Below are 56,849 nucleotides of genomic sequence, written 5' to 3' on the forward strand. Positions count from 1 at the left end.
GCGTCCGGCCGTCTCTCCAACCCGTCCCACCGTCTCTCCAGTGTGTCACAAGCGCCTCAGCAGCGCCGGTGAAGGGGTATTTACGGATTAGGTATGGGACCTGCAACCCCCAATCTGAAAAAACTTTGCATTTCTTAACAGAAACTTCTCTATGTTAATGAAAACAACAAGTTAGCTTAACAATTCTCTCTTCCGAACCGGTAACGGACCGCACAGAACGGGGGAAAGAACAGCCCTTGGGCGGAATCGTACCCAATGCTGGGTATGCGCCCGGAACCGGGGCAAACAAAACGCCGCCCGAGTCTCCTCGGACGGCGCAAATTCTGCGAAGGTCGCAGGCTTACTTCAGATCGAACCTGTCTGCATTCATGACCTTGTTCCAGGCCGAGACGAAGTCGCAGACAAATTTGCCTTCTGCGCCTGCCTGACCGTAAACCTCGACCAGAGCCCGCAGTTGCGAGTTGGAGCCGAAGACCAGATCGACGCGAGTACCGGTCCACTTGACCTCACCGCTGGCGCGGTCCCGACCTTCATAGACGCCTTTGCCCGAGGGCTTCCACTCGGTGCCCATGTCCAGCAGGTTGGTGAAGAAGTCGGTGCTGAGCGTGCCAACGCGGTCGGTCAACACACCATGCTTGGTGTCACCGAAGTTGGCTCCGATCACGCGCAGACCGCCAACCAATGCGGTCATTTCCGGCGCCGACAGGGTCAGCAGCTGGGCCTTGTCGACCAGAAGCTCTTCGGGTGAAACCGAATAATCCGTCTTCTGATAGTTGCGGAAGCCGTCGGCCTCGGGCTCGAGCACGGCAAAGCTGTCCACATCGGTCTGATCTTGCGTCGCATCGGTGCGGCCAGGTGTGAACGGAACCTCAACCTCCTGACCACCGGCCTTGGCGGCCTGTTCGACACCCACATTACCAGCCAGAACGATCACGTCGGCCAGAGACACTTTCTTGCCCCCGGATTGTGCGCCGTTGAACGCCGCCTGAACGCCCTCAAGCGCGGTCAGTGCCTTGGCCAGCTTCATCGGTTCGTTCGCGTCCCAGTCTTTCTGCGGAGCAAGACGGATACGTGCGCCATTGGCACCGCCGCGCTTGTCCGAGCCGCGGAAGGTCGAGGCCGAAGCCCATGCGGTCGAAACCAGCTCGGACACCGAGAGGCCTGTGGCCGCGATCTTAGCCTTCAGCTCGGCCACATCCGCGTCACCGATCAGCTCGTGATCCACGGCGGGGACATTGTCTTGCCACAGCAGTTCCTCGGCCGGAGATTCCTCGCCGATGTAATTCGAGCGCGGGCCCATGTCGCGGTGGGTCAGTTTGAACCATGCACGGGCGAAAGCGTCAGCGAATTCTTCCGGGTTCTCGTGAAAACGCTTTGAGATCGGACCATAGATCGGGTCCATGCGCATCGCCATGTCGGCGGTGGTCATCATGGTTTTGACCTTCTTCGACGCGTCATGCGCCGCCGGGGCCATGTCTTCTTCTTTGACATTCACCGGTTCCCAAATCCACGCGCCCGAAGGGCTTTTGGTCAGGTTCCAGTCATATCCGAACAGCAGGTCGAAATAGCCGTTATCCCATTGGATCGGATTTGCGGTCCAGGCGCCCTCTACCCCTGAAGTGGTGGTATCGTCACCCTTGCCGGACCCAAACTTGTTGATCCAACCAAAGCCCATCTCTTCGATCGGGGCGGCTTCGGGTTCGGGGCCGACCAGATCGGGATCACCCGCGCCATGCGCCTTGCCGAAGGTGTGACCACCAGCAACCAGAGCAACGGTTTCCTCGTCATTCATTGCCATCCGGCCAAAGGTGTCGCGGATGTCACGACCCGAAGCCAGAACGTTGGGCTCTCCGTCCGGACCTTCAGGGTTTACATAGATCAGGCCCATCTGCACTGCGGCCAGAGGGTTTTCCAGATCGCGCTCACCGGAATACCGGCTCTGCGGATTGTCGGTCGGGGCCAGCCATTCTGTCTCGGTTCCCCAATAGATGTCTTCTTCGGGGGCCCAGATATCGGCACGGCCGCCGGCAAAACCAAAGGTTTTGCCACCCATGGATTCGATGGCGCAGTTACCTGCCAGGATCATCAGGTCAGCCCAGGAAATCTGGTTTCCGTATTTTTGTTTGATCGGCCACAGCAGACGACGCGCCTTGTCGAGGTTACCGTTGTCCGGCCAACTGTTGAGCGGCGCAAAACGCTGGTTCCCGGTCGAGGCCCCGCCACGGCCATCTGCCGTCCGGTAGGTGCCTGCACTATGCCAGGCCATCCGAATGAACAGACCGCCGTAATGGCCATAATCCGCCGGCCACCACTCCTGTGAATCGGTCATCAGCGCATATAGGTCTTCTTTCAGCGCCTTCATATCCAGCTTTTTGAACTCTTCGGCATAGTCGAAATCCGAACCAAGAGGATTCGAAGCTGCTCCGTGCTGGTGCAGGATCGACAGGTTTAGCTGGTTCGGCCACCAATCCCGGTTGGAACGGGTTCCAGCGCCGTGCATCACAGGGCATCCGCCTGCTTTGGGGTTATCACTTCCGTCCATATCGGTCTCCAATCCTAGCTAATATCCGGCGATCTTGCGCAGTGAAATTCGTGGTAATCAAGAACACAGATTCAAGACTCGTCTTCCCCATCCAAATACACTGAGCATCTGGCAAGGGTATCGGTATTCCTGAAGTCCTGACCTAGTCAGAAATAGCAAATTGCATTCATGCATAAAAGTTTTGTTTAATGATGAAAACCATAGGAAATAATTATGAGGAGAACATCCCCGGATCCCGCGCAATGGGAGCAGTTTTCAAATCCCTGAATAACCTTGGGTCACATACAGACCACAGCCCTTGTTTTTCATCCGTATGCGACCACTGTCTTTATGAACGACACGAGCGCGGGTTCTTTTGTTCGGATCCGCGCCTAATACAGATTGACCGGCGTATTTGACTGCCGGTTCCGAAAATTTTTGGAGTCTGAATGCAATTTGACTATGTAATTGTCGGCGCAGGATCCGCCGGTTCGGTTCTTGCCGGTCGTCTGAGCGAAGATCCTGGAATACGTGTCTGCCTTCTTGAAGCCGGAAACGGCGGCAACGGCATGCTTACCAGATTGCCCGCGGCAACAGTGGCCTCGCTGCCGGGGCGGCCGAAAATCAACAACTGGGCATTTGAAACCGTGGCCCAACCGGGGCTGAACGGCCGCAAAGGATATCAGCCGCGCGGCAAGACGGTGGGCGGGTCCAGCGCGATTAACGCAATGTTGTACGTCCGGGGTCAGCGTCAGGACTATGATGGCTGGGCTGAACTGGGCTGTGCCGGTTGGGACTGGGACAGCGTCCTTCCCTATTTCAAGATGTCCGAACATAACGAAGATGGCGCCGACGACCATCACGGCGACAGCGGCCCTCTGCACGTGTCAAACCAGAAACAGCCGCGCCCGATCACACTTGCCTTTATCGAGGCCGCCGAACAGATGCAGCACCGCCGAAGCCGGGACTTCAACCGGGGCGATAACGAGGGCGTTGGTCTGTATCAGGTCACACAGTTTCACGACCCCTCGAAGAATGGCGAGCGATGCTCGGCAGCGGCGGCCTATGTCTTTCCGGTCATGGACCGCCCGAACCTGACGGTCATTACCGACGCCCATGCCAAAGAGCTGACCTTTGAAGGAAAGCGGGCCACCGGTGTGGTATACAGGAAAAAGGCCAAAGGTGCGGATATCACCGTCTCCGCCAGACGCGAGGTTCTGGTTTGCGCCGGTGCACTTCAAACTCCGCAGTTGTTGCAGCTATCCGGGATTGGTGCCGCTGATGATCTGGTCAAACATGGGATCGAGGTGCGGCACGACCTGCCGGGCGTTGGCAAGAACCTGCAGGACCATCTGGATTTTACGCTGCTCTATAAAACCCGGGACACCAACACATTCGGCATCGGTGCCGCTGCCGCATTGAATTTGGCAGGGCATATTTGGCGCTGGCGTAAGACCGGTAAGTCGATGGCGGCCACGCCATTTGCCGAGGGCGCCGCGTTTCTGAAAACCTCCCCGGATTTGGATCGCCCCGACATCCAGCTGCACTTCGTCATTTCCTTGGCCGATGATCATGCAAGGAAGCTGCATTATGGCTATGGGTTCGGCTGCCATGTGTGCAAATTGCGCCCCGAAAGCCGTGGCACGGTCGGGCTGCACAGCGCCGATCCCTTTGCCGCTCCGGCCATTGATCCGGCTTACCTGTCCGATGACCGCGATCTGGACACGCTGATCAAGGGCGCGCGTATGACCAAGGACATTCTGCACGCACCGGCCTTCAGTAAATTCCGGCACAAAGCGATGTACGGCATGGATGACGCTCAAACCGATGCGGATTGGGAGCACCATATTCGCGCTCGCGCCGATACGATCTATCACCCGGTCGGAACCTGCAAAATGGGTGTGGATACGATGGCCGTGGTTGACCCCGAACTGCGCGTGCGCGGGATCGAGGGTCTGCGCGTGGTCGATGCATCGGTCATGCCGACTCTGGTCTCGGGAAACACCAACGCCCCAACCATCATGATCGCCGAGAAAGCCGCGGACCTGATCAAAGCCACCGCCCGATAAGGGCTCAGCCGTCCTTCATCAGGGCCTGCAGTCCAGCGCGGTAATCCGGATACAAAAGCCGGATACCCAGTTCATCCTTGATCCGGTCATTCCTGACCCGCTTGTTTTCATTATAGAAACTTCGGGCCATCGGGGACATATCGGCCTGGTCGAACGGAACCGCAGCGGGCAGAGGCAGGCCTTGCAGTTCAGCCGCATAGGCGATGACATCCTGTGGCGGCACCGGCTCATCGTCACAGACATTGTAAATCGCACCCGGGTTCGGCGATGCCATCGACGCCGCAAGCACCTGCGCGATGTCCGCTACATGGATGCGCGAGAACACCTGCCCCGGTTTGATTATGCGGCGCATTCCCACCCGTTTAAGTTTGGAAAATGGGCCGCGCCCGGGGCCATATATCCCGGCAAGGCGAAAGATGTGGACGGGCAGGCCCGGAATGTCTTGCCATTGTGTCTCGGCCCGGACGCGCCACCTGCCGCGCTCGGCCATTGGTGAAGGAAGGGTCGCCTCGTCCACCCACCCGCCTTCGTGGTCCCCATAGACTGCGGTTGTGGAAAGGTATCCGACCCAATCGAACTGACCTGCGCGGTCAGCGATTTCGTCGCCAAGCGCCGCCAGCACCGGATCTCCGCCCGCATTCGGCGCGGTCGAAATCAACAGATGTGTTACCCCGTCCAAATTAACCTTCTGACCGGGCCAGATCACCGGTTCGGCACCGGATGCCCGGACCGCACCCGATTGCGCCGGATCGCGCGTAGTTCCGAATATGCGCCAACCCGCCGGTTCAAGATGCCGCGACAGGGCCTGCGCCGAATATCCGTGACCGAATGAAAAGAGTGTCTTAACCATATCCTTCTTGATGATCGCCAATGGTCCAAGATGCAAGCACCCGCCACTGGATACTTGATTCGAATCCCCACATACGCCTTTCATGAGTCATGAGTACAAAATCGCCCGACCTGCATGCAGCTTATGCGCTAGACAGCCCCGAGGACCACAAACGGCTTTATGCCGAATGGGCCGGCGACTATGATGACGGTTTTGCGGCGCGCGAGGACTATCAGTTGCATATCCACACCGCCCGCGCCTTTGTCAGCGCCGGGGGACAGGGTCCGGTTTTGGATGTCGGTGCAGGCACCGGGCTTTGCGGTGCGGTACTGGCCGGGTTGGGCGTTGGTCCGATCGACGCCACCGATATCAGCGCCGAGATGCTGGATCAGGCCCTGCGCAAAGACATCTACCGCGACGCGATTGAGGCTGACCTGAACCAGGGCATCCCGGTGCCGCGCGACAGCTATTCGGGCATTGTGTCCTCGGGCACATTTACCCATGGCCATCTCGGCCCCGAGGCCCTGCCCGCGCTGTTGAACGTGGCCCGGACAGGCGCGCAATTCGCTCTGTCGATTAACGCGAAACACTACGAATCTCTGGGATTTGCTGACGCACTGCACCAGCTCGCCCATGGGCAGATACAAAACCTGTCCCTGCCCGAAGTTCGAATCTACGGCGACCTGTCTGCCGGGCCCAACCGGGACGATACCGCCCTTATCGCAATGTTCGAGAAGATCTGAACCCGCTCAGCGCCCTTTCCAGACCGGGTCGCGTTTCTCGGCAAAGGCGCGCGCGCCTTCGAGGTTGTCTTCAGAACCATATAGAATGTCCACCGTCGGCAACTGCCGCCCGGTGATCCGGTTCATGGCATCCTGAAACTTGGAATCTTCGGCGTCGCGCACGATCTCTTTGATCGCCGCGTAAACCAGCGGGGGGCCGCTGGCCAACAAACGGGCCAGTTCCCATGCCCGGTCTAAAAGCTGATCACCTGGGACGATCTCGTTGATCAGGCCCCACCCTTTTGCCTCAACCGGATCGAACCAGCGGCCAGTCAGCAGCAGTTCCATCGCGATATGGTAGGGGATGCGTTTTGGCAGCTTTACACTGGCCGCATCAGCCACGGTGCCCGACCGGATTTCGGGCAGGGCAAAGCTGGCATGCTCTGCAGCGATGATCATATCCGCACTCAGCGCCAGTTCCAGCCCGCCACCACAGGCAATCCCGTTCACCGCAGCGATGACAGGCTTGTTCATATCCCGCAGTTCCTGCAGCCCGCCAAAACCGCCGACTCCATAATCCCCGTCCACGGCGTCTCCGTCCGCGGCGGCCTTGAGGTCCCACCCCGGGCAAAAGAACTTTTCGCCACCACCGGTCAGGATGGCCACGCGCAACTCTGGATCATCGCGGAATTCGCGGAACACTTCACCCATGATTCGGCTGGTGGCCAGATCAATGGCATTTGCCTTGGGTCGGTCCAGAGTGACCTGCAGAATCGCGCCATCGCGCTTGGTTTTAACCGGGTTCATATACGTGCCTTTCGGATCAGAGCATCCACGGCCACAGCGCCATCGGGATTGCAGATGAGTGGATTGATTTCAACTTCGCTGACATGGGCTGCATTGGCAATAACATAGGCTTGCACAGCCTCGGCTGCATTCAGGATCGCCTCGGTATCCGCCGCCGGTTTACCGCGATACCCCGCCAGCAACGGCGCACAGTTCAGCTTGCCCAGCGCCTGACGGACCGCGTCCCGGGATGACGGGATCAGCACTGAAACACTGTCGCGCAGAATTTCGGTCAGCACGCCTCCAGCCCCTAGCGTCAGAACATAGCCATGGGCCGGATCACGGGTGACGCCGATCAATAACTCGGCAACACCGCCTTGGGCCATCTCTTCGATCAGAACTTCGTCGGTTCCAAGCTCGGTCGCAACCGCGCTCAGATCGTCCAAGCCGACGCCAAGGCGCACCGCACCGTGTTCGGATTTATGCGCAAGCCCGACGCCCTTGACCGCGAATGGAGCCGTCAGATTCGATGCAGCATGCGCAGCCTTGTCCGGACGCGTCACTACGGATTGAGGAATCCGCAGACCATGATCTGCCAGCGCCCGTTTGGCCTCTGCTTCGGTCAAGACATGGTTTGCCTCAGCCTGCGAGGGCAACAGTACCGGATCAGCCGGTGCCGCAACCGGCCGCGCGGCGGCCTCAACCGCAGCCAAGGCTTCATGCAGACCGGCAAAAGGCACCACACCGCCGACCAGCAGGCGCTGCGCCACTTCCTCTGGCAAAAGTTCTGGTAGGGTCGCGGCAACGGCAAAAGGTCGCCCGGTTTGGGCGGCGCAGTTCAACGCCGCTTGGGTGGCACATTCCCAATCCGATGCGTCGGTATGAGGATAGTCGACAATCGCAATGGTAATGGCTTGTTCCGGCCCGGTCATCGCCGACCACGCGCGGGTCATCGCTTCGGTATCGCGCCATATATAGGTGTGGTAGTCTAGCGGGTTCGCCAACGCCACCATTGGGCCCAAAGCCGCCCGCAGGTCAGTTTTCTGTGCCTCGGTCAAGGGGGGGAAATGCAGATCACGCCCCTCTGACATATCGGCGGCGAGGCTGGCCTCACCACCCGAGCAGCTGATCGTGCTCAACCCGGTGCCGTCCAACCGACCCGTGACATGCAACAGCTTGAGGCATTCCAAAAAGCTGGGAATGTCGTCCAGCCGGGCGATTCCCAACCGGTCCAGAAACGCCTGCGCGCCCGCATCACCACCTGCCAAAGACGCGGTATGCGAAATCGTCGCCGCCTGCGCATGGGAGGAGCGGCCCATCTTCAGGGCAACAACCGGAATGCCCCGGCTGCGTGCCTTGTCGGCCAAAGCCTCCCATTTTCGCAGATCGCCAAACCCCTCGATATGAACACCGATAGCGGTGATCCGGTCGTCGTCCAGAAGTGTTGAGGCAACGTCAGCCTGATGTGTCTGCGCCTGATTCCCGCAGGTCAGCATGAACGCCAGCGGCAGGGCCCGGCGTTGCATGGTCATGTTGATTGCAATATTCGAACTTTGCGTCAGGATCGCTACGCCTCGTTCCACCGGTTGCATCCCATGCTGATCCGGCCAGACTGCGACTTGATCCAGCCCGTTGACGAAACCATAGCAGTTGGGACCCAGAACAGGCATTTCCCCGGCGGCTGCTATCAACTGGTCCTGCAGATCCGCGCCCAAATCATCCTCGGCTCGCGCCTCGGTGAACCCCGACGCGAAACAAACCGCACCCCCTGCCCCGATCGCTGCCAGCGCCTGAACCGCCTCGATTGTTGCATGACGATTGATGCCCACAAAGGCCACATCCGGGGCCGTGGGCAAATCCTCGAGCCGCGCAAAAGCGCGCTCTCCGGCCACCTCAGAGGCTTTGGGATGGACCGGCCAGATATCGCCCTGAAACCCGAACTTGCGCGCCTGTTGAATGACTGACGCGCACCAAGCCCCACCACCGATCACGGCAATGGAGCTTGGGTTCAACGCCCGTGCCAGCGCCGTTGTCATGCGCCAAGTGCCCGCAACAGCTCACGACTGATGATGTGACGCTGAATCTCGCTGGTACCGTCCCAGATGCGTTCGACGCGCGCATCGCGCCAGAACCGTTCCAGCGGGTAATCGTCCATCAGCCCCATGCCGCCATGCACCTGAATCGCGGCATCGGTCACCCGCGACAGCATCTCGGAGGCGTAAAGCTTGGCCGAGGCAATCTCGCGGTTTGCAGGCAGCCCTTTGTCCAGCCGGTCGGCCGCTGCCAGCGTCAACAGGTCAGCGGCATCGATTTCGGTGATCATATCGGCGATCTGGAATGACACGCCCTGGAACTTGCCGATTTTCTGACCGAATTGTTCACGCGTGGCTGCATAGTCCAGCGCATAGTCAAAGGCGCGACGTGCGCGTCCGACCGACATGGTCGCCACGGTGATGCGGGTGGCATATAGCCAGGTATTCATCACCTCGAACCCGCCATCGACCTCGCCCAACACCTGACTGTCGGGCAGGCGACAATCGTCAAAATCCAGGACCATGTTCTTATAGCCCCGGTGGCTGACCGATTTATACCCGTCCCGGATGGTGAATCCCGGCGTGCCGCGATCCACAAGAAAGGCTGTGATCCGTTTCTTTGGACCTTTTGGCGTCTGATCTTCACCCGTCGCGATGAAAACGATGATGAAATCGGCATGCTCCGCGCCCGAGATGAAATGTTTGGTCCCGTTGACGACCCAATCTCCGCCGTCTCGAACTGCGGCACATTTCATACCACGCACATCCGAACCTGCACCTGGTTCGGTCATCGCCAGTGCATCCATCCTTTCGCCCCGAACTGCGGGCATCAGATAGCGTTCGACTTGCTCGCCCTCGCAGGCCATCAGGATGTTTTGCGGACGGCCAAAGAAGTGGTTCAAGGCCATCGATCCCCGACCCAGTTCGCGCTCGACCAGTGCAAATTCCCGATGGTTCAGCCCGGCACATCCGACGCTTTCGGGAAAATTGCAGGCATAGAAACCCAATTCAATTGTCTTGCGCTTGATCTCATCCGCTATTTCCTGCGGAACCTCGCCGGTACGTTCAACCAGCTCTTCATGTGGATAGATCTCTTTCTCGACGAAACTGCGAACAGTCGCGGCGATCATCTCTTGCTCGTCGGTCAGGCCATATTGCATCTGCGGTCTCCACATCTGGGGCTTGCGATATCGTGGCCCGGGTTGCAAAGTTCATCGTGCAGAAATAGACGTTAACCATGCGAAAATGGACAAAATCGCCTGCCGCGATGCAGCAATTCGGGGTTCTGCTTTTTGATGGGTTTTCAAACCATTGCCTTGCCAACACCGTCGAACCCCTGCGCGCGGCCAATTCGCTGGCTGGACGAAAACTGTATGACTGGGAATTCCTGTCGCTGACAGAAGGGCCGGTCACATCATCCTCGGGGTTGCAGGTTACGCCGCACGCAAGACTGCAATCTGCCCGCGGCGGTACATTGATGGTGATGCCATCATATGGGTTTCGCGCGCATGGCGGCTGGCCGACGCTGACCGGATTGCGATCCGCCGCAAATCGCTATGACGTTCTGGCTGGGCTGGATACTGGAAGCTGGCTGCTGGCGCTGGCCGGACTGCTGGACGGGTATCGCGCCACCATCCATTGGGAAGAGCTGACCGGCTTTACCGAGCGGTTCCCCGAGATCGACGCCCGGCGCGAGCGGTATGTCCTAGACCGGAATCGCATTACCTGTTCCGGCGCCATGGCAGCTTTTGATCTTGTGTTGCATCTTATCGGTCATGACCACGGGCAGGCACTGGCACTGGAAGTCGCGCAGTTGTTCATGACCCGCGATTCCGCTCGGTCGCATTCCGGAGGGGTCGGGGCAACCAGTGGGTATGTGAACAAGGCCTTGGCATTGATGCAGGAAAATCTTGAAACCCCGCTGCCCATTACGGATATCGCCCGACAGGTCGGGCGCTCACACAAGGCATTGTCGACACGAATGCAGGCCGAACTGGGTGCGGGTCCGGCTCAGGTCTATCGCCGCTTGCGCCTGAATTTGGCGCGGAAGCTGGTGGCAGAAACCGACCTGACTGTCAGCGAGATCGCCCTGCGGGCCGGATACGACGATCCCAGCGCCATGACCCGCGCCTTCCGGGCCGAATTCGGGATCACCCCCCGTGCCCTACGGGTCGACTAGGTATACATCTGCTTTTTATAAGCCCGCGTCCGCGTCGTCGCCTCGGCAGAACCGTCATGATAAGTGCCAAACCACTTGTCGAACGGAATCTCGGAGGTGCCGTAGTTGCACTCGAAATACCGGTGATGCAGCTGGTGGAAAAAGTCGCCCGCACGGGCGGCCTCGGTCTCTCCGGCTTTCAGCTTTTCGAACCCGGAATGGGACAGCACAGGGCTGACCTGCTGGAAATAGGCGTGGAACAAGAGATGCATTGGATGCGACGGCACGACCAGATGAATGAAATAAGTGGTGAAGTACAACAGGTTCTCAAACCAGTGGTTTGATATTCCTGACCACGGCCCGATATTAACGTTCCGGTGGTGCACGGCATGGACGTGTTTGTAGAGTTTCGGGTGATGCTCTAGTCGATGCACCCAATAGAAATGCAGCCCCGACCACATGGGGATGAGCAACATCCAGACCACAAACCAGACCGGCGCGGTGGACCATGTGACCGTGGGCACATAGCCATTGGCCATCGCCCAATAGATCCCCCATTGGTAAATCGTGGCGACACTCATGGCGCTGCCCAGGGTCCACCAGATATTGTCCCAGACCTGATTGCGAAAAGTGAAGGTCCCGTTGTCCCGGGTCAGATCCCGGCGGTCGAACTTCTTGTACATGCCCTGCCCTTTGCGCATGTACAGCCACCAATGCAGCCCGCCCGCGACCAGAATCTGAGGCACCATGTTCAGCAACCAGATTCGGAACATCCAGCCGGGCTGAAAGGTCTTCATCGTCTCTAAACCCAGGAAAAACAGCACATAGACCGTTGCAGCAAGCCCCATGCACAGCGTCAGAGAAGTAATTTGCAGCCACGCGCCACCATACCACCTCAACACCGCTGATGGGCGGGGTGGCCAGTTGAACAACGGGTTCAAGGCCACCGGCCCCTGAGGGTGATAGTGCCAGCGGGCTGCTTCGGGATTTTGATCAGAATCCGTCATCTGGGTATCTCGTCAGCTTGCGTAATCCGAGCCTTCAGCATCCAACAGCGCTTTGATCTCACGCAGATGTGCCTCGGCCTGATCGGGATAATCTTCCAACTCCTGCGCGGTCTTTTCCGCAATCTCGTCTGACAAAACGCGCAGGGGTTGGCCCGTCTGTAAGGCACGGATATACGTTTCAGCAGCGCGTTCGAAATAATAGAGTCTATTAAAGGCATCTGCCGGGTTACTACCCAAAATCAAAACCCCATGATTACCCATGATCATGACTTTCTTTTTTGGGTCTGCCAGCATGGTTGCGCAACGTTCCCCCTCGCTTTCGAAAGCAAGTCCACCAAATTCGTGATCGACCACATAACGGTTGTAAAACGTAGTGGTGTTCTGATCGATCGGCGGCAATGTGCTGTCGGCCAACGAGGCCAGAACCGTGGCAAAGATGGAATGCACATGCATTACACAGCGGGCATGAGGACAGTGCCGGTGAATCGAACCATGCAGGCCCCATGCAGTTGGATCCGGTGCGCCGGGTTGGGTCATGACATCAGCGTCTTTGGCATCCAGAAAAAGCAGGTTCGATGCTTTTACTCGTGCAAAATGCATCTGATTGGCGTTCATCAAGAATTGTGTGCCGTCCTGATTCACCGCCAAGCTAAAATGGTTTGCGACCCCTTCGTGCATATTCAGACGTTCAGCCCATCGAAATGTAGCCGCCAGATCCACACGTTCAGGCCAATGGTCAATATTGGGGCGCAAGCTGGCAACGCTCATTTCCGTCTCCTGTCAGCGGATTGCTTGATTGGAAAATCGTGCCCGCAGTAGAAAAAATTGACCAACGAAAAAATCGCGCCTATTTCATAAGCTGAACTAATGGCCAGGTTATGCCCATGCAAAAACAGCTGCCCCCGTTGGGTTGGCTTCGGACTTTCGAGGCCGCGGCCCGCCACTTGTCCTTTACCGCGGCAGCGCGCGATCTAAACATGACACAAAGCGCTGTCAGCCAGCAAATCAAGTCGCTTGAGGCCTATCTTGGCCAACCGCTTTTCCTGCGCCGTCCCCGCGCACTTGAACTGACCGGGGCCGGGATCAGCTATCTCCCTGTCGTGCGTGAGGCATTTCGCACATTACTGCGCGGAACGCGGGCCGTGACCGGGGCCCAGCAGAACGCGGTGCAGGTACAATGCAACATCACTTTTGCGGTCAACTGGCTGGCCCCCCGCCTTCCAATGTTTCAGGCTGAACACCCGTCTGTACAGCTGAACATATTCACCGAGTTGTGGGAGCCCCGGGAAATGGCGGAGGGGGCTGCGGTAGAAATTCGGTTTTCGCTCAGACCTTCGGACACGGTGCGAACCGAACTACTGCGATCCGATCATTATTATCCGGTTTGCGCGCCTGGCTATGAGGTTTCGCTGGATACACTACAGCGAACCCCCTTGTATGACTGCTCAAACCTGCTGTCGAATTGGCAGAATTGGATCGAAGATCAGGGTCTAATTTGGGAAAATCCTCCGATCACATATTCCACCACCTATCTGGTCAGCCTGTCGGTTGCGATGGCCGGGGGCGGCTTGTGCCTGACGCATGACACAATCGCGCGCGACTTGATTGATGAAGGTCGATTGGTTGCACCATTCGAATATCGCGCGGTTGTGCCAGAGGCTTATTACCTGTTGCTGTCGCCTCAGGCAGAAGAGTCACCAGGAGCGATTGCCTTTGCCGAATGGGTCCGGCGCGAGATTGCGAAAACGTTCCCTGGCTAGGCCGTGGCTCTCCTGCCTAGCATAGCGGCTCTTAAGGGACCTTCACGGGGCTAGGCACAACAGCGCTGACGCGCTGCATGACGGAATCATGATAACTGCCGAGCAGGGGTTGCACCTTTCCGTGCGTTCGGGAAAGTTGGGCCATGGAATTCACACCTTTCCCAAGCTGGCCCGATACCGCCCCCCGTTTGATCGCTGTCGCCGCAGGGCGTCAAGCCGCTGACCTTGTTGTCCGCTGCGGGATCTGGGTTAACGTGCACAGCCGCGAAGCCCTGCCCGATCATGACATCGCGATTGTCGATGGACGTATCGCCTATGTTGGCCCCGATGCTTCGCACTGCGTCGGCCCGAACACCAGGATCATCGAGGCAGAGGGGCGGTATATGCTGCCCGGCCTGTGCGACGGGCATATGCATATCGAATCAGGAATGCTGACCCCGGCCGAATTTGCGGGGGCCGTTATCCCTCATGGCACGACAAGCATGTTCACTGACCCGCACGAAATAGCCAACGTGCTGGGCCTGGACGGCGTTCGTATGATGCATGACGAGGCGCTGATGCAGCCCGTTAACATTTTCACCCAGATGCCTTCTTGCGCGCCATCGGCGCCAGGGCTTGAGACCACCGGTTATGAGATCACCCCCGAAGACGTGGCCGAGGCGATGAACTGGCCGGGCATCATCGGACTGGGCGAGATGATGAATTTCCCAGGCGTCATTCATGGCGATCCCAAGATGCTGGCCGAGATTGCCGCGACCCAACGGGCAGGGAAAACCGTTGGCGGGCACTATGCTTCGCCTGATTTAGGGCCTGATTTCGCAGCTTATGTCGCAGGCGGCCCTGCCGACGACCACGAAGGCACCTGCGAGGCCGATGCCATCGCGCGGGTGCGTCAAGGGATGCGGTCGATGATGCGATTGGGATCGGCCTGGTATGACGTGGAAACTCAGATCACCGCCATCACCGAAAAAGGGCTGGATCCGCGCAACTTCATCCTGTGCACGGATGATTGCCATTCTGGTACCCTGGTCAATGAAGGGCATATGAACCGCGTGGTGCGCCATGCGATTGCCTGCGGCTGTGATCCGTTGATCGCGTTGCAGATGGCGACCATCAACACAGCCACGCATTTCGGGTTGGAGCGCGATATCGGCTCGATCACGCCCGGGCGCAGGGCGGATATCATCCTCAGCTCGGACCTGAAGGACCTGCCCATCGAGCTTGTCATAGCGCGCGGCCAAATCGTGGCAGAGGACGGCAAGATCACTGTGGACTGCCCGCATCTGAATTGGCCTGCAGCCGCTCGAAACACCGTGCATCTGGGCCATGCCCTGACCAGCGCGGATTTTCAGATCGAGGCCCCTAAGGGGGCGAACCGCGTTCAGGCCAATGTGATTGGTGTGGTCGAAAACCAGGCCCCGACCAAAGCGTTAAAAGCCGAACTGCCCATCATTGGCGGCCTGGTTGAAGCCGAGGGTGAGGTCTGCCAGATTGCGCTTGTCGAACGCCACCGCGCAACAGGCGGGGTCACAAACGCCTTTGTCTCGGGGTTTGGATATCAGGGGCGCATGGCAATGGCTTCGACCGTTGCCCATGACAGCCACCATATGATTGTTGTTGGGACCGACCGCGAACAGATGGCCCTTGCCGCAAATCGGCTGGCCGAGATCGGCGGTGGCATCACCATTTTCCGAGACGGTGAGGAACTGGCGCTGGTGGAACTGCCCATCGCTGGACTGATGTCTGATAGCCCGGCAGCCGAAGTGGCCGCCGAGGCCGAACAAATGGTTCGGGCGATGCAGGCCTGTGGCTGTAAACTAAACAACGCCTATATGCAGCACTCATTGCTGGCCCTGGTGGTGATCCCGGAATTGCGGATCTCGGATGTCGGGCTGGTGGATGTGCGCAAATTTGAAAAGATCGATCTTTTGGAACCCCTTGCATGACAATAATACGAGCACCTAAGGCCCCCGCGCCCGAGAACTTCACCGATCCCGCAGCCGCGGTCGCAAGGTTGGAAGAACTGTACGAGCAAGCCACCAGCTTCCTGTGCGAGAACTTTGCCAATGTGATCGAGCACGGAGCACCAACTGAACGCTTCAGAGCCTATTACCCGGAAATTCGCATCAAAACCTCCTCCTATGCGCGGGTCGACAGCCGGCTAAGTTTCGGTCACGTCTCGGAACCGGGCATCCACTCGACCACTGTAACGCGGCCAGATCTGTTCCGGTCCTATTTGACCCAACAGATTGCCCTGCTGATCAGAAACCATGACCAGCCGGTCACGATCGGGGCCTCGGACACACCCATTCCGGTTCATTTCGCCGTGGCCAATAATCCTGATCTGATCGTTCCGCATCAGGGCGCCGCCGGATTTACCCTGCGCGATGTATTCGACGTACCGGACCTGACAACCACCCATGACGACATCGTCAATGGCGTCCATGACCACGAGGAAGAAGACGGCCCGCTGTCTTTGTTTACTGCGCAAAGGGTCGACTATTCACTGGCCCGGCTGGCGCATTACACTGCGACTGATCCCAGTCATTTCCAGAACCATGTGCTGTTCACCAACTATCAGTTCTACGTCTCGGAATTCGAAAACTATGCACGCGCGCAGCTGGCCGATCCAGACAGTGGCTATACCAGCTTTGTCTCGACCGGAAATGTCGAGATCACCACCGAAGGCGGAGCGCTGGAACAACCCCTGAAGCTGCCGCAGATGCCGACCTATCACCTAAAGCGGGCGGATGGATCGGGTATCACGCTGGTCAACATCGGTGTCGGTCCGTCGAACGCCAAAACCGCGACCGATCATATCGCCGTGCTACGCCCGCATGCCTGGCTGATGGTTGGCCACTGCGCCGGGCTGCGCAACACACAAGCATTGGGCGATTTTGTTCTGGCCCATGCCTATCTGCGCGAAGACAAGGTTCTGGATGATGACCTGCCAGTCTGGGTGCCGATTCCGCCTTTGGCCGAGGTTCAGGTTGCGCTGGAACAGGCTGTAGCCGAGGTCACCGAGCTGGAAGGTTATGAGCTGAAACGGGTCATGCGCACAGGCACCGTCGCTTCGGTCGATAACCGCAACTGGGAACTGCGCGACCAGTCCGGCCCGGTACAGCGGCTCAGCCAATCACGGGCAATCGCGCTGGATATGGAAAGCGCGACCATTGCCGCCAACGGCTATCGGTTCCGTGTTCCCTATGGCACGTTGCTCTGTGTTTCAGACAAGCCGCTGCACGGCGAATTAAAGCTTCCTGGCATGGCCTCTGCCTTCTATACCACGCAGGTCAGCCGCCATCTCGCGATCGGAATTCGTGCAATGGAGCACCTGAGGGGCATGCCGCTGGAGCGCCTGCACAGCCGGAAATTGCGTTCCTTTGATGAAACGGCCTTTCTCTGAAGCAAAAAAGCAACGAATTCCCCCTATTTTTAGGGTTTTCGACGCTACTATTCGTTGTGTTCACCTACAATATCCCGTTACAGTTACGCGGTGAGGCCCTATTTATCGGGCACGTTAAGGAGACCAAGAAATGGCAAAGCCTATGACAAAGACTCAGCTGGTTGCTGCTCTCGCTGAGGAAATGGGAACCGACAAGAAAGCTGCGAACACTGCGCTGGAGGCCATGACCGGCCTGATCACCCGCGAAGTGTCGGCGGGCGGCGCGGTGACCCTGCCTGGTGTCGGCAAAATCTACTGTCGCGAGCGCCCCGAGCGCATGGTGCGTAACCCTGCCACCGGCGAGCAGTTCAAGAAAGAAGCCGACAAAGTGGTCAAAATGACCATTGCGAAGGCGCTGAAGGACAGCGTGAACGGCTGATCCCAGCTTTCACTGCAAAACGATCAAGGGCCGCCGCTTGGGGGCCCTTTTTCTTTTACCCCCCTATTGAAGCCAGTTTTTTGTAAGGCTTTGGGAGGCCGGCCGTGGTCAGCCTGGTGTTATGCAATCTGAGATCAGCGAAGAATAAATCTAGCGCCGCGCTCATTGGCTGGGTGCGCAACAGGACCGGTGGCCTAAGCTGGCGAATGCCACAAATTCGCGAGGCTGGCCCCGTCACAGAGCAAGAACGGACAATATCCGGTCGACTTTCGGACCAGTAATTTGTTTTGCCGCACTCGCCCCAAAAGAAATTCATTCTAGGCGATGGATATTTTGATTGGCTCATCCGAACCAATTTTTAGTCATGTGTCACCTTTCGAAGCGAGTGAACTGTCTAAAGTTCGGAAAATAAATGATTTCATTAGATATCTTGGCGACCCCGGCAGGATTCGAACCTGCAACCTGCCCCTTAGGAGGGGGCTGCTCTATCCAGTTGAGCCACGGGGCCGCGCAAAACTCTCTGTAGCGTGGTTTTTTCGGGTTGTCATCGGCTTTGAAGGGCAGTTGTAAAATGCGTCCTGTTCACGCTACCATCGGACAAAACAACAACGCAGGTGCACCCCGTGACCACAGAAAACAAACGCCCGCTCACCCTTCGTGATGTTTCTGAAGCGTCCGGAGTGTCTGAGATGACGGTCAGCCGGGTTCTGCGCAATCGGGGTGACGTGTCGGATGCGACCCGCACACGCGTTCTGGCCGCAGCAAAAGAGCTGGGATACGTGCCGAACAAAATCGCTGGTGCGCTTGCCTCAAGCCGGGTGAACCTTGTGGCGGTGATCATCCCGTCGCTGTCGAACATGGTGTTCCCCGAGGTGCTGACCGGGATCAATCAGATTCTTGAGGATACCGAGCTACAGCCAGTGGTCGGCGTCACCGATTATTTGCCCGAAAAAGAGGAAAAAGTCCTGTACGAGATGCTCTCGTGGCGGCCTTCGGGCGTGATCATCGCCGGATTGGAACATACCGATGCCGCACGCGCCATGCTGGATTCGGCGGGGATTCCGGTGGTCGAGATCATGGACACCGATGGTAAGCCGGTGGACGCGATGGTCGGGATTTCCCATCGCCGCGCTGGACGTGAGATGGCACAGGCGATCCTGAAAGCGGGCTATGAACATATCGGCTTTATGGGCACCAAAATGCCCCTGGATCACCGCGCTCGGAAACGGTTCGAAGGCTTTACCGAAGTGCTGGGCAAGCATGGGATCGAGATCGAAGACCGCGAGTTTTATTCCGGGGGCTCGGCCTTGGCCAAAGGCCGCGAGATGACTCAAGCCATGTTGGAACGCTCACCGGATCTGGATTTCCTGTATTATTCCAACGACATGATTGGTGCTGGTGGATTGCTGTATCTGTTGGACCAGGGGATAGACATTCCAGGCCAGATCGGTTTGGCAGGGTTCAACAATGTCGAACTGTTACAGGGCCTGCCGCGCAAGCTGGCCACAATGGATGCATGTCGACACGAGATTGGGCGCAAGGCAGCCGAGATAATCGCCGTTCAGCTTTCCGATCCCACTTCCGAGGTCGAAAACCGCATAACTCTGACCCCCAAGATCAGTTATGGTGATACGCTGAAACGCCGCTGACCCATGGCGATGCAAAGGCTGAACAATCGGGCGGCCCGCGCCCTGTTCATGGACCGGCACGCGCTGGCAGAACAGCCGTCCGGGGCTGCGAAAGGGCCTGACCTGCTTGAATTGATCAGGCGTCTGGGATTTGTTCAGCTGGACAGTATCAACACGGTCGCCCGCGCCCATGACATGATCCTGTTTTCGCGCAGGCCCGCCTATCGCGCCAAAAACCTCAAGCATGTGTATGAACGTGACCGTGGGCTGTTCGAACATTGGACCCATGATGCCGCAGTCATTCCGATGGAATTCTACCCCCATTGGCATCTACGGTTTCAGCGCGACGCTGACCTGCTGAAATCACGCTGGAAAAACTGGCGTCGCGATGGGTTCGAGCAGCAATTTGAAACCGTACTGCAGCATATACGCGATCATGGGCCGGTTTCCTCGTCGGATGTGGGAAAAGACGAAAAGAAAGGCTCCGGTGGATGGTGGGATTGGCACCCGTCGAAAACCGCGCTTGAATTCCTCTGGCGCTCGGGCGCACTGACCGTGATCGGCAGGCAGGGGTTCCAGAAACGCTATGACCTGACCGAGCGGGTGATCGAGACGCATCTTTGCCCCGGCAATATGCCTTGTGACGCCGAACATACCGTGGATTGGCTGTGCCATGCGGCACTTGACCGGCTTGGGTTTGCGACTTCGGGCGAATTGGCGGCGTTTTGGGACACGGTCAGCGCGGCTGAGGCGCGAGACTGGTGCAAAACCGCCCTCGCCGAGGGGCGTGTCGAAGAGATCGAGATCGAATGTGCCAATGGTCAGGTCAGGAAACTGTTTGCACGCCCGGATGTTGCTGAACAAACCGCGCAGATCGCCCATGCGCCGGGTCGGATCAGGGTGCTCAGCCCGTTTGACCCGATGCTGCGTGACCGTGACCGCGCGCAACGGCTGTTTGGGTTTCACTACCGGATCGAGGTGTTTGTCCCCGCGCCGAAACGCACCTATGGCTATTATGTTTTCCCGCTTCTCGAAAGCGACCGGCTGATTGGCCGGATCGACATGAAGGCCCATCGCGATCAGTCGGTGCTGCGGGTCAGCGCCCTGTGGCCAGAACGAACAGTACGGTGGTCAGATGCCCGCACGCGCCGCCTACAGGCCGAACTGGACCGGGTTCGTCGCTTTGCCGGGTTGGATGACATAGAATTTGCCGAGAAATGGCAAAAAGACCCTATTTAGGGTCTGATATACTCAATTTGACCGGCTGCAACCCGTCAATCTCACCCTCGAGTGAATCTCCGGGCTGAACCGGTCCTACACCAGCCGGCGTTCCGGTCAGGATCAAGTCCCCTGGTCGCAGATGATAATAGCCAGACAAGTGACTTATGATCTCATCAATCGACCAGATCAGCTCATCCAAGGTTGCGTCCTGCCGGGTTTCGCCATTAACGCGCAAAATGATGCGTTTTTGCGGGTCGGGTTGCCAATCGCTCACGCGGGTCAGAGGGGCAAATACGGCTGCATTCTCGAAATCTTTTCCAAGATCCCAAGGGCGCTGTTTGTTGCGCTCGCGAATTTGCAGATCACGTCGGGTCATGTCTAGGGCGCAGCCAAAGCCAAACACCGCTTCCTGCACCTGAGAAGTATCAGCTTGAAAAACCGGCTTTCCGATTGCAACAGCCAGCTCCATCTCATGGTGGAAATTTTCGGTCCCCGGAGGGTAAGCCGTCGTCACCCCAGACAGGACCGCGTTTGCAGCGGCCTTGGTAAAATAGAAAGGGGCCTCACGGTCGACCTCATGTCCCATTTCAGCCGCATGTGCGGCATAGTTCCTGCCCACACAAAAGATTCGCCCAACCGGGTATGTGTCGTCCTCGCCGGTAACCGGCAAAGCGATCGGATCAGGAATAGAGAATAGGCTACCCATCATCATGCCGCCATAATACAGGTTAGTTAAAGTGGATATTAAAGGGCATAAACCAGAGCAAGTCGCAATCCTTGGAAACCCGCACGCCGGTTTTTGCCGACAATTCCGGGATAATTCGGCACAGGCTTGCCCAAATCGAACCGGTAAGCCTGCGCGTGTTTCAAAATTCGCAGACATGGCTACTTATGGCGCTGGGCTTACTTTCAACATGCGACTGAAAACACTGCGACAGCTCATTCAGTTTTTAGCCGTCAAACCTTGGAAAACGGCTGTATCGCGCTAGCTTGTTGCTAACAGAAAGCGTTCAGCACTGAGACGTCACCACTCACAAAGGCGGCGGACCACCAATCCTCCGCCTTCTTGCGAAGACACCCGCGTGGACTGCAGAAATCGCTGAAATCCGGGTGCGAATATTCAGAGGACCACGGCCAAACACCCATCCCCCTGGGTAAGTTTGCGTCTGAGAAAACCCGATTTTCGGGGTCTGATGTTCTCTGAAACGTTGCCGGATCGTTTGAACACCCCTCGTATCCGGCTGTAGGCCAGGCACATGGTCCACTCGGGCCTGGCCACTCCGCCAGAGAGGTCACAAAGGCCCTCTGGCGGAGCCCACACACCGTTAGTCCCGAGAATCTGATTGTAATTTCAACTGGTGCAGATCGTTGAGAAGATCCAGCAACGCCTCATGCCGCTCTGGTCCCAGCGTGTTGCGGATTTCTTCAGCCAAAAGCAACGTATAGTCGATGTTATCCCGGATAATCCCTGCCCCTTTGACCGTGATCTCAACAATCTGCCTGCGCTTGTCGACCGGATGGCTTTTCCGCACGACAAGGCCCTTGGCCTCAAGCTTTTGCAGAATGCGGGTCAGGCTGGGCAAAAGCAGACAGGCACGGTCAGCAATATGGGTGGGCTCTTGCGGGCCTTCCTCTTCCAGCACCCGCAGAACCCGCCATTGCTGTTCGGTTACGCCCGCCTCTACAAGCATTCTACGGATAGGCCCCATAACCCGTTCCCTCGCGCGCAGCAGCGCAATAGGCAAAGACCGGGACGTCAATGGAATTTCATGAGCCATGTTAAATTCTGGCCGAATTCGGTTCATTCTTCAACTGACCTTTCCGTGTTTGGAATTCCAGGCATTTATCTCTTATTAGAGCCTAAATTATTCCATTTCTCTCTGCGAAAACATATTCAGAAAAACCTCAGACCACTGGATTCCTGCAAAGGGCGTTGACGTTTCAACCCGGATATTCATCACTGGCACAGGATCGAAAGCGGTGTTCAGAGAAGATTGGAAGATAAAATGAACTGGGATGAATTCTCGGATTGGGGCGCCAAGATTGCTGAGTGGGCACAGGATTACCATCTGACTGTCGGCGACAATCCGGTTCGGGCCAGAACGGAACCCGGTGATATTCTTAACGCCTTACCCGCGCGCCCTCCCGAGCGCTCCCAGGCGATGGAGGAAATCTTTCACGATTTCGAACAGATCGTGATGCCTGGGATTACCCATTGGCAACATCCTCGCTTTTTTGCCTATTTTAATGCAAACGCCTCGGCCCCGTCGGTTCTGGCCGAGTTTCTAACCAGCGCCATCGCTCCGCAATGCATGTTGTGGCAGACATCCCCCGCCGCGACCGAGATGGAGACGCGGATGATGGATTGGTTGCGGCAGGCCCTGGATCTGCCCACGGGCTTTGCAGGTGTCATTCAGGATTCCGCCTCGTCCGCGACCCTAGCCGCTGTGCTGACCATGCGGGAAAAGGCGCTGAATTGGCAGGGCAACCAACAAGGGTTGTTCGGACAGAAACCGCTGCGCGTATATTGCTCGGCCGAGGTCCATACCTCGGTTGATCGTGCCATATGGGTTGCGGGGATCGGGCAGGAAAATCTGGTGCGGGTGCCCATACAAGGCGACTGGCGCGGGATGGACCCACAGGCGCTGGAAACAGCAATCCAAGCCGATTTAGACTCTGGTTATCAACCAACCGGCGTGATCCTCTGCGTCGGCGGCACCGGAACCGGCGCGGCCGATCCGGTAGAGGAATGTCTGAAGATTGCGCAAAAATACGGGCTATATTCGCATGTCGATGCAGCTTGGGCTGGCTCGGCCATGATATGCCCCGAATACCGCCATTACTGGGAGGGAGTCGAGCAAGCCGACAGCATCGTGTTCAACCCGCATAAATGGCTGGGCGTTCAGTTCGATTGCTGCGCCCATTTTCTGAAGGACCCCGATGATCTGGTACGGACACTCGCGATCAGCCCGGAATTCCTGAAGACCCACGGCAAGGACGGGATCATAAATTATTCTGAATGGTCGGTACCGCTGGGCCGCAGGTTCCGAGCCCTGAAACTGTGGTTCGTCATCCGCGCCTATGGTCTGGAAGGGCTACGTGAAAGGTTGCGCAATCATATAACATGGTCAGTGGCTCTGCATGACCGGCTGAAAGCTGAATCCGATTTCGAAATCACCACTAACCCTATGTGGTCATTGTGGACATTCCGCTATGCCCCCCTTGGGTCAACCGATCTGGACGATCTGAACCTACGGCTGGTCAATGCGATCAATGATGATGGCCGCATTTACTTGACTCAAACCCGCGTTGATGGCGACTTGGTGATCCGCTTTCAGGCCGGTCAGTTTGAAACCACGCAGGCAGACGTCCAAATGGCATTTGACGTGATCACTGAAATCGCCCGCTCGCTAAACTAGAGGTTCCACATGTCCGCACCCGTCAACACGTTCAAACAAGCCCTGAAAAACGGCAACCATCTGATTGGTTGTTGGTCCAGCTTTGCTGAGGCGGTAACAGCCGAGATCATGGGCACTGCCGGATTCGACTGGCTGGTGATCGACGGTGAGCACGCGCCGAATGATATCCGGTCCATCCGGGATCAGCTGATCGCGCTGGCCGCCAGTCCGACACATCCCGTCGTGCGAATCCCGGTGGGCGACACCGCATTGATCAAGATGGTGCTGGACGCAGGTGCTCAGACAATCCTGGTACCGATGGTGGAAAGTGCCGAACAGGCGCGCGATCTGGTTCGTGCCTGCCACTATCCGCCCCAAGGTGTGCGGGGCGTCGGCGCGATGGCCTCACGCGCAACGCAATACGGAACGGTTCAGGACTACATTCAGACCGCAGACGATCAGATATGTCTGCTGTTACAGGTGGAAAACCGCGCCGGTATCGCCGCATTGGATGCCATTGCACAGGTAGAAGGCGTGGATGGCGTGTTTATAGGTCCGTCTGACCTGTCCACTGACATGGGTTTTCAGGGAAACAGTGCCGCGCCCGAGGTCCAGGCGGTGATCGCCGACGCGATGAAGCGCATCGTTGCAGCAGGCAAAGCCCCGGGCATTCTTGGTGTCACGGATGAGGCATCGCAGGCCTATAAGGACATGGGCGCCCAGTTCCAGGCGGTGGGGATCGACGTGATGCTGCTGACACAGGCGGCGCGTGCCCTGGCCGCAAGGTGGAAGGCCTAAGCCCGCATCGCCGAGGCCGCCTGAGCATACCCGCCCGAGGCACCATCGACGAAATGGACGTGATCGTCACGGGTGGCCGAGGGGACAAAGCAGGTCATCATCGCCTCGTCCTGTGCATGCAAGCCATAGTGGATGCTGCCCTGTTTCCGGGCCTGTTCAAGAACGGTCTGAATCTGGTTCAGGGTGGCCGGGTCACAATCCAGCGTCATTTTCAGCCCGTCATCGAACTTGCGGAAATCCGCATTGCGGCTGACCGTGCGCTTATAGTGTTCCGGCTCAAAATTCCCCAATCGCTTGCCAGATTTGAACAGCAGCCCGATCATCAAATTCTGCGCCAACAGCTTGATTTTCTGCAGCAAAAGATTGCGTCCCGCACGGGACACATGGGCGTCCAGCGCCAAACCAGGCGGCGGCCAGCGGATCGGAGGGCCGCTTTCCGGCATCGGGTGGCCGGACCGGTCCAATCCTTCAGCGGCCACTAGAACAGCCCGTGACAGGTCGGCGAAATCGGTCTCGGTAGCGCGGGCAGTTGGCTGCACCACCACCGAGACAATCTGACCATTCTGCGCCTTGCTGTTGGACCAGCGGCAGGACAGCCCGGTCAAATCCGGCAGCGCACCGGGGGCTGCGTACGGAACCTCAAACCGGCCTGCTTTCATCTCGGCCTCGGCCCAGGCCAGACCACCGCCCGAGAACATCGCATAATCCACCCCCTCGGATGGCGCGTAACGCGCAACCCGAAGATCCTTGCCCGCCTGCCGGATTTCGGCGACGGGCACGACGGCCCCGCGCAGTGCGATCTCGAACTCTTCTTCCGCCCAGCGCCGCAAATCGGCCAGAACGCTACGTGCTGCCTCTGCCGCGCTTGCCGGTACGGCGAACCCGGCACCATCACCCCCAAAGACATAGGGAAATTCTTGCCCGCGAAGCGCATTGATCATGGCCGAGATCACCGCGGCCCCAACCATGTTCACGGCCTTGTATCGTCCCCGCTCTATCTGACCAGTGGAATCCACGACATCTGCGACACCAAGAACCCATTCCGTCGGCACCGCGGTAAAGCGTTCAGGATCGGTCAGATTGTTAAAGTCCCGCAACAGCGGAAGGCTGTCATAAAATGCGGCCTGTGCATCTTTCATTGGTTCCTCGACAATATGAATAGACCTTCAGATAGCCCAAATTTGTTCGATGTCCGCTGAAAACATCATAGCACACGCGCTTGTACATATCACGGGGACATGCCAAGCATTTGCTGGCGGGTTGGGCGAAAGAGGCGTCTCATGAAAACCGGACTGGTGGTTCTGTGTCTGGGCTATGTGCTCAGCCAATTTTTTCGCGCCTTTCTTGCCGTTCTCAGCGTCGATCTGGGGCGTGACATCGGGGCAAGGCCCGAAGATCTGGCCTTTGCCTCGGGGCTTTGGTTTCTCGTCTTTGCCGCCATGCAACTGCCAGTGGGTTGGGCGCTGGACCGGATCGGGCCGCGTTTGACGGCTGCGGTTTTGTTGCTGGCAGGTGGCGCGGGCGGCGCTGCGTTGTTTGCAGTGGCCAGCACCCCGTTTCATATCGCAGTCGCGATGGGGCTGATCGGAGTCGGGTGCTCGCCCGTTCTGATGGCATCCTATTACATCTTTGCCCGCGAATACCCGCCCGCCCGCTTTGCCACGCTAGCAGCCATCATGCTGGGCGTTGGGTCGGTCGGCAATCTGGTGGCCTCCTACCCCACAGCACTTGCGGTCGAACTGATGGGCTGGCGCGCCACAATGGCTACACTGGCCGTCGTTTCGGCCATTATCGCAGCGGGCATCTGGATCAGCGTTCACGACCCCAAACCGGTTGTGACCGAGCATCGCGGGTCAGTGCTGGACCTGCTGAAAGAACCTGCCCTGTGGGCCATCCTGCCGCTGATGCTGGTGGCCTACGCCCCCGCGGCTGCGACACGAGGCTTGTGGGCAGGTCCATATCTGAACGACGTTTTCGCCCTCAGCACCACGCAGATCGGAACCGCGACGCTGGTCATGGGGGCGGCTATGATTGCCGGCACCTTTGCCTATGGGCCGCTCGACCGGCTTTTGGGCACACGGAAATGGGTGATCTTTGGCGGCAATGCCTTGGGCGCGGCGGCGCTGGGGCTGTTGTGCCTGTGGATCGACATGGCAGTCTGGGTGTCAGTAAGTCTGATGGCGGTGATCGGTTTCATGGGCGCCAGCTTTCCGGTCATCATGGCCCATGGCCGCGCCTTCGTGCCGCCGCATCTGGTCGGGCGTGGCATGACCCTGTTGAATCTGTTCGGCATCGGCGGAGTGGGTCTGGCGCAATTTGTCACCGGCCGCGTCCATGCCGCGACAGTGGACATCAGTCCAACCGCGCCCTACACAGCGATATTCGGCTTTTTTGCAGTCACGCTTGCCATTGGATGCGTGATTTACCTATTCAGCCGCGACAGCGTTGACTGACGCTGGAACCATCGGGAGAGCCCATGTCCGACCCTGTTGTCATCGCACCGAACCTCAAGCGAAGGCTTTCCGGCGTGACCGCGACGATCGCGCGGCTGGTGCCGTTGCAAGTGCAATGGATCGACATCGCCGCGACCGGACCGGGACTACCGGCCGATCTGCCCCATATCCCGCTGGGCCGTCTGCCATTTCTGTCGCGCAAGACCACGCGCGTCTGGCACGCGCGGCGCAATACCGAGATGCTGCTGGGCCTGATCCTGCGCAATGTCTTTCGTCTGCGCCTGAAACTACTGTTCACAAGCGCCTCGCAGCGGGCGCATACGGGCTATACCAAATGGCTGATCGACCAGATGGACGCGGTGGTTGCCACCTCGCGCAAAACCGCCGGATATCTTGAGCGGGACGCGCAGGTCATCATGCATGGCATCAACCTGCAGGATTTCACCCCGCCCGCGGACAAAGACACCCTGCGGGGCAAACTCGGCCTGCCAGGTGGTCTGCTGCTTGGGTGCTATGGCCGTATCCGGCACCAGAAAGGCACCGATGCTTTCGTCGATGCGATGATCAACCTTTGTGGCCGTTTCGAAGACGTCCATGGCATCGTCATGGGCCGCGCGACCGAAAAACACACCGGCTTTCTGGCCGAGCTGAAAGACAAGGTCGCCAAGGCGGGCCTGTCTGACCGCATCCTATTCAAACCCGAGGTCACGGTGGATCAGATCGCCGAGTGGTACCAGGTGCTGGACTTGTTCATCGCGCCGCAACGCTGGGAAGGCTTTGGCCTGACCCCGCTCGAGGCGATGGCCTGCGGCGTGCCTGTGGTGGCAACCGATGTCGGTGCCTTTGCAGAGATCGTGACTGCCCCCTCACTGGGCCATGTGGTCGAACCGGGGAACATTCCCGCCCTGGCTGATGCCGCTGCTGAAATGCTGTCGAACCCCGAGTCGCTGGCGCTATCCGGCAGCGCCGCCCGCGTCCATGTGGAACAGAATTTCGACATCTACGGCGAGGCAAAGACCTTGGTGGCGCTCTATGAACGGCTTCTGACCGACGCCTGAGACGATGCACCGCGTCAAATCGGTGTCATTGGGGGAAATATCCCGCGAAACCTCTTTTTTCTTTGCTGCAACGCGGCTATGAACGCGCGTCCTTAACTTTGGAGACATGAAATGGGCTATCGCGTCGTAGTCGTCGGCGCCACAGGTAATGTGGGCCGCGAAATGCTGAACATTCTGGCAGAACGCCAGTTCCCCATCGATGAACTTGCCGTGCTGGCAAGCCGTCGGTCGCTGGGAACCGAAGTAAGCTTTGGCGACAAGACACTCACGACCAAAGACCTGGACACGTTTGATTTCACCGGCTGGGACATGGCACTGTTTGCTGTGGGATCCGAGGCGACCAAGGTCTACGCCCCCAAGGCGGCGGCGGCTGGCTGCGTGGTGATCGACAACTCGTCCCTGTATCGCTATGACCCTGCAATTCCGCTGATCGTGCCGGAATGTAACCCCGAGGCGATCCACGACTATAAGAACAAGAACATCATCGCCAACCCCAACTGCTCGACCGCGCAGATGGTTGTCGCGCTGAAACCACTGCATGATCGCGCCAAGATCAAGCGCGTCGTCGTGTCGACCTATCAGTCGGTTTCCGGCGCGGGCAAAGAAGGGATGGATGAGCTGTGGGATCAGACCAAAGCCATCTACAACCCCACCACCGAAGTTCCGCCGAACAAGTTCCAGAAGCAGATCGCCTTCAACGTCATTCCGCAGATCGACGTCTTCATGGAAGACGGCTCGACCAAGGAAGAGTGGAAGATGGTTGTCGAGACCAAGAAGATCATCGACCCGTCGATCAAGGTCACCGCGACCTGCGTCCGCGTTCCGGTTTTCGTTGGCCATTCCGAGGCCGTGAATATCGAGTTCGAGGAATTCTTGGACGAAGACGAAGCCCGTGACATCCTGCGCGAAGCACCAGGTATCATGGTGATCGATAAGCGCGAACCGGGCGGCTACGTCTCGCCGATCGAATGCGCGGGTGATTTCGCCACCTTCATCAGCCGCATCCGTCAGGATTCAACCATCGAGAACGGCCTGAACCTGTGGTGCGTCAGTGACAACCTGCGTAAGGGCGCAGCGCTGAACGCGGTACAAATCGCCGAATTGCTGGGCCGTGAGGTCCTGAAGAAGGGATAACTGATACCGTTTCTTTATGTATTGACCAAACCCCGCAGCGCCGCTTGCGGGGTTTGTTTTTTCTTAGGCCGCAAAAAGAAATCCGGGCCCATCTCTGTAGTGGACCCGGATCAGATTAAAGTGATTGGTGTTCGTGTAGCCCGCCGATACGGCGCAGCCCCAATCAAGAGGCGATCTTGATCGCATCCTCGTACAGCAGAACCGCACGTTCGGATTCTTTCTCGAGCACATCCATTTTTGCACAGAATTGCATAACGTCCTCCAGGCTTGGCACCTCTGCGGCGTTCAGGGCCTCGACGGTTGGTTGCAGCTCATTCCACTGGGCCTTTACCTGTTCCAGTGCCTCAAGCGAGGCATCGCTGGGCGGTTCAGACATCTTGAGATAGTCATTTCCGCCGCCAATCAACGCATCGACGATCTTGCCAAACTTGGCAGCATTCTTCTTGAACTTTTCGTGGTGTTCTGCGGTTTCTTTTCCGGTGGCGGCCAGCGCAATTTCTTTGCAGATCTTCTGGGTGATCATCCGCTGACGACCTGCGAATTCCAATGCCAGGGCCATCGACGGTTCAATATCGACCTCGCCATAGGCCGCTTCTAGCTTGCGGACCACGGCGTGGCAGGATTCTTCAAGTGCCTCGACATTGCCAACGATCATGTTCAGTTGCGCTTCGTTGATCGACTTGTCAGCAACGATGTCTTCGACCGCGGTCCGGTATGGCACCCAAACGCTGGCGACTTCCTCAAGCGCTTTGTTGACGGAATAGAATCTTTCCCGGTCAATTCCGGACGACCCCTCGCCTTCTTTGAAGCCAAGCAGGATATCGTCAAATTCATCATGCGCCTGCTGCAATTCACTCAGGTTTCGATCAACTGCTCCGCCGATGCTGACCAGAACTGCGGATTTGGCGACCTTCTCGGACAGAAAGCTCAGCTTTTCAGCGGCCAGAATTCGGTGCGCGACCTGACCCGCGGCCATAGCCAACGCATAGCCCCCAACCGGTAAGAATGCCGTTAGCCCGATTCCCAACGCTCCGGAGGCGAAAACACGACGATTGATACTCATGGCGGTCTACCTAACCCTGCTGCTTTAACATGTGTTTATCGAGGAAAAAGCGCGTTAAATGTCCCAACACGGTGTTCAGAAAATGAAATAATGGTGGCTTTTTGAGTTTCAACTGGCCAATCCGGCCCTCGGCTGATCACTCCGGTCAAGTGTTTGACCTCGTTTACCCTTCGACCAGCGTTTTCAGATTATCCAACCCGCGCTGGTAATCTCCGCCAACCCATTTATCCATCATCAGCCCCATCCAGCGGGACATGGGATTCATACCCAATTCGGATTCAAACCCCCAGGTCACTTTGGTGCCGCTGCCCTCCGGCTGCAGTTCAAACATGGCAATGGCAGTTCCCATTGGACCAAAATCCAAGGCGGTTCTGACCATCTGGTTTTCAACGCTTTCGGTAATCTCTTGCGAACCGGTGCCGACCTGCCGGTGATCCGACGACCAGTTCAGCACATTCCCGACCCCAGAATCAGGCCCGCCATAGGTCAGCTTCGTCTCGGGATCACGAGATAACCATGGCGACCATTTCTCGGTCTCCTGCATGGAGTTGACATAAGGAAAGATGACCTCGGGCGAGGCATCAATCGTGATGCTACGCGAAACCTCTGCCTTGCCTGGCAATATAAAGGACACCCCTACCAGAACCAGAATCAAGACTAGCAAGGTGACAAGAACACGTTTGATCAATCGCATGGAATGCTCCGAATCCCTAAAATGACATCCCAAACTTATCAAAAAAACAGCGCGGAATCAGTAGTCTGATCCGCGCTGCCTGAAATTGTCGAAAATCCGCCGGGTCAGACGACCACGAATTTCTTTTCGCCGGGATCATAACACTGAAGGCCACCTTCACCGATATCTGTCCACAAACCGTGCAGGCTGAGCGAGCCGCTCTCTACCGCCGTGGAGATGAAGGGGAAGGTCATCAGGTTTTCGAGCGAAGCAACAACCGCCTGCCGTTCGAACTGGCGCGCTTGGTCGGTGCTGTCTTCGATATCGGCAACCAGATCATATTTTGGTTTGAGGATATCCATCCAGCGACCAACAAAGCTTTCTTTGGCTTCCAGCAGTGGTGCCTGGCCCTTGCACATGTCGATACAGCCCTGCACACCACCGCATTGGGAATGGCCCAGCACGATCAGATGCGCCACTTTCAGCGCGGTCACCGCGTATTCGATGGCAGCACTGGTGCCGTGATGATCACCGTCGGGCGCATAAGGCGGAACCAGGTTTGCAATATTGCGGTGAATAAAGAACTCACCCTGATCCGCCCCAAAAATCGAGGTGACATGAACCCGGCTGTCGCAACAGGAAATCACCATGGCCCGCGGACGCTGCCCTTCGGTGGCCAGACGGCGATACCAGACCTGGTTTTCCGAATATGTGGTGGCTTTCCAGCCATGATACCGATTGACCAGATAGTTTGGCAGAGGTTTGGCGAATTCCATTCTTGTGTCCCTGTTCATGTCTCGGTGGACTGCTGTAACCTGAATTCGAAGAAAATTCGAGCCATTATCCTGCCCCATGGCAAGGTTTTGCAAAGGAATTGCGCACCACATTCGGGCTATGCCGTGGGGGCGTATAGAATTGGGGTGAATGTGGTGGAAAAGATCGTCACGCTTGAACACAAAGAAACAGTGCGGCTGGATTCGGATCGTCTGAATGGGCTGTATCGACAACTGGGTGAGAAAAACGCGTTGGACGTGCTGTGTCGCACGGTCGAGGAATTGGCGGTGCGCCTGTCGAATTGCGAGCGGTTCTGGAGACAGCGTGACTGGGCCGGGCTGCGCAAATGTGCGCGATCCATTGTGGCCATTGCCGAACAGATCGGAATGATGGCGCTGGCCTGTGTGGCGAATGATGTGGCGCAGAATGTGGACGCGGGCGACTCGGTCGCCGCCGGGGCCACGCTGTCGCGGCTGATCAGGGTGGGTGAGAAATCGCTGACCGTGATCTGGGATCAGCAAGATCTTTCGGTCTGACAGGGCTTGCGGACGGTCCATGGACGGCTAGGTTGGGCATAAGCCACAACAGTCGAGATTTCCATGACCCTGTCTTTCGCTCCATCGTCGGACGCATCTGTCCCCCTTCAAGTCATTGCCCAGCCGGATCTGGACGACTGGCTGGCGGGCCAGCCCGAAGCCGTGACGACCTGGGCCAAGATCAGTGGATTTACTGGTGCACTGGGTCAGGTCTTACTGATTCCCGGCGCTGACGGTGCGGTACAGTCTGCTTTGGCGGGGTATGGCACAGCCACAGGTCGGGCCCGCAAGCGGTTTCCGCTGGCCGCCGCCGCCGAAGCCCTGCCCGAAGGCACATATCACATCGCATCGGGCATAGACCAAGCGGATCTCGAAACCGAATGCCTGGGGTGGTTGCTGACCGGCTATGCCTTTGACCGCTATGCCAGCCAATCCCCGGCCAAGGCCCGATTGGTTGCCCCCGACGGCATCGACGCCGCCCGGCTAGAGGTTCTGGCCGGGGCCGAGGCCTTGACCCGCGATCTGGTCAATACACCGGCCTCTGATATGGGACCGGAACAGCTTCATAGCGCAGCCGAAGCCCTGGCGCAGGAATTCGGCGCCTCTTTCGAGGTTGTTCTGGGCGATGCCCTGCTAGAGCAGAACTTCCCCATGATCCACACGGTTGGCCGCGCCGCCGCACAAGCGCCCCGTCTGATTGAGATGAACTGGGGCGTGACAGGCCCAAAGCTGACCCTTGTCGGCAAGGGCGTCTGCTTTGACACTGGCGGGCTAAACCTGAAACCCGGCGCCTCGATGGGGCTGATGAAGAAAGATATGGGCGGGGCCGCAAATGTATTGGGGCTGGCCCGGATGATCATGGCGCTGGAGCTGCCCGTGCAGCTGCGCGTGCTGATCCCGGCGGTAGAGAATTCCGTTGCGGGCAACGCCTTCCGGCCCGGCGACATCCTGACCTCGCGCAAGGGGCTGACGGTTGAGATTAACAATACCGATGCCGAAGGGCGCTTGGTTTTGGCCGACGCATTGGCGCTGGCGGATGAGGGCGAACCGGATTTGGTAATCTCGATGGCGACACTGACCGGGGCGGCACGTGTGGCGGTGGGCAGCGATCTGGCGCCGTTCTATACCGACAGCGATACTGCGGCGAACGCCTTGACCCGCGCAGCGGGCAAAGCGGCCGATCCGGTCTGGCGCATGCCTTTCCACGACCCCTATGAGGGCCTGATTGAACCCGGTATTGCGGACCTGGATAACGCACCGGCGGGTGGTTTTGCCGGTTCGATCACCGCCGCGTTGTTCCTGCGCAGATTTGTCGGTGACAGCCCCTATATGCATTTCGACATCTTCTCGTGGCAGCGCAGCAAGGAACCCGGACGCAGCAAGGGCGGGTTCGGTCAGGGGCCCCGCGCCCTTCTGACTGCCCTGCCCGAGATTTTGGGCCTATGACCCGGCAGCGCATCATACAACCGGTCATCGACCTGTTGCGCGCCCCGGACGGGCCGCGAGATCGCCAGCTTTTGTATGGGGATGGTGTTTGCACGCATGAAGAGAACAACGGCTGGAGCCGGATCACCTCGGACAAGGACGGCTATGCGGGCTGGGTCCGGTCAGACTGTCTGGCCCCAGATGTGCCTGCCACCCACTGGATCACGGCACCGTCAACACATGCATATGAGCAACCGAACATGAAATCCCGGGACCGAACCTCGTTAAGCTTTGGCAGCAAGGTTCAGACAATGTCCGAACAGAATGGATTTATTGAGACGGAGCTAGGCTTTATCCCGGCCATACACGCCAAACAGATCAACGTCACCCTGACCGATCCGGTCGCCGTGGCCGAACTGTTTCTGGGAACGCCCTATCTTTGGGGCGGCAACAGCCGGTTCGGGCTTGATTGTTCAGGTCTGGTTCAGGCCGGAATGCTGGCTTGTGGGCTGCCCTGCCCCGGTGATAGTGGCGACCAGGAGCGTGATCTGGGTCAGGCGCTGACCCCTGGCACACCCGCTCAGCGCGGTGATCTGTTGTTCTGGAAAGGGCATGTGGCCTGGGTCTACGGCGACAATATGCTGCTGCACGCAAATGCGTTCCACATGGACGTGACCTTTGAGCCGATGGATGTTGCAATCACGCGCATTCTGGAACAGGGCGATGGGCCCGTGACCGCCCATAAAAAGCTCTAATCCAAGTCGACCGACCGTATCAGCTTGCGTTCCAATACCCGCAGAACTGTGCGCAGATCATGACCGCGTTTCAGGATGCGGCCATCCATACCGACCACCGAATACATCCCTTGTCGTGCCCGCAGACGCGGATCTTTTTCGACCCGATAAATCGGATGCTCTGCCGTGCGGCGGAAGATGGAAAACACCGCCATATCACGCAGGTTCGAGATCCCGTAATCGCGCCATTCTCCGGCGGCGACCATCCGGCCATAGACAGAAAGGATTTGGGACATCTCGTGGCGGTCAAACGCGACAGGCATCTGGGTCGGGTTTGCAGAAAACCGGCTGGGAGGCTGCATGTTCATGCCCCAAGCCTTGCCGGAAAACGTGTTCGAATCAAGCCTATCCGCAATCGGGTGTGACTTTTTCGTCGGTGCTAGCGCTGTCGCCCAACCTGTCGGCAGATCAGGATCACCGGCAACAACCCCACTGCCAGTATCACCAGCGAGGGCACAGCAGCGCCCTCTAACCGCTCGTCTGATGCCAGCCGATAGGCCTGCACCGCCAGCGTATCGAAATTGAAAGGCCGCATGATCAGGGTCGCGGGCAGTTCTTTCATCACGTCCACAAAGACGATCAACAAAGCTGTCAGCAGCGACGGCGTCAGAATCGGCAAATGCACCCGGCGCAACGTCCCCAGCGGCGTTTGCCCCAAAGACCGCGAGGCCGCATCCATATTGGCATGCACCGTGCTCTGCCCTCCCTCATATGCGCTGAGCGCGGCGGCCAGAAACCGCACCATATAAGCGGCTACCAACAGCCAGATCGAACCGGTAACAAGCAACCCGGTCGACAGGTCGAAATTCTGCCGCATCCATGCATCCAGTGCGTTATCGAAACTGGCAAATGGCACCATCAGCCCGACGGCGATCACACCGCCTGGAACCGCATAGCCCAGCCGCGCCATGTACCCGGCACCAGAGGACACCCTCCCCGGCCGCAATCGCTGAAAGAACCCAACGCTGATGGCCGCAAAAACCGTGACAACCGCCGCCACACCGGCCAGCGTCAGCGAATTCTGAATGAACCCGAGATAGCGCCGTGACAGAAGGTTCTGTTCGGACTCCATCCCCATCTGAACCAAAATGAACACCGGCAACAGAAATCCGAACAGCACCGGTATGGCACACAGGGAAAAAGCCGCGCCCGCTTGCCAGCCCTTCAGCCGGGCGGATGGCAGCGAGGCGTGGCTTTTGCCTGCCTGATAGTATTTGGCCTTCCCGCGCTGCATCCGTTCCGCCACGGCCATGACCAGCGCAAAGCCCAGAAGGCAGAGCGCCAGCTGCGCCGCACCCACCCGATCACCGATCGAAAACCAACTGGTATAGATGCCCGTGGCAAATGTCTGCACCCCGAAATAGGCCACGGTGCCGAAATCGGCGATGGTTTCCATGATGGCAAGCAGCACGCCACCCGCAATCGCCGGGCGCGCCATTGGCAGCGAAACGTGCCAAAAGGCCAGCCACGGACTTTTGCCCAACGCGCGCGCTGCCAGAAAGGCCGTTGCACTCTGCTGCAGAAAAGCGGCCCGGGCCAACAGGTAGACGTAAGGATACAAGACCAAGATCAACATCACCGCCGCACCCTCGGTCGACCGAATCTCGGGGAACCAATAGTCGCGCGGGCCCCAGCCCGTTACCTGACGCAGGGTGGTCTGGACAATGCCCGGATGATCAAGAATGAATGTATAGGCATAGGCCAGCACATAGGCCGGGAAGGCCAGCGGCAGCACCAACGCAATTTCCAGAATGCGCACGCCAGGGAACCGCGTCATCGTCACGAGCCAAGCTGCGCCCACGCCGATGGAAAACGTGCCCGTGGCCACCAGCACGACCAGTATCAGTGTCGTCATCGCATAGCCGGGCAGAACAGTTTCCAGGAGATGCGAAACCGTATCCGTGCCGCCCGTCGTTGCGGCCAGAACAACCGCAAGCATCGGCAACAGACAGGCTGCCGCCACAAGGCAGGCCACCACGCCGACGAGGCGTGTACCTACAGCGCCGCGGTTGCGCCTTCCGTGCTCAGAGATTTCAATATCGGCCATGATCCCGGCTTTAACTGGCTAAGGCGCAGAGTCCGTCTTTAATCGACCAAAACGCTCGGAAACACCAGTGGGCAGCGAAACAAATCTGCGACACATACTGCCGCAGAGTTGCACAGCCTTCATTCGTAGACGCGCTGATCCTCGATCACCAAACCATCTTTCGGCAGCGATCCCGGCGCCACGACTTCGATCGCGCCTTTCAACTTCAGCACCTCGACGACGGATTTCGCATAAGCCAAGTCATCTCCGCCGGCGCTTTCGATCTGAACCTTCATCGTGTCCATCTCACCCTGGCGGGCGGCAATGACGCGCGCCTTGACGATTTCATCATGCTTGTCGACCAGCGCCGCGACCTGTTCAGGGCGCACGAACATACCCTTGATCTTGGTTGTCTGATCCGCGCGTCCCATCCAGCCCTTGATGCGCATGTTGGTGCGACCGCAAGGTGACTGACCAGGTTGAACCGCCGACAGATCACCGGTGGCAAACCGGATCAGCGGATAATCGGGGTTCAGTGAGGTCACGACAACCTCACCCACTTCACCCGGCGCGACCGGGTTTCCGGTTCCGGGGGTGACGATCTCGACGATGACATGCTCATCAATGATCATCCCGTCCATCGCCGGGCTTTCATAAGCGATGCTGCCCAGATCGGCGGTGGCATAGCATTGCAGACAGGCGATACCGCGATTGGCGTATTCCTGACGCAAAGACGGGAACAAAGCACCGCCACCAACAACGGCAGTCACGAAATCCAGTGCCACGCCCATCTCATCGGCCTTGTCCAAAATGACCTTGAGGTAATCCGGTGTGCCCGCATAAGCGGTGCAGCCGACATCGCGCGCGGCGGTTACCTGCAGTTCGGTTTGGCCGGTGCCGGCAGGCAGCACAGCAGCCCCCACCGCCCGCGCGCCACTTTCAAAGATCATGCCCGCCGGGGTCAGGTGATAGCCAAAGCAATTCTGAACGATGTCTCCGGGCCCGACACCTGCTGCGTGCAGGAACCGCCCCATCCGCCACCAGTCGTGATCGGTGCTGCCGGGCTCATAGATCGGGCCGGGCGACTGGAAAACATGATGGAAATGCCGGGCCGGTTTGACGGTAAACCCGCCAAAGGGCGGGCGCGACGCCTGCGCCTTAGCCATATCGGACTTGCGCAGAACTGGCAGCTTCACAAGGTCGTCCAGCGACTTTACAGCTGCCGTATCAACATCCGCCATATGCGCCGCAAACCCCGGAGCCGAGTTCGCGCGCGTGATCTGTACCTGCAACGCCTCAGACTGTTCAGAGGCGCGCTGGTCGGCCGAGCGGGTTTCTAGCGCATCGTAGAATTTCGTCATCGCCAAATCCTCCATCCGCCTACAGCCACCTCTTGCGGCGGCGGTATGAGCGCACATCGCGGAAGCTTTTGCGGCCGTCATCCGACATGCCCAGATAGAATTCCTTAACATCGGGGTTTTCGCGCAGCTCGGCAGCTGGGCCATCCATCACCACGCGGCCGGATTCAAGAATATAGCCGTAATGTGCGAACCTGAGCGCCACATTGGTGTTCTGCTCGGCCAGCAGAAACGAGACGCCCTCTTTTTCGTTCAGATCTTGGACGATGCCGAAAATCTCTTCGACAAGCTGCGGGGCCAGCCCCATGGACGGCTCATCCAGCAGGATCGTCTCGGGCCGCGACATCAGCGCCCGACCCATCGCAACCATCTGTTGCTCTCCGCCCGACGTGTAACCCGCCTGGCTGCGGCGGCGTTCCTTCAGACGTGGGAAATAGGTGTAAACAAGGTCCAGATCCTGTTGGATCGCGGCCTTACCATCTTTGCGGGTATAGGCGCCGGTCAGCAGGTTTTCCTCGACCGTCAAATGTTCGAAACAATGGCGACCCTCCATCACCTGGATGACGCCTTTTTGCACCAGATCGGCAGGCTCACTTTCATGCACGCTGGTCCCGCGATACTTGATTGATCCCTTGGTGACTTCGCCCCGTTCCGAATGCAGCAGGTTCGACACCGCCTTGAGTGTGGTGGTCTTGCCTGCCCCGTTGCCGCCCAGCAGGGCCGTAATGCCCCCTTTGGGCACCGTTAGGCTGACGCCTTTCAGCACAAGGATCACATGATTGTAGATCACCTCGATATTGTTGACCTCAAGCAGGGTTTCCGCCTGCACGTCAGTGGTTTGTGCCGCATCCAGCATCAGCGCGTGTCCTCATGCCTGTCCCGAGAGGGACCGTTGGGATAGAGCGGCGGCTACCCGCCGCTCTGGTCAGTTTCGCGGCCCCGGATCAAGACCGGGGCCAGCCACTTATTCACACCCAGGTGTGATGTTGTTTTCCGCTGCATAGGCTGCAGAATCTTCTTCGATCAACGTGTTGATCACATCTGCATCGGTCGGCTGGAAGTCCTGAACCGGGTTCCAGGTTCCGGCCGCAGCATCCCACTGCACAACGCCGACAAGGCCGGGTCCGCCGTGATTTTCGCACGAGACCGAGAATTCAGGCCCGAAACCGGTCATGCCCAGCGCTTCCATCTTGGCGTTGGTCATTTCCAGCGCCTCCATACCATCGCGCATCATGGATGCGTCGATATCAGCGGTATTGTGGATTCCCTGCGCAGTCTTCACAGCTTCAGCGGCCAGCATGGCGGCATAGAGACCGCGGTTATACTGAACCGAGCCAAGCTGATCGCCCGCACCCGCCGCTTTGCCTGCATCCACCACGTATTTCTGCAGATCGTCATAGACCGGATAGTCCATGCCCAGCCCGGTAAAGGTCAGTGCCTTATAGCCGTTTGCCTTGTCGCCCGCGGGCTGCACGTCAAATTCAGCGCCAGACCACCAGACTCCGATGAAGTTTTCCATCGGGAAGCGGATGTTCGCAGCTTCCTGCACCGCGACCTGGTTCATCACGCCCCAGCCCCACATGATTACATAATCAGGCTTTTCGCGGCGAATTTGCAGCCACTGCGATTTCTGTTCCTGACCGGGGTGGTCAACAGGCAGCAGCGTCAGGTCGTACCCGTGCTTTTCAGCCAGGGTCTCCAGCGTGCGGATCGGTTCCTTGCCATAGGCCGAGTTGTGATAGACCAGTGCGATTTTCTTACCGTTCAGGTCACCATCGTTTTCGCTCAGCAGATAGTTGATCGCGCCCGACGCTCCGTTCCAGTAGTTGGCCGGATAGTTGAACACGTGGCTGAATACCTTGCCGTTCGCAGCAGAGGTCCGGCCATAGCCCATCGTGTGCAGCGGAATTCCATCTGCGGTCACTTTTGGGATCAACTGGTAGGTAATGCCGGTCGACAATGGCTGATATACCAAGGCGCCTTCGCCCTTTGTGGATTCATAGCATTCTACGCCTTTTTCGGTGTTATAGCCGGTTTCGCATTCGATCACATTGGCCGAAACACCTCCGATGCCGCCGTCACGCTCGTTGAGCAGTGTGAAATAATCGGCATAGCCGTCAGCAAACGGGATACCGCCTGCCGCATATGGTCCCGTCCGATAGCTGAGCGACGGGAACACAAGGTCGGCCATGGCCGGACCTGCGGCCATCATGGCGCTCAGCGCCAGGGTTGCCAGTTTCGTCTTCATCGGGTGTCTCCTCCCTTGATTGGTCCGATGTTGAATTCGGGCTTTGCACCCGTCTTGTCTTTGGGCCTGCCCGTCAGTGCGGAAACGGCCAGAGTCTGAGTTTCTCTTTCGCCACACGCCAAAGCTGCGCCAGCCCATGCGGTTCCAGAATCAAGAACATGATGATGAGTGCGCCGACGATCACCAGATTGAGATGCGCAACGATGTCAGTGGGCCAGCCCAGTAGATCGACACCGACCACCTTCAAAACAACCGGCAGCAATACCAAGAAAGCTGCCCCGGCGAAGGAGCCGAAGATAGACCCTAATCCGCCGATAATGACCATGAATAGGACCAGGAACGATTTCTGGATGCCAAAGACTTCGCCAACCTCAACCGCGCCCAGATAGACCGCAAAGAATAGCGCCCCCGCGATACCCACAAAAAATGAGCTGACAGCAAAGGCGGTCAGTTTTGCCTTGAGCGGGTTTACCCCGATGATCTCGGCCGCGATATCCATGTCGCGGATCGCCATCCATGTCCTGCCGGTCGTTCCCCGAGTCAGGTTCCGTGCAATGATGGCGCAGAAGGTCAGGAAGATCAGGCAGAACAGATAGGTTGCCCAGGCCGGAGCATTCGGGCCTGTGATGATGATGCCGAACACATCCCGCTCGGGCGCGTTGATCTGCCCAGATGCCGAGTAGTTGTAGAACCACGGCACACGGTTGAACAGCCACACCAGAAAGAACTGCGCCGCAAGCGTGGCCACGGCCAAATAGAACCCTTTGATCCGAAGCGAAGGCAATCCGAACAGAACACCGACAATGGCGGTGATCCCGCCCGCAAGGATGACATGGATGAACATGCTGACTTCGGGAAAGGCCGTCATCAGCTTGTAGCAGGCATAGGCCCCCACAGCCATGAACCCACCGGTACCCAGCGACACCTGCCCGCAATAGCCAACCAATACATTCAAACCGATGGCGGCGATCGCATAGATCAGAAACGGAAGCAGCAGCGCGTTCGCCCAGTAGTCATTGATGATGAATGGAATGATCCCAAATGCCACTGCCAGCACCACATAGTACCGATACCGGTCAAATTTGATCGGAAAGGTCTGGCTGTCTTCCACGTAAGAGGTTTTGAAATCTCCGGCCTCGCGATAAAACATGTCTTACTTTCCCCATTCTTCCTGCGCCCGGTCGCGGGCGACAGTGTTCAGTTGGCTGGAGCCTTTGGCATATCCGCTCGCCTCTGAGGCGCGCACAAGTTTCATGTAGGCCATGACGCCGGTGACCAGCCCGGCAAAAGCCAGGATCGCGGCGATCGTCAGTTGGCTGTCGGTCAGATCGTCCGAGGTCAGGGCGATATACCCAAACGCCCAGAACCCGGCCCATGCGATAACGTTGAGAATGGCGATGAGTTTAGTCATACGCTCACCTCAGACCGGCGTTTGTTAAGCCAGTGTAAGACACCAGCTAGGGCCGCGTAGAAGAACAGCGAGTCCAGAGCCCTTAGATATCCGACATAAAGCAGCATTCTCATCTCCCACTCTGTATCACCCACCAGCGCCATATTGGACCCTGAGAGACCGATCTCGAAGCAATCACCCAGCGACCGAGCAAATCCGTAAACCAGCAATACAACGGGGAGTGATTTGAAAAGGGGTGCCAGCTTATCCATCTATACTCTCTCGATAATTTTCTCACCGAACAGACCCTGCGGCCGGAACACAAGGAAGATCAGCGCAAGCACGTAGGCAAACCAATTCTCGGTCGCACCGCCAACCATCGGGCCAATGGCGAACTCGAACAGTTTCTCACCCACACCGATGATCAACCCTCCGACGATGGCTCCGGGGATCGAGGTAAACCCGCCCAGCATCAGCACCGGCAACGCTTTGAGCGCGATCAGCGACAGTGAGAACTGCACGCCAGACTTGGTGCCCCACATGATACCCGCGACCAGCGCTACAAACCCGGCCACAGACCAGACCATGATCCAGATGAAGTTCAGCGAAATCCCGACCGACAGCGCCGCCTGATGGTCATCCGCCACCGCGCGCATCGCCCGGCCCTGCTTGGTATATTGGCTGAACACAACCAGCGCCGCCACCAGCAGCGCCGCAATTACCGTTGCCACAATGTCCAGATTGTCGATGAAGAACCCATAGCCGAAGACGTTAAAGGTCGCTTCATCGAGCCAGAGGTTGATGCCCTGCGGCAGGCCTACATCCAGCGTCTTGATCTCGGACCCCCACATCAGGTCGGCCACGCCCTCAAGGAAATAGGCCAGCCCGATGGTGGCCATGAACAGGATGATCGGCTCTTGGCCAACCAGGTGGCGCATCACGAACCGCTGCACCGCCCAAGCCAGCAGAACCATCACCGCCATAGTCAGAATAATCGCCAGCAGCGCAGGGACACTCCAGCCAAAGTAATGGATATGCGTCCCGAAAGTCGCATTGATCAGATGTGCAAACGGCACCTGCCCGTTCATGATCCCGACCAGAGTCATCGCGGCAAACAGGGCCATAACCCCTTGCGCATAATTGAAAATCCCTGACGCCTTGTAGATCAGCACAAAGCCCAGCGCGACCAGCGCATAGAGCACCCCGGCCATAAGACCGTTGAGGATGACTTCCATCGCAAATACGAGTTGTTCAGGCATCCTATGTCCTCCGAACAGATTTCATCTGGCGCGTCATCCCGGAAAATTCGTCGAATTTTCTCAGCCCGTTCCGTAGATCAGTCATGGCTCACCCCCAGATAGGCATCGATGACTTCCTGATTGTTGCGCACCTCATCAGGCGTGCCGTCGCCGATCTTCTTGCCGTAATCCATCACGACCACCCGATCGCTCAGATCCATCACCACGCCCATGTCATGTTCGATCAGGGCGATGGTGGTGCCGAATTCATCATTCACGTCGAGGATAAAGCGGCTCATGTCCTCTTTCTCTTCAACATTCATCCCGGCCATCGGCTCATCCAGCAACAACAGCTTGGGTTCAGCGGCCAGCGCCCGGGCCAGTTCGACCCGCTTTTTCAAGCCGTAGGGCAGGCGTGAAACGGGCGTCTTGCGGATATGTTGGATTTCGAGAAAGTCGATGATCCGTTCGACAGCCTCGCGGTTTTCGGTCTCTTCGGCCTCGGCCTTACCCTTCCACCAAGCCTGCTGCAGGATATTGGTCTTCATATAGTTCAGGCGCCCGGTCATGACGTTGTCCAAAACGCTCATCCCTTCGAACAGGGCGATGTTCTGGAATGTTCGCGCAATCCCCTGCCGCGCGACCTCATAGGGCCGCATTGGAGGGCGCTTGGCCCCGTGAAACCAGACCTCGCCCTCTTGTGGGACATAGAACCCCGAGATTACGTTCAGCATCGACGATTTGCCCGCCCCGTTCGGACCGATAATGGCGCGGATCTCACCCTCACGGATGTCGAACGAGATATCCTTGATCGCCACCACACCGCCAAAGCGCAGAGTGATGTTCTTCATCTCCATCACGACGCCGCCGATCTTGCGGCCGTCTTCGGTGACATATCCTTCGGAACTATCCAACATCAGCCCCTCCTTGACTTACGCAATACACGGAATGGCGGGCGGGCGATGACCATAGGTCGAGCGGCGCAGGACCGGACTTCATTCCGCCGCTACCTTGTGTTGCGCGACCGTTACAACCGGCGCATCCACGATCTCAAGTGTGGCACTGATCGAACCCTTGCGGCCGTCCTCATAGGTCACCTCGGTCGTGGTCGAAACGCTTGAAGACCCGTCGTAAAGGGCGGTGATGATGTCGTGGAATTTCTCTTCGACAAAGCCCCGGCGCACTTTGCGGGTTCGGGTCATCTCACCGTCATCCGCATCCAGTTCCTTGTGCAGCACCACAAAGCGATGCACCTGACAGCCCGACAGCATTTCATCGGCGGCGACCGATTTGTTGACCGCTTCCACATGGGACTTGATTGTCTCTAACACTTGCGGATGTGCCGTCAGTTCCTGATAGGACCCATAGGCGACGTTGTTGCGCTCGGCCCAATTCCCCACGGCGGTAAGGTCGATATTGATGAACGCCACGCAGCGATCCTTGCCATTGCCGAACAGCACGACCTCAAGAATATCGGGATAGAACTTCAGCTTGTTCTCAACATATTTCGGCGCAAACATCGAGCCATCGACCATTTTTCCGACGTCCTTGGCGCGGTCGATGATCCGCAGATGACCGCTGCTTTCCTCAATGAACCCAGCATCACCCGTGGCCACCCAACCCTCGGCATCCTTGGTCGAGGCGGTCGAGTCCGGGTTGTTGTAATATTCGACAAACACACCTGGCGAGCGATAGTAGATCTCGCCCGATTCGGCGATCTTCAGCTCGACATCTGGCGCGGGCACACCAACCGTATCGGCGCGCACCTCGCCATCGGGCTGCACGGTGATGAAGACCGTCGCCTCGGTCTGCCCATAAAGCTGCTTCAGGTTAATCCCCAGCGAGCGGTAGAAATCGAAAATCTCAGGCCCGATCGCCTCGCCTGCCGTATAACCGACCCGGAACCGGCCATACCCCAGCGTATCCTTCAGCGGCCCATAGACCAGCAGATTGCCCAGCGCGTATTTGATCCGATCACCAAACCCGACCGCTTTGCCATCCAGCAGTAACCCACCCACCTTTTTGGCATGGGCCATAAAATGGTGGAACATACGCTGCTTCAGCTTGCCCGCATCTTCCATCCGGATCATGACATTGGTCAGCTGCGTTTCAAATACCCGCGGCGGGGCAAAGAAATAGGTCGGACCGATCTCGCGCAGGTCGGTTATCATCGTGTCAGCGCTTTCGGGGCAATTCACACAGAACCCGCACCAATAGGCCTGACCGATGGAAAAGATGAAATCACCTACCCAAGCCATCGGCAGATAGGAAAGGATGTCCTCATTCCGGGTCAGGTGGTCAAACTCTGCAGAATTCTTGGCGCTTTCGATCACATTGCGGTTCGACAGCACCACGCCTTTCGGCTTGCCTGTGGTGCCCGAGGTATACAGCATCACACAAGTGTCGTCATAGGTGATCGCAGCGATACGCGCGTCCAGCTCGGCATCAAAGCGAGCATGACCTGCGCTGCCTTCGGCCTTGATGTCGTCCAGCGCGTTCATCTGGGAATGATCATATTTCCGCATCCCACGCTTGTCAGTGTAGAGGATGTGTTTGATCTGGTGAACTTTTTCCTGAATCTCGATGACCTTATCGACCTGTTCCTGGTCACCGCAGACGACATATTTTGCACCGCAATGTTCCATCACATATGTCATCTCTTCGGCGACCGCGTCCTGATAGAGCGGCACCGGAATCGCACCCACCATTTGGGCCGCAACCATCGACCAGTAATGCGCCGGGCGGTTCCGGCCTATGACGGCGATATGGTCGCCCTTCTCAACGCCAATCTCAAGAAACCCCAGCGCAATGGCGCGGATTTCCTTGGCCGCCTCGGCCCAGGTCCAGCATTGCCAGATCCCGAATTCCTTTTCGCGATAGGCCGGGGCATCCCCGAACTGAATCACATTGCGGTGTAGCAGCGCCGGAAGAGACTGCATCCCTTCAGCGCCTGACTGCGTCTGAGTCAATCTTTTTCTCCTCCCCACCCGGCCCCTCCCCGGGCCGGAAATGGCGGGTCCGGGTCTGGCCCGGACGCCAACGCCCCGATTAAGGGACGTCGACACGATCAACGTCAAGTTTTGCCTGATGTTTTCTCAATTCTTACGAAATGTAACAAGTTGGGCCGTGCCGCCCGGGCCATACACCTCGTCAGAGACCCGACCCGAGATGACCACAAACTGTTCCGCGAACTGCAAATTTGCAGCAGGTAAGCGCGTTCATCCACGCATACCGGTATTGGCTTGGGGTTTTGTATGTTTACCGCGCCTGGAATTCACCGTATGCATCCAGCAACTGAGTAGGATATTCAGAGCGGTTTTTCATGCCCATTTGCTATGCATGTGTATCGACCGAAGGCATCGGTTATGCGGAATGATCCAGATCGCATGACCAAAACCGCTCGAATTGTGCGATCAGAGGCGTGCGTCTTTGAAATCAACCGTTTTCTTGGACGGTCGGGCAGCACGAATTCCGACCCCTTTCCCACCCCAATACGCAAGGCAGGACTGCCGAGATGAATGTCACTCACCAGAGCATCACCAATGTGCTTTCTCAGCATTATGACCTGACACCTTCGACCGGATTGGTCGCGGATATGCAGGATATCTATGCACGGATGGACCGGGTGGTGGCGCCACCGGATTTCGCAATCTATGCGCCCTATATCAAGGCGATCAATGCGCTCAAGAAAGAGCGCGACGCAGTCATTCTGGGCCACAATTACATGACGCCTGAAATCTTTCATGGCGTGTCGGATTTCGTGGGTGACAGCTTGCAGCTGGCAATGAAGGCCAGCGACGTCGAAGCCGATGTGATCGTGCAGGCGGGCGTACATTTCATGGCCGAAACCTCGAAAATCCTGAGCCCCCAGAAAACCGTGCTGATGCCAGACATGGCCGCGGGTTGTTCGCTGGCCGAAAGCATCACGGCAGACGGGATCGAGGAGATGCGCGCCAAATATCCCGGCGCACCGGTCGTCTCTTATGTGAACACCACCGCCGAGGTGAAGGCGGCATCCGATATCTGCTGCACATCGTCCAATGCCGTTCAGATCGTCGATGCGATGGAATCCGACACCGTCATCATGACGCCGGACCAGTATCTGGCGCAGAACGTGGCAAATGAAAGCCGCAAGAACATCGTGTACTGGCCGGGCTCGTGCATCGTGCATGAACAATACACAGCGCAGGACCTGCGTGACTTTCGCAAATGGAATCCCGGCACGCGGCTCATTGCCCACCCGGAATGCCCGCCCGAAGTGGTGGCCGAGGCCGATTTCTCTGGCTCGACCAGCGGGATCATTAAGTATGTCAGTACCGAAAAGCCCGAAAAGGCGATGCTGATCACCGAATGCTCGATGGCCTCGAACATCGCCGATGAACTGCCCGAGGTCGACTTTGTCGGCCCCTGCAACATGTGCCCCTACATGAAGAAGATCACGCTGCAAAAAATCCTCTATGTGCTGCACACGATGGAAGGTCAGGTCGAGGTTGACGCCGAGATCGCGGAAAAAGCGCGCCATTCGGTGCAGGCGATGATCGACCTGTCGCGAAAGCTGGGTCTCTGATCCGAGATGGAAACCATCACCACCGACCGCGTTATCATCGTGGGCGCCGGGTTGGGCGCGCTGTATGCTGCGCTGAAACTGGCCCCGCATCCGGTGGTGGTGATCTCTCCTGAAGCGTTGGGCGACGGTGCCAGTTCCGCCTGGGCGCAAGGCGGGGTGGCTGCGGCGATGGACGCCCATGACAGCCCGGAAAGCCATGCCGACGACACTGTAAATGCCGGTGCGGGCACCGTGGATCCGCAGGTGGCTGAATTGGTGACGCGTCAGGCGCGCGACTATATTCTGGACCTGACCACGCTGGGCACGCCTTTCGACCGGACCGCGGGCGGCGGTTACGTGCTGTCGCGCGAGGCTGCGCACAGCTTTGCTCGTGTCGTCCGGGTCAAGGGCGATCAGGCAGGCGCGCAGATCATGGCCGCCCTGATCGAGCAGGTGCACGAAACACCCTCGATCCAGGTGCTGGAGGGCACCATGGCCCTAGGGCTGGATGTCGAGGATGGGCGTGTTACCGGCGTCAGCATTCAGCGTGCGGATAAGGGCGGGTCAGCCCCAGTGATGCTGCGCGGGGCTGCCGTGTTGCTGGCCGGGGGCGGGTCCGGTGGGCTCTATGCGCTGACCACCAACCCGCCGCGTATCCGTGGGCAGGTCATCGGTATGGCTGCGCGCGCGGGGGCGCTGATTTCGGATGCCGAATTTGTGCAGTTTCACCCCACCGCCATGGATGTCGGCGAAGACCCTGCGCCGCTGGCAACCGAAGCGCTGCGCGGTGAAGGCGCCATTCTGGTCAACCGTCATGGCGCGCGGTTCATGCAGGCCATCCACCCGGATGCCGAGCTTGCCCCGCGCGACGTCGTCGCCCGCGCCATCTATGCTCAGGTTCAGGCGGGCAACCGCCCCATGCTGGACACGCGCGAGGTTCTGGGCGAGGAGATCAAGGCTCAGTTCCCCTCGGTCGCGGAATATTGCGCCCGCAATGGAATCGACCCGGCGCAGGAGCCCATCCCCGTCGCCCCCGCAGCGCATTACCACATGGGTGGCATCGCGACCGACACCAGCGGATGCGCCAGTATCGACGGCTTATGGGTCTGCGGTGAGGCATCCTCGACCGGGTTGCACGGCGCCAACCGTCTGGCCTCGAACGGTCTGCTTGAGGCGCTGGTCTACGCCCGCATCTGCGCGGAAGGCATCGCCGGAACCTTGCCAGCAACCGGCGCGACGCCGCCGCTGGAAATCAGTTTCGAGGACGGCGGCACTCCGTCAGACCCCGCCGCCGTGGCCGAGCTGCGCCAGACCATGACTCGCAATGTTGGCGTTATCCGTGATCGCAAGGGCCTGACCAAAGCGCTTGGCACCATCGCGCGGCTCGAGGCGGCAAACAGCGACAACCCGTCTTTCCTGAACATGTGTGCCACCGCCACTTTGATCGCCGCGGGCGCTTTAGCGCGCGAAGAAAGCCGCGGCGCGCATGAGCGATCCGATTTTCCCGACCCCTCGGCCGGACCCGGCAAAAGGTCCGAAATGTACTTTTCCCAAGCACTCGCCATCCGCGCGCAGGCCTGCAAGGAGCAATCATGAGCTTCTCTACCGTTCCCGATCTTGTCCTTGAACCGATGATCCGCATAGCCCTGATGGAAGATCTTGGCAGCTATGGCGACGTCACCACCCGCGCGGTGATCCCGGCGGATACCACCTATGATGCCTGCCTGAACGCGCGCGAGGATGCGGTCGTGTCCGGCATGCAAGTCGCGGCGCTGGCGTTTCGCCTGATCGACCCCTCATTGGACATCACCACGCATATTGCCGATGGCCAACCCTGTAAGGCAGGCGATACGCTGATGACCATCAAGGGATCGGCCGCCTCAATCCTGTCGGGCGAACGGGTGGCCCTGAACTTTGCCGGTCGCCTGACCGGGATCGCCACAAAGACCGCCGGCTTCGTGGCTGAAACTAAAGGCACAAATGCCCGCGTCACCTGCACCCGCAAAACAACCCCCGGCCTGCGTCTGGTTGAAAAACTGGCCGTGCTGCATGGCGGCGGGTTCAACCACCGATACTCTCTGTCAGATGCGATCCTGATCAAGGACAACCACATCGCAGCCGCTGGCGGGGTGCGTCAGGTGCTGGAGGCCACCAAGGCCCATGCCAGCCACATGATGGCCGTCGAGATCGAGGTGGATCGGCTGGACCAACTGGCCCAAGTGCTTGAGGTCGGAGGCGCCTCGGTCGTCCTGTTGGACAATATGGACAATGACATGCTGCGCGAGGCGGTGGCGATGGTGCATGGCAGGCTCAAGACCGAAGCCTCGGGCAATGTGAAACTGGATCGCATCGCCTCAATCGCGGCAACGGGTGTTGACTATCTCTCTTCAGGTGCATTGACCCATTCGGCGCGCACCGTGGATTTGGGATTGGACTTTCCGGTCTAGACCACGGTCGCGCGTCAGCACTGGCACATGGGCTACAGCTGCTAACCCTGTGCAGAAAGCTCCACCATTTCCCTGTGCCGGTCCCGCGCCTGCCCCTGTACACGCTTGACGAAGGGCTGAGGCAGCTCCGGGCCGAGACGTGTTCCATATTTTTCGCAGGATTTATCACCGATCAGCTCAGCGAACCTGACCCATGTGCGAAAGGCAAAAACGTCCCGCAAGCTGAGGATCGGTTTGGAATTGCTTGGTCTTTCCGGGGCAGGCATCGGAATGTCCGTGAAATACGCCTCTTCGATCCCGCTCCAATCGGATGGTGTTTCAAAGTCGTCCCCAGCATCCTCGGAATACTTAAATTCGGGGTATTCCATACTGTATTCAGAACATCCGTGGGATATTTTCGAATGAACCCCGGTGATCTCAAATTCCACCTGTGCGGCACGGAAAATCGCAAGACACTCTTTCGCCTCTGCGATCGACTCACAATAGATATACGCCTTATAGGGAAACTTGACCGCTTCGCGCAGCTCAATCATGCTTTTTCTGGCATTGTCCCTGGGCAGCTGCAGGTTGAGCAGCAAGAAATAGACCTGAAACATCCCCTCAAGGTTCTCTGGCAGGATCTGCACCTTGTAGCACTCGTGGCACAGTCCACAAATCACCTTGGTTTCTTCAAAGAAATTCAGGCGTTGGCCGCAATTCCCATGCTCGCCATTGATGGTGATGGTTTGACCCACATAGATCTGGGCGATGGGCACAGCCAACTGGATATTCTGTGTGTCCAGGGCTTTCATCCAACCGGAATAGGCGGCGGTCTGCCGCCCGGTGTCGACCAGGGCTGCCTGCCAGCCCTTTTTCAACCCGCCCGTCACCTCAAGCTGCGCTTTGCTGTAGGCGCCCAGATGCTGTTTCGGCAGGTTGGAGTATTCCAGCATCGTCACAAGCTGCCGGATGGCCTGTCGGTCATTGGGCTTGAGTGAAACCCGCTTCTCAAGACGTTCCAGCTGCGCGTAATCCATCACTCTGGCCTCCTGCTTCGGGTTTGGCCCGCCAGTTTTTCTTGTGATTGCGCCGAATGAGGTCGCCGTCAACTGAAATGCGCGAAACTGACTAGCTGCCGGATTGTTCTGAGACGATCTCTCCGAGCCGGGTAAAGAATTTCCCCGACAGTTTCTTGGCAGTCCCGGCAATCAAACGGCTGCCAAGCTGGGCGATCTTGCCGCCGACATCCACCTTAGCAGTATAGGCAAGAACCGTCTCGGACCCGTCTTCGGTCAGGGTCACATCGGCACCGCCCTTGGCAAACCCGGCAGCCCCGCCTTTGCCCTCGCCCTGCAGCGAAAATCCGTCCGGTGCCTTGGATTTATCCAGCGTGACCTGACCCGCGAACCGCGCTTTCACCGGGCCGATTTTCAGAACCACCTTTGCCTCAAGGTCTTGCGGCGAAGATTGGGTCAGCTCTTCGCAGCCGGGGATACATTCCTGCAGGATATCGGGGTTGTTCAGCGCCTCATACACCACGTCCCGCGGGGCAGCGATGCGGATTTCGTCACTGAGTTCCATTCTGGCATCCTTCGCACAACAGCTTTGTGCCTATCAATAACGCGGTTTTTGCCAAATGTTTCAATTTTTTGTTTCAGATCAGGATACGCGACCCCAAACCTTACCTAATCGGGCGCCACCGGTTTGCGGTGAAGCCCAATGCGGTCAGTCGCTGATCGCGCCCTCTTCGTCGCGGCGCTGATGCATCTTGGCTTTGACACGCGCGCCTACGATCAGAGGCAGAACAAATCCGATCAGGGCAATGGACCACAAGCCGATGGCCAGCGGGCTGTCAACCAGCGTCCACCAGTTGCCATTGTCGATGGTAACCGCGCGGCGCAAGTTATTCTCCATCGAGTTGCCCAGCAGCGTGCCCAGAATGATCGGCACCAGCGGCACGTCCAGCTTGCGCAGAACCCAGCCCATGACACCGAACCCAATCATCACCAGTAGATCAAAGCTGGACCCCGAGATGCCGTAAATACCCACAAAGCTGACCATCGCGACGACGGGCATCAGGATACGCGAGGGCACCATCAGGACGCGGGTGAACAGGCCCACCATCGGGATATTCATCGCGAGCAACATAAAGTTGGCAATGAACAGTGCCGCAATCAGGCCCCAGACCACATCCGGGTTCTGGGTGAACAGCAGCGGTCCGGGCGTGATATTCAGCGCCAGCAGAACCGCCAGCAGCACGGCGGTGGTCCCTGACCCCGGCACGCCCAGCGCCAGCATCGGCACCAGGGCCCCCCCGGCGGCGGCGTTGTTGCCGGCCTCGGGCGCGGCGACGCCACGCGGATCACCGGTGCCAAATGTGTTGTCCTTGTCGACCAGCCGTTTCTCCATCGAATAGGAAATAAACGAGCCCAAAGACGCCCCGGCCCCCGGCAGAACCCCCGCCAGAAAGCCCAGGAATGAGGTGCGCAGCATGGTCGGCATGCATTGCTTGATCATCGACATCGGCGGGTAAAGCCGCCCGATATTCAACTTGCGCCCAGCGGCATCCGACCCGCCATGACGGTTTTCCAGAAAGATGAACACTTCGGACAGGGCAAACAGGCCGACAATGGCGACAAGGAAATCCAGCCCATCATACAGGTGCACCTCACCAAAGGTGAACCGCGGTACGCCGGTCTGGGTATCGACACCAATGGTCGCCAACCCAAGGCCCAGCGCAGCGGCAAAAGCCGATTTCGCCTGATTGGTCGAGGACACGCCGCCCAGCGTCATGAAGGCCAGCGCGAACAGGGCGAAATACTCAGCCGGTCCAAACAGCAGCGCGATCTTGACCAGCTGCGGCGCCAGAAAGATCAGGCCCCATGTGGCCAGAAACGCACCAATGAATGAGGCGATACCGGACAGCGAGAGCGCCTCGCCCGCAAGGCCTTTTTTGGCCATCGGATGCCCGTCCAAGCAGGTCATCATCGCAGGCTCGTCCCCAGGGATGTTCAGCAAGATCGACGAGATTCTCCCGCCATACATTGCCCCATAATAAACACTGGTCAGCAGGATCAGAGACGGCGTCGCGCCCAGCCCCAGCGTGAACGCAAGAGGAATCAGAATGGCCACGCCGTTCGACGGGCCCAGACCGGGCAACGCGCCCATGATCGTGCCCAGAAAACAACCCAACAGGGCCAGCAACAAGTTTTGCCATGTTAGCGCGATAGCGAATCCATCGCCAAGGGATGCAAGAGTTTCCATGACGTTCCCCTTAGAAACCCAATGGTCCGCGAGCCAGTGACAGGCCCAGAACCAGATGGAAGATGACGTAGATACCGACAGAAGTACCGATTCCGACCATTACGCTTTCGATCGGACCAGATCCCAGCCGCCAGGCCAGGTAAGCCGCAGCAAAGGCGGTAGAGATTACAAATCCCAGAACCGGCAACAGCTCGGCATAGAACATCATCACGACTACAGCGGCGCCGACTTCGACCAGCCGGCCCAGCGCGGGCCACTCGGGCTCGGCATCCGGGCGCAACGCGATGACCGCGCTGGACAGGCCAAGGATGGCGGCGACAATCAGTGGAAAGGCCTTGGGGCCAACCGCGTCTGACAGAAAGCTCTCTTCAATCGCCAGCGCTGACAGGGCAAAGCCGATGGCAAGAAGAATGCCGAAGACCCCGAATATGCGATCACTCATGGGTATCTCCTATGTAAGGGAAGTATGGGCCTGGTCGGGGTGCCGCGCGCCCGGCGCGACACCCCGCTCTCAGGTGAGTGCTGGTCTTATTTGATGATACCGATCTCTTTCGAGATGGTCTGGATCTGACCCACGGATTGCGCAACAAAATCCTGGAAAGCTGCGCCTTGCAGGTCCAGCGGGGCCAGACCATTGGCGGCCATGACCTCTTTCCATTCATCCGAGGCGTAAAGATCACCGATCTTACCGACCCAATCGCCATAGGCCTCATCGCTCATTCCGCCAGGGGCGTAGAACCCGCGCCAGTTTGCGCCGATGGCATCAATGCCCTGTTCCTTGGCCGTCGGGAAATCAGCGAATTCGCCGGGCAGACGTTCAGGCGCCAATACGGCGATGACTTTGATATCGCCCGAGTCGACAAAACCCTTGGCTTCCGAGATGTCACCGGTAAAGGCTTGAACCGAACCGGCCAACAGCTGGGTCACAGCTTCGCCGCCGCCATCAAAGGCGATGTATTTGACCGACCGTACGTCCTCGATGCCATAGGCATTGGCCGCGATCAGAACCTTCAGGTGATCCCAACCGCCCACGGCGGAACCGCCCGCCACGGACACAGACGTCGGATCGGATTTGATCTGATCCAACAGGTCGGGCAGCGTGTTAACCGCGCTATCGGCTGCAACGGCGATCACGCCATAATCCGCACCGATGGCCGCTAGCCAACGCACCTGATCCATGGTGTTGCCTGGATAGGCGCCCTGCGCCAGGCGGGTCGCCGTGGCTGCGCTGGCCGCTACGATCAGCTCATTATCCTCGCCGCGCTTGTTGACGACCTCGGCAAAGGCAACACCGCCACCGCCGCCGGCCAGGTTCACAACCTGCATGGTCTGGTCGATCAGACCCAGATCCTGCAGAGATTTTCCGACCTGACGGCAGGTGAAATCCCAACCGCCGCCGGGGTTGGCCGGGGCAATACATTCCTGTGCGCTGGCGCTCACGCCGGACAGGGCAAAAACAGCAGCCGCAATCGCGCCGCTTGTTCCAAACAGTTTCATTCGTGTCTCCTCCTCTGGTCTTTTTGGGCTGCGTCCTGCAACCGAAACCTGTTCCCGCAAGGGACTGTCCTTGCGGGCTGGTACTGTTTACAGAATAATGCTGTCACGAACCTGTCACAGAAATTCAGGGCAGGGCGCGGGGGGACAATGCGCGTATTGATGATCGAGGATGCCGTAGATCTGGCCGAGGGCGTAATGGCCCATCTGGCGCGGTCGGGCGTCGTTTGTGATCTGGCGACCACCGTCGAATCCGCAGGTGATTTCCGCGCAGTTCAAACCTATGACGCGATGCTTCTGGATATAAACCTGCCTGACGGGTCCGGCCTGAACTTTCTGGGCAAACTCCGAGACAGCGGCGACCGCACCCCAGTGCTAATGCTGACAGCACTGACTTCGGTCGAAGATCGTGTCGCCGCTTTGGACAAAGGTGCCGACGATTATTTGGGCAAGCCTTTTGACCAGCGCGAGCTTGAGGCGCGGTTGCGCGCCCTTGTCCGGCGCGATGCCGATCGCAAAAGCGAACAGATCACGCTGGGTCCGCTGAGCTATGCCGCCAAGGATCGCAGCGCCACGCTGAACGGTAAACGCCTGAACCTAACCGCGCGCGAGGCGGCGGTCCTGGACGCCCTGATCCGGCACGAAGGTCAGTATCTGTCGAAATCACGGCTGTATAACTCGCTTTACGGGTTCGAAGACGCCGATGTGGGGGAAAACGCGATCGAGCTGTATATCGCACGGCTCCGCAAAAAATTCACCGGCAGCGCCATCAGCATTACCACCCAGCGTGGGGTGGGGTATCGGATCGGTCTGAATGACTAGGCTGCGCCTGCCCCACAGCCTGACGGCCCGCGTTCTAAGCGCGGTGGTTCTGATCCTGGTTCTGGGCGGGTTTCTGGTTGGCCTGTCGATCTGGGCCAATGGTCGGCTGGCGGCGCGGCAGGCCTATGACCGGCTGCTGCTGGGCGCGGCCAGTGACATCGCCGAATCCGTTCGCATTCAGGACGGCCAACCCTTTGTCGACCTTCCGGTTTCAGCTTTTCAGCTGTTGGCGCAGGCGCCGGATGACCGGATTTTCTATGCGGTACAGGTGCCGGATGGCCCCTTCATCACCGGGCTGGACCGGGACACCGTGATTGAGGTGCCGCCACAAACCGGCACCACGCCTGTCTATTTCGCCGCTGATCTGAATGACGAACCCGCCCGTTTCGTCCGTGTCGCCCGCCTGTTTGCCGAGCGTGATTTCTCGGGCGAGGTGGAAATTCTGGTCGGTCAGACATTGCGCGCGCGTCAAACCATGACCGTGGGGCTGATGCGGGATGCCTTGCTGCCGATGGCTGTGGCCGGGCTGTTGCTGCTGATCATGTCGTGGTTTGTCACCCGCTCGGCCCTGCGCCCGCTTGAGGCGCTGTCCGATGACCTGACCTGCCGCGATCCTTATGACCTGACACCGATGGCCAGCGACGGGTTGCCACGCGAGTTGCAGGTGATGCTAAGCGCGATGAACCGGTTCATGGGGCGGCTGGACCGGCAAGTGGACACGATGCGCAACCTGATTGCCGACACCGCCCATCAGCTGCGCACACCCGTGGCAGCAATCCGGGTACAGGCCGAGATTGCGCAGGACGATCCCGACCTTCCAGCCCGCACGCGCGCGCTGGATCGGCTGTTGGGGCGCACCCGATCACTGGGCACGCTGCTGGATCAGTTGCTGTCGCGCGCCATGGTGATCCACCGTATCGACAGCGCCCCGCGCCGGCCCGTCGACCTGCGCGAAGTGGCGCTGGACGTGCTGGAACACAGCGATCATGAATTGATGGCCCCCACCATCGAGGTGCGTCTGGAAATCGGCGATACGCCAGTTCTTGTGAATGGCGATGCCTTTTCGATCGGCGAAGCCGCCAAGAACCTGCTTGGCAACGCTCTGCGTCATGGTCTGCCACCCGTCCGTATTGGCGCCGCGCAAGAGGGCGCGCGCGCTGTTCTGTGGGTGCGCGATCAGGGACCCGGGCCTGCGACCATAATCGCCGACCAGCTGGGGGATCGATTCAATCGCAGCACCGGTTCGGGCGAGGACAGCACCGGCCTGGGCCTGTCCATCGTGAAATCCACCGCTGAGGCTTTTGACGGCCAAGTCGAGATGGGGCGGGATGAAACCGGGTTTCGCGCAGCGCTGAGTTTCCCGGCCAGAACAG

51 protein-coding genes and 1 tRNA gene (1 of these 52 running past the window's edge) are annotated in these 56,849 nt (G+C 58.4%); 22 read left to right on the forward strand and 30 right to left on the reverse strand.

The genetic code is table 11. The features are described from left to right. Window positions 1-340: 340 nt before the first annotated feature. A complete protein-coding gene (gene katG, locus AC2FIC_RS19870; protein ID WP_496693130.1) occupies window positions 341-2,542 on the reverse strand; it encodes a catalase/peroxidase HPI in 2,202 nt (733 codons plus the stop codon). Window positions 2,543-2,970: 428 nt separating this feature from the next. Here katG and AC2FIC_RS19875 point away from each other — a divergent pair, with 428 nt between their 5' ends. Continuing rightward, window positions 2,971-4,590 (forward strand): GMC family oxidoreductase, encoded by a 1,620-nt coding sequence (locus AC2FIC_RS19875; RefSeq protein WP_496693131.1) that lies wholly within the window; start codon window positions 2,971-2,973, stop codon window positions 4,588-4,590. Window positions 4,591-4,594: 4 nt separating this feature from the next. On the opposite strand, the gene AC2FIC_RS19880 is transcribed toward AC2FIC_RS19875, so the two are convergent. Then, window positions 4,595-5,440 (reverse strand): SDR family oxidoreductase, encoded by an 846-nt coding sequence (locus AC2FIC_RS19880; protein WP_496693132.1) that lies wholly within the window; start codon window positions 5,438-5,440, stop codon window positions 4,595-4,597. 89 nt (window positions 5,441-5,529) lie between these two features. On the opposite strand from AC2FIC_RS19880, the gene AC2FIC_RS19885 reads away from it, so the two are divergent. Further along, entirely contained in the window at window positions 5,530-6,162 is a 633-nt protein-coding gene (locus tag AC2FIC_RS19885) for a class I SAM-dependent DNA methyltransferase (RefSeq protein ID WP_496693133.1), read from the forward strand. A 6-nt stretch (window positions 6,163-6,168) separates the two neighbouring features. On the opposite strand, the gene AC2FIC_RS19890 is transcribed toward AC2FIC_RS19885, so the two are convergent. From AC2FIC_RS19890 to AC2FIC_RS19900, 3 genes are read right to left on the reverse strand one after another with little or no spacing between them, the layout of a single operon-like run. Next, on the reverse strand, window positions 6,169-6,948 hold the full coding sequence (locus AC2FIC_RS19890) for a carnitinyl-CoA dehydratase (RefSeq protein ID WP_281973956.1): 780 nt from the start codon (window positions 6,946-6,948) through the stop codon (window positions 6,169-6,171). Further along, window positions 6,945-8,963, reverse strand: coding sequence for an acetate--CoA ligase family protein (locus AC2FIC_RS19895; protein ID WP_496693134.1), 2,019 nt, complete (start codon window positions 8,961-8,963; stop codon window positions 6,945-6,947). Before AC2FIC_RS19895 ends, AC2FIC_RS19890 begins: the two co-directional genes overlap by 4 nt. Next, the gene (locus tag AC2FIC_RS19900) at window positions 8,960-10,120 is read right to left on the reverse strand and encodes an acyl-CoA dehydrogenase family protein (protein ID WP_281973960.1); all 1,161 of its coding nucleotides are present in this window, start codon (window positions 10,118-10,120) and stop codon (window positions 8,960-8,962) included. Before AC2FIC_RS19900 ends, AC2FIC_RS19895 begins: the two co-directional genes overlap by 4 nt. Before the next feature lie 77 nt (window positions 10,121-10,197). Here AC2FIC_RS19900 and AC2FIC_RS19905 point away from each other — a divergent pair, with 77 nt between their 5' ends. After that, the gene (locus AC2FIC_RS19905) at window positions 10,198-11,139 is read left to right on the forward strand and encodes a GlxA family transcriptional regulator (RefSeq protein WP_496693077.1); all 942 of its coding nucleotides are present in this window, start codon (window positions 10,198-10,200) and stop codon (window positions 11,137-11,139) included. On the opposite strand, the gene AC2FIC_RS19910 is transcribed toward AC2FIC_RS19905, so the two are convergent. Beyond that, a complete protein-coding gene (locus tag AC2FIC_RS19910; protein ID WP_496693078.1) occupies window positions 11,136-12,125 on the reverse strand; it encodes a sterol desaturase family protein in 990 nt (329 codons plus the stop codon). The two genes, AC2FIC_RS19905 and AC2FIC_RS19910, sit on opposite strands and share 4 nt — an antisense overlap. Window positions 12,126-12,137: 12 nt before the next feature. Next, window positions 12,138-12,893, reverse strand: coding sequence for a class II aldolase and adducin N-terminal domain-containing protein (locus AC2FIC_RS19915; protein ID WP_142637575.1), 756 nt, complete (start codon window positions 12,891-12,893; stop codon window positions 12,138-12,140). 116 nt (window positions 12,894-13,009) lie between these two features. On the opposite strand from AC2FIC_RS19915, the gene AC2FIC_RS19920 reads away from it, so the two are divergent. From AC2FIC_RS19920 to AC2FIC_RS19935, 4 genes are all read left to right on the forward strand, one after another. Then, window positions 13,010-13,885, forward strand: coding sequence for a LysR family transcriptional regulator (locus AC2FIC_RS19920; protein ID WP_496693079.1), 876 nt, complete (start codon window positions 13,010-13,012; stop codon window positions 13,883-13,885). Between the two features lie 143 nt (window positions 13,886-14,028). Continuing rightward, the gene (gene ade, locus AC2FIC_RS19925) at window positions 14,029-15,831 is read left to right on the forward strand and encodes an adenine deaminase (protein WP_496693080.1); all 1,803 of its coding nucleotides are present in this window, start codon (window positions 14,029-14,031) and stop codon (window positions 15,829-15,831) included. After that, window positions 15,828-17,291, forward strand: a complete 1,464-nt coding sequence (locus tag AC2FIC_RS19930; RefSeq protein ID WP_496693081.1) for an AMP nucleosidase — start codon at window positions 15,828-15,830, stop codon at window positions 17,289-17,291. Before ade ends, AC2FIC_RS19930 begins: the two co-directional genes overlap by 4 nt. A gap of 130 nt (window positions 17,292-17,421) precedes the next feature. Further along, complete coding sequence (locus tag AC2FIC_RS19935) at window positions 17,422-17,709, forward strand: HU family DNA-binding protein (RefSeq protein ID WP_142637567.1); 288 nt, start codon at window positions 17,422-17,424, stop codon at window positions 17,707-17,709. Between the two features lie 431 nt (window positions 17,710-18,140). On the opposite strand, the gene AC2FIC_RS19940 is transcribed toward AC2FIC_RS19935, so the two are convergent. Next, window positions 18,141-18,217, reverse strand: a tRNA-Arg gene (locus AC2FIC_RS19940). A gap of 115 nt (window positions 18,218-18,332) precedes the next feature. Between AC2FIC_RS19940 and AC2FIC_RS19945 the strand changes: the two genes are divergently transcribed. Both AC2FIC_RS19945 and AC2FIC_RS19950 read left to right on the forward strand, forming a co-directional pair. Beyond that, window positions 18,333-19,358, forward strand: a complete 1,026-nt coding sequence (locus AC2FIC_RS19945; protein ID WP_142637565.1) for a LacI family DNA-binding transcriptional regulator — start codon at window positions 18,333-18,335, stop codon at window positions 19,356-19,358. 3 nt (window positions 19,359-19,361) lie between these two features. Beyond that, entirely contained in the window at window positions 19,362-20,576 is a 1,215-nt protein-coding gene (locus tag AC2FIC_RS19950; protein ID WP_496693082.1) for a winged helix-turn-helix domain-containing protein, read from the forward strand. Here AC2FIC_RS19950 and AC2FIC_RS19955 read toward each other — a convergent pair. Together AC2FIC_RS19955 and hpaR are read right to left on the reverse strand one after the other, a co-directional pair. Continuing rightward, the gene (locus AC2FIC_RS19955) at window positions 20,569-21,267 is read right to left on the reverse strand and encodes a fumarylacetoacetate hydrolase family protein (RefSeq protein ID WP_496693083.1); all 699 of its coding nucleotides are present in this window, start codon (window positions 21,265-21,267) and stop codon (window positions 20,569-20,571) included. The genes AC2FIC_RS19950 and AC2FIC_RS19955 overlap by 8 nt on opposite strands. Window positions 21,268-21,883: 616 nt before the next feature. After that, window positions 21,884-22,336 (reverse strand): homoprotocatechuate degradation operon regulator HpaR, encoded by a 453-nt coding sequence (gene hpaR / locus AC2FIC_RS19960; protein WP_142637561.1) that lies wholly within the window; start codon window positions 22,334-22,336, stop codon window positions 21,884-21,886. Between the two features lie 228 nt (window positions 22,337-22,564). Between hpaR and AC2FIC_RS19965 the strand changes: the two genes are divergently transcribed. Together AC2FIC_RS19965 and AC2FIC_RS19970 are read left to right on the forward strand one after the other, a co-directional pair. Continuing rightward, a complete protein-coding gene (locus AC2FIC_RS19965; protein ID WP_496693084.1) occupies window positions 22,565-23,977 on the forward strand; it encodes a pyridoxal phosphate-dependent decarboxylase family protein in 1,413 nt (470 codons plus the stop codon). Window positions 23,978-23,986: 9 nt separating this feature from the next. Next, complete coding sequence (locus AC2FIC_RS19970) at window positions 23,987-24,754, forward strand: HpcH/HpaI aldolase family protein (protein WP_496693085.1); 768 nt, start codon at window positions 23,987-23,989, stop codon at window positions 24,752-24,754. Here the strand turns inward: AC2FIC_RS19970 and AC2FIC_RS19975 are convergent. After that, on the reverse strand, window positions 24,751-25,893 hold the full coding sequence (locus AC2FIC_RS19975; protein WP_496693086.1) for a DUF3095 domain-containing protein: 1,143 nt from the start codon (window positions 25,891-25,893) through the stop codon (window positions 24,751-24,753). The two genes, AC2FIC_RS19970 and AC2FIC_RS19975, sit on opposite strands and share 4 nt — an antisense overlap. Window positions 25,894-26,034: 141 nt before the next feature. On the opposite strand from AC2FIC_RS19975, the gene AC2FIC_RS19980 reads away from it, so the two are divergent. From AC2FIC_RS19980 to AC2FIC_RS19990, 3 genes are all read left to right on the forward strand, one after another. Further along, complete coding sequence (locus AC2FIC_RS19980; RefSeq protein ID WP_496693087.1) at window positions 26,035-27,207, forward strand: MFS transporter; 1,173 nt, start codon at window positions 26,035-26,037, stop codon at window positions 27,205-27,207. A 23-nt stretch (window positions 27,208-27,230) separates the two neighbouring features. Next, a complete protein-coding gene (locus AC2FIC_RS19985; protein WP_496693088.1) occupies window positions 27,231-28,265 on the forward strand; it encodes a glycosyltransferase family 4 protein in 1,035 nt (344 codons plus the stop codon). Window positions 28,266-28,376: 111 nt separating this feature from the next. Next, complete coding sequence (locus AC2FIC_RS19990) at window positions 28,377-29,399, forward strand: aspartate-semialdehyde dehydrogenase (protein WP_496693089.1); 1,023 nt, start codon at window positions 28,377-28,379, stop codon at window positions 29,397-29,399. A 163-nt stretch (window positions 29,400-29,562) separates the two neighbouring features. Here AC2FIC_RS19990 and AC2FIC_RS19995 read toward each other — a convergent pair whose 3' ends face one another. From AC2FIC_RS19995 to AC2FIC_RS20005, 3 genes are all read right to left on the reverse strand, one after another. Further along, window positions 29,563-30,462, reverse strand: a complete 900-nt coding sequence (locus AC2FIC_RS19995) for a type IV pili methyl-accepting chemotaxis transducer N-terminal domain-containing protein (protein WP_496693090.1) — start codon at window positions 30,460-30,462, stop codon at window positions 29,563-29,565. Between the two features lie 163 nt (window positions 30,463-30,625). Continuing rightward, window positions 30,626-31,156: an SRPBCC family protein gene (locus tag AC2FIC_RS20000; RefSeq protein ID WP_496693091.1), complete on the reverse strand. Its 531-nt coding sequence runs from the start codon at window positions 31,154-31,156 to the stop codon at window positions 30,626-30,628. Between the two features lie 104 nt (window positions 31,157-31,260). After that, window positions 31,261-31,911, reverse strand: coding sequence for a carbonic anhydrase (locus tag AC2FIC_RS20005; RefSeq protein WP_496693092.1), 651 nt, complete (start codon window positions 31,909-31,911; stop codon window positions 31,261-31,263). 144 nt (window positions 31,912-32,055) lie between these two features. On the opposite strand from AC2FIC_RS20005, the gene AC2FIC_RS20010 reads away from it, so the two are divergent. The 3 genes from AC2FIC_RS20010 to AC2FIC_RS20020 all read left to right on the forward strand — a co-directional run bounded on the left by AC2FIC_RS20010 (window position 32,056) and on the right by AC2FIC_RS20020 (window position 34,625). Further along, entirely contained in the window at window positions 32,056-32,445 is a 390-nt protein-coding gene (locus AC2FIC_RS20010; protein WP_496690522.1) for a hypothetical protein, read from the forward strand. Window positions 32,446-32,508: 63 nt separating this feature from the next. Continuing rightward, on the forward strand, window positions 32,509-33,891 hold the full coding sequence (locus AC2FIC_RS20015; RefSeq protein WP_496693093.1) for a leucyl aminopeptidase family protein: 1,383 nt from the start codon (window positions 32,509-32,511) through the stop codon (window positions 33,889-33,891). Next, window positions 33,888-34,625 carry a C40 family peptidase gene (locus AC2FIC_RS20020; protein WP_496693094.1) on the forward strand — a complete coding sequence of 246 codons (738 nt, stop codon included), beginning with the start codon at window positions 33,888-33,890 and terminating at the stop codon, window positions 34,623-34,625. The genes AC2FIC_RS20015 and AC2FIC_RS20020 overlap by 4 nt, the downstream gene beginning before the upstream one ends. Here the strand turns inward: AC2FIC_RS20020 and AC2FIC_RS20025 are convergent. The 11 genes from AC2FIC_RS20025 to AC2FIC_RS20075 all read right to left on the reverse strand — a co-directional run bounded on the left by AC2FIC_RS20025 (window position 34,622) and on the right by AC2FIC_RS20075 (window position 45,863). Then, window positions 34,622-34,972 carry a DUF2794 domain-containing protein gene (locus AC2FIC_RS20025; protein WP_496693095.1) on the reverse strand — a complete coding sequence of 117 codons (351 nt, stop codon included), beginning with the start codon at window positions 34,970-34,972 and terminating at the stop codon, window positions 34,622-34,624. The two genes, AC2FIC_RS20020 and AC2FIC_RS20025, sit on opposite strands and share 4 nt — an antisense overlap. Window positions 34,973-35,043: 71 nt before the next feature. Continuing rightward, complete coding sequence (locus AC2FIC_RS20030) at window positions 35,044-36,711, reverse strand: ABC transporter permease (protein WP_496693096.1); 1,668 nt, start codon at window positions 36,709-36,711, stop codon at window positions 35,044-35,046. 119 nt (window positions 36,712-36,830) lie between these two features. Beyond that, complete coding sequence (locus AC2FIC_RS20035; protein ID WP_496693097.1) at window positions 36,831-38,051, reverse strand: phenylacetate--CoA ligase family protein; 1,221 nt, start codon at window positions 38,049-38,051, stop codon at window positions 36,831-36,833. A gap of 19 nt (window positions 38,052-38,070) precedes the next feature. Continuing rightward, the gene (locus AC2FIC_RS20040; protein ID WP_496679309.1) at window positions 38,071-38,904 is read right to left on the reverse strand and encodes an ABC transporter ATP-binding protein; all 834 of its coding nucleotides are present in this window, start codon (window positions 38,902-38,904) and stop codon (window positions 38,071-38,073) included. A 108-nt stretch (window positions 38,905-39,012) separates the two neighbouring features. Continuing rightward, window positions 39,013-40,296 carry an ABC transporter substrate-binding protein gene (locus AC2FIC_RS20045; protein ID WP_496693098.1) on the reverse strand — a complete coding sequence of 428 codons (1,284 nt, stop codon included), beginning with the start codon at window positions 40,294-40,296 and terminating at the stop codon, window positions 39,013-39,015. A 73-nt stretch (window positions 40,297-40,369) separates the two neighbouring features. Beyond that, a complete protein-coding gene (locus AC2FIC_RS20050; RefSeq protein WP_142637529.1) occupies window positions 40,370-41,446 on the reverse strand; it encodes a branched-chain amino acid ABC transporter permease in 1,077 nt (358 codons plus the stop codon). Window positions 41,447-41,449: 3 nt separating this feature from the next. After that, complete coding sequence (locus AC2FIC_RS20055; RefSeq protein WP_496693118.1) at window positions 41,450-41,707, reverse strand: hypothetical protein; 258 nt, start codon at window positions 41,705-41,707, stop codon at window positions 41,450-41,452. Beyond that, a complete protein-coding gene (locus tag AC2FIC_RS20060; RefSeq protein WP_496693119.1) occupies window positions 41,704-41,958 on the reverse strand; it encodes a hypothetical protein in 255 nt (84 codons plus the stop codon). Before AC2FIC_RS20060 ends, AC2FIC_RS20055 begins: the two co-directional genes overlap by 4 nt. Beyond that, window positions 41,959-42,945: a branched-chain amino acid ABC transporter permease gene (locus AC2FIC_RS20065; RefSeq protein ID WP_142637525.1), complete on the reverse strand. Its 987-nt coding sequence runs from the start codon at window positions 42,943-42,945 to the stop codon at window positions 41,959-41,961. 77 nt (window positions 42,946-43,022) lie between these two features. Further along, window positions 43,023-43,841 (reverse strand): ABC transporter ATP-binding protein, encoded by an 819-nt coding sequence (locus AC2FIC_RS20070; RefSeq protein ID WP_142637523.1) that lies wholly within the window; start codon window positions 43,839-43,841, stop codon window positions 43,023-43,025. Window positions 43,842-43,919: 78 nt separating this feature from the next. Then, window positions 43,920-45,863, reverse strand: a complete 1,944-nt coding sequence (locus AC2FIC_RS20075) for an AMP-binding protein (RefSeq protein WP_496693129.1) — start codon at window positions 45,861-45,863, stop codon at window positions 43,920-43,922. Window positions 45,864-46,438: 575 nt separating this feature from the next. On the opposite strand from AC2FIC_RS20075, the gene nadA reads away from it, so the two are divergent. From nadA to nadC, 3 genes are read left to right on the forward strand one after another with little or no spacing between them, the layout of a single operon-like run. Then, entirely contained in the window at window positions 46,439-47,491 is a 1,053-nt protein-coding gene (nadA, locus tag AC2FIC_RS20080) for a quinolinate synthase NadA (RefSeq protein ID WP_496693120.1), read from the forward strand. A gap of 6 nt (window positions 47,492-47,497) precedes the next feature. Further along, window positions 47,498-49,066: an L-aspartate oxidase gene (locus AC2FIC_RS20085; protein ID WP_496693121.1), complete on the forward strand. Its 1,569-nt coding sequence runs from the start codon at window positions 47,498-47,500 to the stop codon at window positions 49,064-49,066. Continuing rightward, window positions 49,063-49,917: a carboxylating nicotinate-nucleotide diphosphorylase gene (nadC, locus tag AC2FIC_RS20090; RefSeq protein ID WP_496693122.1), complete on the forward strand. Its 855-nt coding sequence runs from the start codon at window positions 49,063-49,065 to the stop codon at window positions 49,915-49,917. Before AC2FIC_RS20085 ends, nadC begins: the two co-directional genes overlap by 4 nt. Window positions 49,918-49,958: 41 nt before the next feature. On the opposite strand, the gene AC2FIC_RS20095 is transcribed toward nadC, so the two are convergent. The 5 genes from AC2FIC_RS20095 to AC2FIC_RS20115 form a co-directional block, all read right to left on the reverse strand. After that, window positions 49,959-50,933: a hypothetical protein gene (locus AC2FIC_RS20095; protein WP_496693123.1), complete on the reverse strand. Its 975-nt coding sequence runs from the start codon at window positions 50,931-50,933 to the stop codon at window positions 49,959-49,961. A gap of 91 nt (window positions 50,934-51,024) precedes the next feature. After that, window positions 51,025-51,477 (reverse strand): SRPBCC family protein, encoded by a 453-nt coding sequence (locus AC2FIC_RS20100; RefSeq protein ID WP_142637510.1) that lies wholly within the window; start codon window positions 51,475-51,477, stop codon window positions 51,025-51,027. Between the two features lie 144 nt (window positions 51,478-51,621). Continuing rightward, window positions 51,622-53,160: a tripartite tricarboxylate transporter permease gene (locus AC2FIC_RS20105; RefSeq protein ID WP_142637508.1), complete on the reverse strand. Its 1,539-nt coding sequence runs from the start codon at window positions 53,158-53,160 to the stop codon at window positions 51,622-51,624. Between the two features lie 10 nt (window positions 53,161-53,170). Next, the gene (locus tag AC2FIC_RS20110) at window positions 53,171-53,602 is read right to left on the reverse strand and encodes a tripartite tricarboxylate transporter TctB family protein (RefSeq protein WP_496693124.1); all 432 of its coding nucleotides are present in this window, start codon (window positions 53,600-53,602) and stop codon (window positions 53,171-53,173) included. An 86-nt stretch (window positions 53,603-53,688) separates the two neighbouring features. Continuing rightward, on the reverse strand, window positions 53,689-54,657 hold the full coding sequence (locus tag AC2FIC_RS20115) for a Bug family tripartite tricarboxylate transporter substrate binding protein (protein ID WP_142637503.1): 969 nt from the start codon (window positions 54,655-54,657) through the stop codon (window positions 53,689-53,691). Window positions 54,658-54,804: 147 nt separating this feature from the next. Here AC2FIC_RS20115 and AC2FIC_RS20120 point away from each other — a divergent pair, with 147 nt between their 5' ends. Beyond that, window positions 54,805-55,476: a response regulator transcription factor gene (locus tag AC2FIC_RS20120; protein WP_496693125.1), complete on the forward strand. Its 672-nt coding sequence runs from the start codon at window positions 54,805-54,807 to the stop codon at window positions 55,474-55,476. Next, window positions 55,469-56,849, forward strand: partial view of a sensor histidine kinase gene (locus AC2FIC_RS20125; protein WP_496693126.1) — the 5' portion only. The gene runs 17 nt beyond the window's last position; 1,381 of the gene's 1,398 nt are visible here — the first part of the coding sequence; it begins with the start codon at window positions 55,469-55,471; its stop codon lies beyond the right edge, outside the window. The genes AC2FIC_RS20120 and AC2FIC_RS20125 overlap by 8 nt, the downstream gene beginning before the upstream one ends.

Source organism: Ruegeria sp. CDSC079, assembly GCF_059610505.1.

What these genes read in the sequence shown, in the direction of transcription:
- AC2FIC_RS19875 (WP_496693131.1), top strand. Translation starts at nt 2,971, where the DNA reads ATGCAATTTGACTATGTAATTGTCGGCGCAGGATCCGCCGGTTCGGTT.
- AC2FIC_RS20035 (WP_496693097.1), bottom strand. Translation starts at nt 38,051, where the DNA reads ATGACGAAATTCTACGATGCGCTAGAAACCCGCTCGGCCGACCAGCGC.
- nadC (WP_496693122.1), top strand. Translation starts at nt 49,063, where the DNA reads ATGAGCTTCTCTACCGTTCCCGATCTTGTCCTTGAACCGATGATCCGC.
- katG (WP_496693130.1), bottom strand. Translation starts at nt 2,542, where the DNA reads ATGGACGGAAGTGATAACCCCAAAGCAGGCGGATGCCCTGTGATGCAC.
- AC2FIC_RS19890 (WP_281973956.1), bottom strand. Translation starts at nt 6,948, where the DNA reads ATGAACCCGGTTAAAACCAAGCGCGATGGCGCGATTCTGCAGGTCACT.
- AC2FIC_RS20120 (WP_496693125.1), top strand. Translation starts at nt 54,805, where the DNA reads ATGCGCGTATTGATGATCGAGGATGCCGTAGATCTGGCCGAGGGCGTA.
- AC2FIC_RS19975 (WP_496693086.1), bottom strand. Translation starts at nt 25,893, where the DNA reads ATGAAAGATGCACAGGCCGCATTTTATGACAGCCTTCCGCTGTTGCGG.
- AC2FIC_RS19915 (WP_142637575.1), bottom strand. Translation starts at nt 12,893, where the DNA reads ATGAGCGTTGCCAGCTTGCGCCCCAATATTGACCATTGGCCTGAACGT.
- AC2FIC_RS19980 (WP_496693087.1), top strand. Translation starts at nt 26,035, where the DNA reads ATGAAAACCGGACTGGTGGTTCTGTGTCTGGGCTATGTGCTCAGCCAA.
- AC2FIC_RS19905 (WP_496693077.1), top strand. Translation starts at nt 10,198, where the DNA reads ATGCGAAAATGGACAAAATCGCCTGCCGCGATGCAGCAATTCGGGGTT.
- AC2FIC_RS20100 (WP_142637510.1), bottom strand. Translation starts at nt 51,477, where the DNA reads ATGGAACTCAGTGACGAAATCCGCATCGCTGCCCCGCGGGACGTGGTG.
- hpaR (WP_142637561.1), bottom strand. Translation starts at nt 22,336, where the DNA reads ATGGCTCATGAAATTCCATTGACGTCCCGGTCTTTGCCTATTGCGCTG.
- AC2FIC_RS19935 (WP_142637567.1), top strand. Translation starts at nt 17,422, where the DNA reads ATGGCAAAGCCTATGACAAAGACTCAGCTGGTTGCTGCTCTCGCTGAG.
- AC2FIC_RS19910 (WP_496693078.1), bottom strand. Translation starts at nt 12,125, where the DNA reads ATGACGGATTCTGATCAAAATCCCGAAGCAGCCCGCTGGCACTATCAC.
- AC2FIC_RS20115 (WP_142637503.1), bottom strand. Translation starts at nt 54,657, where the DNA reads ATGAAACTGTTTGGAACAAGCGGCGCGATTGCGGCTGCTGTTTTTGCC.
- AC2FIC_RS20110 (WP_496693124.1), bottom strand. Translation starts at nt 53,602, where the DNA reads ATGAGTGATCGCATATTCGGGGTCTTCGGCATTCTTCTTGCCATCGGC.
- ade (WP_496693080.1), top strand. Translation starts at nt 14,029, where the DNA reads ATGGAATTCACACCTTTCCCAAGCTGGCCCGATACCGCCCCCCGTTTG.
- AC2FIC_RS20040 (WP_496679309.1), bottom strand. Translation starts at nt 38,904, where the DNA reads ATGCTGGATGCGGCACAAACCACTGACGTGCAGGCGGAAACCCTGCTT.
- AC2FIC_RS20085 (WP_496693121.1), top strand. Translation starts at nt 47,498, where the DNA reads ATGGAAACCATCACCACCGACCGCGTTATCATCGTGGGCGCCGGGTTG.
- AC2FIC_RS20055 (WP_496693118.1), bottom strand. Translation starts at nt 41,707, where the DNA reads ATGACTAAACTCATCGCCATTCTCAACGTTATCGCATGGGCCGGGTTC.
- AC2FIC_RS19950 (WP_496693082.1), top strand. Translation starts at nt 19,362, where the DNA reads ATGGCGATGCAAAGGCTGAACAATCGGGCGGCCCGCGCCCTGTTCATG.
- AC2FIC_RS20025 (WP_496693095.1), bottom strand. Translation starts at nt 34,972, where the DNA reads ATGAACATGCAGCCTCCCAGCCGGTTTTCTGCAAACCCGACCCAGATG.
- AC2FIC_RS19885 (WP_496693133.1), top strand. Translation starts at nt 5,530, where the DNA reads ATGAGTACAAAATCGCCCGACCTGCATGCAGCTTATGCGCTAGACAGC.
- AC2FIC_RS19895 (WP_496693134.1), bottom strand. Translation starts at nt 8,963, where the DNA reads ATGACAACGGCGCTGGCACGGGCGTTGAACCCAAGCTCCATTGCCGTG.
- AC2FIC_RS20105 (WP_142637508.1), bottom strand. Translation starts at nt 53,160, where the DNA reads ATGGAAACTCTTGCATCCCTTGGCGATGGATTCGCTATCGCGCTAACA.
- AC2FIC_RS20060 (WP_496693119.1), bottom strand. Translation starts at nt 41,958, where the DNA reads ATGGATAAGCTGGCACCCCTTTTCAAATCACTCCCCGTTGTATTGCTG.
- AC2FIC_RS20065 (WP_142637525.1), bottom strand. Translation starts at nt 42,945, where the DNA reads ATGCCTGAACAACTCGTATTTGCGATGGAAGTCATCCTCAACGGTCTT.
- AC2FIC_RS19970 (WP_496693085.1), top strand. Translation starts at nt 23,987, where the DNA reads ATGTCCGCACCCGTCAACACGTTCAAACAAGCCCTGAAAAACGGCAAC.
- AC2FIC_RS19930 (WP_496693081.1), top strand. Translation starts at nt 15,828, where the DNA reads ATGACAATAATACGAGCACCTAAGGCCCCCGCGCCCGAGAACTTCACC.
- AC2FIC_RS20020 (WP_496693094.1), top strand. Translation starts at nt 33,888, where the DNA reads ATGACCCGGCAGCGCATCATACAACCGGTCATCGACCTGTTGCGCGCC.
- AC2FIC_RS19985 (WP_496693088.1), top strand. Translation starts at nt 27,231, where the DNA reads ATGTCCGACCCTGTTGTCATCGCACCGAACCTCAAGCGAAGGCTTTCC.
- AC2FIC_RS20050 (WP_142637529.1), bottom strand. Translation starts at nt 41,446, where the DNA reads ATGTTTTATCGCGAGGCCGGAGATTTCAAAACCTCTTACGTGGAAGAC.
- AC2FIC_RS19965 (WP_496693084.1), top strand. Translation starts at nt 22,565, where the DNA reads ATGAACTGGGATGAATTCTCGGATTGGGGCGCCAAGATTGCTGAGTGG.
- AC2FIC_RS20045 (WP_496693098.1), bottom strand. Translation starts at nt 40,296, where the DNA reads ATGAAGACGAAACTGGCAACCCTGGCGCTGAGCGCCATGATGGCCGCA.
- AC2FIC_RS19880 (WP_496693132.1), bottom strand. Translation starts at nt 5,440, where the DNA reads ATGGTTAAGACACTCTTTTCATTCGGTCACGGATATTCGGCGCAGGCC.
- AC2FIC_RS19900 (WP_281973960.1), bottom strand. Translation starts at nt 10,120, where the DNA reads ATGCAATATGGCCTGACCGACGAGCAAGAGATGATCGCCGCGACTGTT.
- AC2FIC_RS20015 (WP_496693093.1), top strand. Translation starts at nt 32,509, where the DNA reads ATGACCCTGTCTTTCGCTCCATCGTCGGACGCATCTGTCCCCCTTCAA.
- AC2FIC_RS20070 (WP_142637523.1), bottom strand. Translation starts at nt 43,841, where the DNA reads ATGTTGGATAGTTCCGAAGGATATGTCACCGAAGACGGCCGCAAGATC.
- AC2FIC_RS19995 (WP_496693090.1), bottom strand. Translation starts at nt 30,462, where the DNA reads ATGAGTATCAATCGTCGTGTTTTCGCCTCCGGAGCGTTGGGAATCGGG.
- AC2FIC_RS19955 (WP_496693083.1), bottom strand. Translation starts at nt 21,267, where the DNA reads ATGATGGGTAGCCTATTCTCTATTCCTGATCCGATCGCTTTGCCGGTT.
- AC2FIC_RS20005 (WP_496693092.1), bottom strand. Translation starts at nt 31,911, where the DNA reads ATGGAATTCGCCAAACCTCTGCCAAACTATCTGGTCAATCGGTATCAT.
- AC2FIC_RS19920 (WP_496693079.1), top strand. Translation starts at nt 13,010, where the DNA reads ATGCAAAAACAGCTGCCCCCGTTGGGTTGGCTTCGGACTTTCGAGGCC.
- AC2FIC_RS20030 (WP_496693096.1), bottom strand. Translation starts at nt 36,711, where the DNA reads ATGGCCGATATTGAAATCTCTGAGCACGGAAGGCGCAACCGCGGCGCT.
- AC2FIC_RS20095 (WP_496693123.1), bottom strand. Translation starts at nt 50,933, where the DNA reads ATGGATTACGCGCAGCTGGAACGTCTTGAGAAGCGGGTTTCACTCAAG.
- nadA (WP_496693120.1), top strand. Translation starts at nt 46,439, where the DNA reads ATGAATGTCACTCACCAGAGCATCACCAATGTGCTTTCTCAGCATTAT.
- AC2FIC_RS20075 (WP_496693129.1), bottom strand. Translation starts at nt 45,863, where the DNA reads ATGCAGTCTCTTCCGGCGCTGCTACACCGCAATGTGATTCAGTTCGGG.
- AC2FIC_RS20000 (WP_496693091.1), bottom strand. Translation starts at nt 31,156, where the DNA reads ATGCGATTGATCAAACGTGTTCTTGTCACCTTGCTAGTCTTGATTCTG.
- AC2FIC_RS19990 (WP_496693089.1), top strand. Translation starts at nt 28,377, where the DNA reads ATGGGCTATCGCGTCGTAGTCGTCGGCGCCACAGGTAATGTGGGCCGC.